The sequence below is a fragment of the Microbacterium sp. Y355 genome (assembly GCF_059445345.1).
The window spans coordinates 1419532-1477202 of record NZ_JCAIUD010000001.1 but is presented as its reverse complement, the minus strand read 5'-3'; the positions used below and the strand labels follow the sequence as shown (position 1 = coordinate 1477202).

Genomic DNA, 57671 nt, shown 5'->3' with positions numbered 1-57671 from the left:
GCCTGCACGTGTTCTGCCCGATCGAACCGACACACGAGTTTCTCGAGGTGCGTCATGCGGTGATCGCGGCTGGGCGTGAGCTGGAGCGGCGGATGCCTGAACAGGTCACGACGAACTGGTGGAAGGAAGAGCGCGGCGAGCGCATCTTCATCGACTACAACCAGGCCAATCGTGATCGAACGATGGCTGGTGCCTACAGCCCCCGTGTGCTGCCGGGCGCGACGGTGTCGACGCCCGTGCACTGGGACGAGCTCGACGACGTAGATCCGAAGAGCTTCACCGTGCGCAGCATCCCGCAGCGACTTGCCGATATCGGTGATCCGTGGGCTGACCTCCAGGCTGCACCCGGACGCATCGACACACTTCTCGGCTGGTGGGAGCGTGATGTCGAGGACGGGTTGGGCGAGCTGCCGTTCCCGCCGGACTTCCCGAAGATGCCCGGTGAGCCGCCGCGCGTGCAGCCGAGCAAGCGGGTCGCGGAGAACTGGGACGAACAAGGCCGACGGGTTGAAGGCTGACTGCCGCACTAGGGCGGCGGAGCATCAGAACATGATCAGGCGAGCACCTCTGCGAGGTCGTAGCCTTCGACGGTGTCGAGTTGGTCATAGGTGCACGAGCGGGCATCACGGTCAGGACGCCACCGCTTGAACTGCACGGTGTGCCGGAAGCGTGCGCCCTCCAGCTGGTCGTAACGCACCTCCAGTACACGCTCGGGGCGAAGCCGGACGAAGGAGACATCTTTAGAGCCGGTGAACCGGGAGCGCTCGCCTTCACCTGTCACCGCGGCGCCGTCCTCGTCACGTTCGACGAGGGGTGCGAGCTCTTCGACGAGCTCCTTGCGGCGCACATCACTCCACGCTGCGACGCCACCGACTTGGCGGAGGATGCCGTCGCTGTCATACAGCCCGACCAGCAGCGAACCGACGCCAGAGCCGGATTTGTGGATGCGATAGCCGAGCGCGACGACGTCCGCGGTGCGGGCGTGCTTGACCTTGATGAGGGTGCGCTTCCCCGGGGCATACGGTTGATCGAGCGGCTTCGCAATGATGCCGTCGAGGCCCGCGCCTTCGAACTCAGCGAGCCACCGGATGGCGGTGGCATGGTCTTCGGAGGTGCGGGTGAGCTGGAGCGGATGTCTAGTTTCTGCGAGCAGCGCTTCGAGACGACTTCGGCGCACTCGAAACGGTTCCTGCTGTAGATCCTCGTCTCCCTCGGCGAGCAGATCGAACGCGATGAACATCGCAGGCGTCTCACTCGCGAGGCGCACGACGCGGGAAGCTGCGGGGTGGATGCGCTGGCTGAGTGCCTCCCAGTCGAGGCGCTGCGCGCCCTGCGCACCGGTGGCGACGACGATCTCGCCGTCGAGTAGGCACGGGCCTGGGAGGATCTGTGGCAGCGCTTCGACGAGCTCGGGGAAGTAGCGCGTGAGGGGTTTCGCGCCGCGGGATCCGATTTCGAGCGTCTCGCCATCCCAGGCGATGAGTCCGCGGAATCCGTCCCACTTCGGTTCGAATAGCAGACCGCCTGGCGTCTTCGCCGGGTCGGGCACGGCCGCCGCGGCCTTCGCGAGCATCGGTGTCGGGATCTCATAGCGCATGCCTTCATCCTCGCGCCGTGGCCCGGGTCGCGGAAGGGGCGGTGCAGATATTGGTGGAAAAGCAGAGGGCCGAAACCGAAAGTGGGTACTAAACCCGTGGCGAAGCGTGCGATCCTGGTATTGATGAACGAAATACAGGGGCCGACCCCCGCAGGCACCTCCCGTCCGTATCGAAACCTTCCGGAGGCGCTGCGCGCGCACCGAATCGAAACTGAGAACCACGAGTTCATCACTGCGATCACCGATGTCATCGGTATTTCATCGTTCATCGACCGTGGCCGCTACATCGAGGCAATCCGTCACGACGGCGGCACGGCGCTGCATATCGGCAAGACCTACACCAACGGCTTCGCCGAAGATGAGCAGATCACCGTGGGGTCGACGACGTTGCGTCTGCGCCCGAGTGAGGGTCGCGCGCCGTTTTTCTACGTGTCGCACCCGAGCGAGTTCCGCCCGCTGACACCAGCGGCGGGCGCGTCGCGCGCATCGAGCAAGACCAAATCTGCAGCAGCAGAGCCGCGCGTCGCACGGGTCGCGAAGCCGATCGAGCGCGACTACGGAGTGTGCGACGTGTGCTTCATGGTTCGCACCGCCTCGGGCACCTGCAACTGCTGAACTGAGAGCTGAACCGATCGCGTCAGTTGAGGTCGCTCTGCAGGCGCCGAGTGACCTCGGCGATCGGCATCGATCGGGGAAAGACCGCCACGACTAAGTCGTCGTCGGCGGTGCCTACGGCTTCGGGCAATACGCCATAGCGGCGGCGCGCATCGTCGAGGGCGTTCTGCAGTACTGAGGGCGCAACGCGCTTCGTTCCACGCAGCAGTTGACGCAGCACGTGGTTGTGCACTGCGGTGACGAGTGCGGCGAAGCCGACGGCATCCAGAGGGTCGATTCCCGGAAGCGCGCGACGCAGATACTCGTCGAACAGCCGCTCGTAGCGGAACACCGTCACGATCTCGCGTTCGCGCAACGCAGGAACCTGGCGCACGATTTGGTAGCGCAGGCGAGCGATCTCCGGATCATGCGCGAAGTGCGAGAACACGTGTTGGGATGCTTCGCATACCGCCAGCCACGGATCCGAATGGCCTTCCGCGAGGAAGGTACGCAGCTCATCCAACAGGATCTCGTGATCGGTGAAAACGACGTCTTCTTTGCCGCCGAACTGGCGGAAGAACGTCGAACGCGAGACTCCTGCTGCTTTCGCGATCTGCTCGACAGAGGTCTGGTCGAAACCCTGCGCCTGGAATAGGGCAAGCGCAGCGGCCACGACGCCGGTGCGCGGTTCTGCGGACTCATGCATAGCGAGAAGCCTAGACCGACGGGACCGTTCATCCGGAGGTAGTAAGATTTGGTACTGGTCGATATCTCGACATCGAGAGACTTTCCGGACCGCAGCCCAGCGAAGGAAGCACAGTGGATCTGTACGAGTACCAGGCACGAGACCTTTTCGAGAAGTATGGGGTGCCGGTTCTCGCCGGCATCGTTGCTGACACCCCCGAGGAGGTGAAAGCAGCTGCTGAGAAGATCGGTGGCGTCGTAGTCGTCAAGGCGCAGGTCAAGGCCGGTGGCCGCGGCAAGGCCGGTGGCGTCAAGGTCGCCAAGACCCCCGACGAGGCATATGAGGCGGCGAAGACGATCTTCGGTCTCGACATCAAGGGCCACATCGTCAAGCGCGTCATGGTCGCACAGGGCGCAGCGATCGCTGAGGAGTTCTACTTCTCCGTGCTGCTCGACCGCGCCAATCGTTCTTACCTGAGCCTCTGCTCGGTCGAGGGCGGCATGGAGATCGAGGTGCTCGCCGTCGAGAAGCCCGAGGCTCTCGCCCGCATCGAGGTCAACCCGCTGACCGGAATCGACAAGGAGAAGGCCCTCGAGATCGCCCGCGAGGCGAACTTCCCGGAAGATCTCATCGAGAAGGTCTCTGACGTCTTCGTGAAGCTGTACGAGGTGTACAAGGGTGAGGACGCCACGCTTGTCGAGGTGAACCCGCTGGTTCTCACGGAGGACGGCTCCATCATCGCGCTCGACGGCAAGGTCACGCTCGACGAGAACGCTTCCGAGATCCGTCACCCCGAGCACGAAGCGCTCGAGGACAAGGACGCCGCTGACCCGCTCGAGGCCAAGGCCAAGAAGAGCGGCCTGAACTACGTCAAGCTTGACGGCGAGGTCGGAATCATCGGCAACGGTGCAGGTCTTGTCATGTCGACACTCGATGTCGTCGCTTACGCCGGTGAGAACCACAACGGCGTCAAGCCCGCGAACTTCCTCGACATCGGCGGCGGAGCGTCCGCAGCGGTCATGGCTGCAGGCCTTGACGTCATCCTCGGTGACCCGCAGGTCAAGTCCGTCTTCGTCAACGTCTTCGGTGGCATCACCGCCTGTGACGCTGTCGCCAACGGCATCAAGGGCGCACTCGAGACTCTCGGTTCGACAGCGACGAAGCCGCTGGTCGTTCGTCTCGACGGCAACAAGGTCGAGGAGGGCCGCGCGATTCTCGCCGAATACGCCCACCCGCTCGTGACTCTCGCCGCCACCATGGACGAGGGCGCCGACAAGGCCGCCGAGCTGGCGAACGCCTGAGCCCGACTGAGACTGCGAAGGAACACAGAGATATGTCTATCTACCTCAACAAGGACTCCAAGGTCATCGTCCAGGGCATCACCGGCGGTGAGGGCACCAAGCACACCGCCCTCATGCTCAAGGCTGGTACCCAGGTCGTCGGTGGCGTGAACGCTCGCAAGGCGGGCACTGTCGTCTCGCACGCCGATAAGGACGGCAACGCCGTCGAACTGCCGGTCTTCGCTTCGGTCGCCGAAGCGATGAAGGAGACGGGCGCTGACGTGTCCATCGCCTTCGTCCCCGGCGCCTTCACGAAGGACGCGATGATCGAGGCCATCGACGCCGAGATCCCGCTGCTCGTCGTCATCACCGAGGGCGTGCCCGTCGGTGACAGTGCCGAGGCCTGGGCATATGCGAAGAGCAAGGGCAACACGACCCGCATCATCGGGCCGAACTGCCCCGGCATCATCACCCCCGGTGAGGCGCTCGTCGGCATCACTCCGGCGAACATCACCGGCAAGGGCCCCATCGGACTCGTGTCGAAGTCGGGCACCCTGACCTACCAGATGATGTTCGAGCTGCGTGACCTCGGCTTCTCGACCGCCATCGGCATCGGCGGCGACCCGGTCATCGGTACCACGCACATCGACGCGCTCGCTGCGTTCGAGGCTGACCCCGAGACCAAGGCGATCGTCATGATCGGCGAGATCGGTGGCGACGCGGAAGAGCGTGCCGCTGACTACATCAAGGCGCACGTCACCAAGCCGGTCGTCGGTTACGTCGCCGGCTTCACGGCTCCTGAGGGCAAGACCATGGGCCACGCTGGCGCCATCGTGTCCGGCTCTGCAGGCACCGCGCAGGCCAAGAAGGAGGCCCTCGAGGCCGCCGGCGTCAAGGTCGGCAAGACGCCTTCCGAGGCCGCTGACCTGATGCGCGCGATCGTCGAAGCGCTCTGAACTGAGTTGAAATCGTAGAAGGCCCCGGGCATCATGCCCGGGGCCTTCTACGCTTTTCGGTCGATCCGTTCCCACATTTTTGCGACGTGGCGTGCGTCCGTGCCGCAGCATCCGCCGATCACGCGCACGGTTCCCAGCTGCTCCAGCAGCTCGGCCGTGGACTCCGCGAGATCTGCTGGATCTCCCTCGTCAATCTCTTCTGCTTCGTCGAGTGCCGCGTGCGACAGCCGGGAGGCGTTTGGGCGCACACCGACGATGCGACCTGCCGACTCGTCGCTGATGGCACGGCGGAGGTGATCTGGATGCGCGCAGTTGAGGAAGTACCCATCGGGCGAACTCACGGCGTCGACACGGGTGATGGTGTCAGCGAGGGTGCGACCCGACGCGAGCAGCCCGTCGGTCTCGACGGTGAATGAAACTTCAACAGGCACGCCTACTTCGCGTGCAGCGCGGATAATCCCGATCGCCTCTGCGGCATCGGTGAGGGTATACGCGGCGATGACGTCGACCCCTGCTGCGGCGAATGAGCGCACCTGGGCGCGGTGATATTCATACGCGTCGTCCGCTCCAGCGATGGCGTCCCATGCGCCCGGCTGATAGCCATCACCACGGGGACCGAGCATCCCGACGATGTGGATATCGCTTAGGTCGTTGTATTCCGCGGCGACCTCGCGGAGAAGCTGCACCGCATCGGTGTTGATGCGTCGCAGTGCCTCATGGTCGTAGCCAAGACGGACACCCCAGTCTGCGCTCGCGCGCCAGGTGGGCGTCTCGAGGCGCAGGCCGACGCGGTGCGCGCGGGCGATCTCTGCATACCCGCGATAGTAATCCTGCAGGAGGCGCCGCCCGGTGTCGTCGTCAAGGAGTACGAAGGCTGCGAAGTCGGGCAGATCGACGCCGTGATGGAAGATCAGATCGGTTTCGAGGCCTCCGTCGGTCACATAGCGGACGGGCGGGGCCGTGTCGAAGGCGGACATTGAATTCCTCTCTGCTCAGTATCTGGGAGGCGCAGCGGCGGATGCGGTCGCCGTGCGCGGCGCCCGTAATCGGTCGCGGTCGTGCATCCACTCGTGGAGCGCATCCGGACGATTGGTGATGATGCCGTCCACGCCCATCGCGGTCAGCGCCTCCCAGTCGGCATCCTCGTCGTGGGTCCAGACGAAGACCCCGAGCCCGGCGCGGTGCGCCAGCGTGACGCCCCGGGCGGTCGCGCTGTTCGGGTTGATGGCGTCGGCGCCGATCTGCTGTGCGGTGGTGATGATCGACTCGTCGATCGTGTCGGTGAGCCAGCCCACCGGAACCTCGGGTGCGACCTTCGAGAGGTTCGTGACCGTCTTCTGGCTGAAGCTCTGGGCAATGACCTTGTTCTCGAGACCGGCGGCTTCGATCATGTCGATGGTCGTGCGCACGCCCGCCATGCTCCAGGTGCCCTTGTACTCGATGACGACGTCGGTGCCACTGTCGGCCACGTGGGCGAGCACCTCGTCGAGCGTCGGAATCTTGGTGTATGCGAACGCGTCGTCGAACCAGGACCCGGCATCCAGGGCGCGCAGCTGCTCGATGGTCATGTCCGCCACGACGCCCGACCCATCGGTTGTCCGATCCACCGTGCTGTCGTGGATGACGACGGGGACGGCGTCCTTCGACATGCGGATGTCGATCTCGAAGTAGTCCCCGCCGACGGCGGTTGTAGACGTAAACGCTGGCATCGTGTTCTCCGGTGCGGCCGACGAATGCCCGCGGTGTGCGACGATGACGCCCGCCTGTCCTGGAAGCCGGAGGACGGCCAGCGGCCGCAGGCTGACGATGTCGAGTGACAGGAGCAATGGCTCGCCATCGGTCGGAGCGACGACCGTGCGCGCATCGATCGGGGAGTGCGTGAGTGCCTCGGCCGCGGGGGAGATGAAGCCGGTGAACGCCGCCCACACAGCGACGCAGACGGCTCCTGTCCACGACAGGCGTCGTCTGCGAACGCTCATGATTTGCATCATGCCAGAGGCGCGCGTCCGCGTCGAGATCTTTTCGTTACTTTTGATGGAATGTTCGAGAGCGGCCGAGGCACGGTGCCGTGTCGTACGCTGAGATCATGCCATTGACCGGAGAATACAAGCCGTCCGCATCCGAATGGGCCCGTACGCAGGCCGAAAAGTTCGAGGCGTCAAACGGACAAGAGGCGAACACGCTGCAGGGCGTGCCGATCATCGTCCTGACGACGGTCGGGACCAAGACGGGTGCGCTGCGCAAGACCGCGCTGATGCGCGTCGAGCACGAGGGCCACTACGCCGTCGTCGCGTCAAAGGGCGGGGCGCCTGACGAGCCCCGCTGGGGTGAGAACATGCGCCGACACCCGCATGTCGAGCTGCAGGATGGCGCGGACAAGCGTGACTACAATGCGCGCGAGCTGTCGGGCGATGAGCGCGAGCAGTGGTGGCGTCGTGCGGCCGCCGTATGGCCTGCCTATGACACATACCAGACGAAGACCGATCGGAAGATCGCGATCTTCGTACTCGAACCTTTCCCCCTCGAAGCACTCCAGGACTGATCCGCGGGGCGGGTGACGCCATCCGGACGCGCGATCAGCGGCGACCGGGCGCCAGCACAGCAGACAGCAGTAAATCAAGCGTCTCGTGCGCATTGATGCGGGCCGCAGCATTGGTAGGGCGCTCAGAGAGCCAGAGCGCCAGTTCGTTCATCGAACCCGACAATGCTGCGGTTAGAGCGTCGAGCAGTGCGGGCGCGACTTCTGCCTCCGCCAGTCCCTCGCGCAGCTGCGTCGCCGGGCCCTCGGCATCGATCCGGCGCCGCTCGTCCCAGCTGAGCACGGCCGGTCCGTCGACGAGTAGCACGCGCGCTGCGGGGCCCTGCGTGATTGCGTCAAGGAAGGCATGACTTCCGAGGCGGAGAGCGGTCATGGCATCCGCCCCGCCCGTCGAAGTGGCAATCGCGTCCGCGATTAACTGCTGCTGCCCCGAGGCGACCGCGGTGAAGAGCCCTGGCTTCGAGGAGTAGTGGTGGTAGACCGCTCCGCGCGTGACGCCGGCCGTGCGGGCGATGTCGTCGAGGGATGCCGCGGCGTAGCCGTGCTCGGCGAATTGCGCGGTGGCGACCCCAAGGATTCTTCGAGAGGTCTCAGCGGCTTCCGCCGCAGTTGTCCGGGGCATACCTTTCCCTTACATGCGATGTGTATGTATCTTAGTGCGTAGTCAGCGGAATCCATCACGGCGTACGCGAGGGAGTGACGCGTCTGCGCACGGCGAATCGAACGGCGACGATAACCACCAGCGCGGCACCGGCGAGGAGCACCCACCATCCGGGCGCGATGGCGACGGTAGAGAGGCTGAGCTGCTGCTGGGCGATCGTCGGTACCTCATCTGAGGCCGTCGCGATGACTGTCGGAGAGACCGCCACCTGCACCGCGGCGAACGGCAACCAGGCGGAGAGTCCTTCGACTGTCGCCTCAACGTCGACATTGGCCGCGGGAAGGAGTTCGGCGAGGGTGACCAGGCCTGTCGACGCGTCCGGTGAAGAAAAGACCTCGACGCCAGGAGCCGTGATCAGTTGCATGGCGGTGAGGCGCGTGTTGCCCGTGTTGGCGACGGCGTAGGAGACATCGGCAGATGCCGCCTCCCATGGCCAGAACCCGGTCGCCACCTCGAGCTGCGCCTGATCCAGCGAGAGTCCGGCGGTGAGGTCGCCCGCGACGGTCACCGTGACGCGCGTCGCGTACCTCATGTCGACGGAGACCATGTCTCCGGCGCTCTGCAGCACTGTGAGGAGGGCTCCGGCGTGCTCGCCCGGCTGCGCGTCCGCGGGGACTGCGACCGAGAAGGGGATGCGGGTGACTTCTCCGGGTTCGATGTGCACGCTCGCGACGCTCGGCGCGATCCACGTGCCAATGGCGTCAGAACCTGTATCGGTCGTCGCGATGTCCAAGGCTCCGGATCCGTCGGTGAATGCGTCAGATCCGTACACGGCGAGGTCGAGCCCTGTGGCGCCGGAGTTGCGAACGAGAACGGCGTCTTCGACGACGGCACCCGGCTCGAGGGCGTACGCGAAGTTGCTGCGTTCCTCGCCGATGTTGGTGATGACCGGCACCATGCTCCACGCGACCTGGCTTGCGGCGGATGCCTGCACCGGCGATGCGGCCGGGGCCTCGGTCGCGGACGCTTTCAGCGCCGTGGTCGCGGTCGCGCTCAGGACGACCAGCAGTGTGGCGGCGACGACGCCGAGGACGAAGCGGGGGAGGCGAGGAAGTGAACGAGACATCGGAGCGGCCTTTCAGCGAAGACGAAGAGGAATGGGGAAGCGGGGCGCAGCCGCATCGTGCCGGCTGCGCCCCGCATTCGGTTACTGGATGACGGTGACAGTCAGCGTCGACGCGTAGTCGCCGGCGACCTGTCCCAGCGGCAGGCGCAGGGCGAGGTCGGCCGCGACGATCGCGGTGTCGACGCCCTTGTACTCATCGCTGGGTGCCGCGACAAGCACGGCGTTCTGCGAAAGTCCGCCGCCGGCGCCTGGTGCAACAGCTTCACCGGCGACCGCTCCGGCGCCTTCGGCCGTGAGCCGCGGCGTCCAGCCGAGCGCGCTCGACTCGAAGGAGTCAGACGCAGACGCAAACGCGGATGCCTGACCAGACAGCGTCCAGCTCGACGACGGGTTTACGCGGGTGTCGGTGATCTCGATGTCGTTCAGGACACCGGTCGCGACGTAGCTGTCACCCAGAGGAGCTGCCTCGCCAAGCGAGATGACGTCCTGCGAGCTGAAGCGCCACGTGAACTCGCCTGCGGGCTGAGTCGAGTCGGGAATGCTCACTGCGATGGCCTGCGCGTTCTCACCGGGCTCCGCCGGGGTCTCAGGCTCTTCGGGGGTCGGAGGAGCCTGGTTGTAGCGCTGCATCCAGCCACGGAGTGCGTCGGGACGATCGGTGATGATGCCGTCGACTCCCATAGCAGTCAGGGACTCCCATGCTGCCGGGCTGTTCTGCGTCCACACGAAAACACCCAGACCCGCGTCATGGGCCATGGCGACGCTTTCTGCGGTCGCGTTGCTCGGGTTGATGGCATCCGCACCGATCTGTTCCGCGGTGCCGATAATCGAGGCGTCGATTCCGCCGGTGAGCCAGCCGACCGGCAGATCGGGGGCCACCGTCGCGAAGTTTGCAACGGTCGTGGCGCTGAAGCTCTGCGCGAGGATCTTGTTCTCGACGCCGGCGGCCTCGATCATGTCGACCGTGAGCTGTGTGTCTTCGACGTTCCAGTCGCCCTTGTACTCGATGACGACGTCCGTGCCGCCATTCGCGACATAGGTCAGAACCTCGTCGAACGTGGGGATCTTCGTGCCAGCGAACGCGCTGGAGAACCAGGAACCCGCATCCAGCGCGCGGAGCTCCTCAAGCGTCATGTTGGTCACCGAGCCGGTGCCATCAGTGGTGCGATCCACCGTGCCATCGTGGATGACCACTGGCACGCGGTCCTTGGAGAGGTAGATGTCGATCTCGAAGTACTCGGCACCCGCACGAGTCGTCGAGACGAACGCCGGCATCGTGTTCTCCGGCGTGACGGATGAGTTACCGCGGTGGCCGACGATGACTCCGGTTTCGCCAGGCTGACGGATCGTGATCGGAGGGAGCGGATCGATCTCGGTGAGGACGAGGTTGTCGTAGTGCACGACGGATTGGTTCGCTACGAGCCCCTGCACGCCGTCCGCGGTGCGCACCAGCTGACGGGTCGTCATGATCTTCTTGCCGTCGATGTACCAGGTTCCGACGTTTCCGTTCACCTCGACGCGGAGGTGCGCCTTGGTGCCGATTCCGATGTCGCTTGCGGTCGCCCCTGTGTCGGTGACCCTCCAGGCGTCAGCGGCGGTGCGCTGGGTAAACTCAACTCCGTTGCTTGCAGATGAGCCATTGCGAAGAGCCGCCTGCTGCCAGGGGATGGAACCGTCAGCGGGGGCATCGAGCAGCAGCGCTAGCCAGCGCCCGCTGTTCGCGGCCGATTCGAACGTGATGTCGACGTCGAGCGCGAAGTTCTCGCGGTTTTCGCCGAAGGTGATCTTGGCATCATTGGCGCCGTTGGCACCGACGAGCTCTCCGTCCTTCACGCTCCAAGTTCCTGCGACTGCGTTCCAGTCCTCCGGGATCGTGCCCGAGTCGAACGTCTCGGAGAGAAAGACCCGATCATCCACGGGAACATCCGTGGCGGTCGGGGCCGATGTGGCTGCGTTTGCGATGCCCGGGGCGAGAACGCCCGCAAATACGGTGGTCGTGGCGACGCAGACAGCTCCGATACGCGATAAACGCGAACGGCGAATGGTCATGGTGTGTCCTTCCGGGGGAGGGGTGCCCCGGGGTGGATCCCGGGGCACCTCCACTCAAGAAGGAACGGACGTCCGCGCACTGCACGGTGCAAGGCCAACAGGGCGCATCTGGGCGAAGAGCTGGTGACTCGCAGTGACGGTCGAGTCGAACCGTCACTGATCGCCTCAGCGAGCTAGTGCAGAACGGGCCGAGTTCACGATGCTCAGCGAGGTCGACGTCGCGATGTAACGGTCGTCGCTGTACTCGAAGGGCCGTCCATCGAATGTCCGGGCGGAGCGCTGCACGCGAAGCAACGGGGTGGTGCGCGAGATTCCCAGCAGCCGCGCATCCTCAGGGTCGGGAAGCACAGCGGAAATCAGATGCTCGCCGTAGGCGAGCTGAGGGCCGTGCACGCGTTCGACGACTTCCATGATGGAAGACGCATCCTGCGGGAGCTGCATGATCGTCGGAATGAGCCACTGCGGGAAGGTGGTGCGTTTGACCATGACGGGCACGTCGTCGATGGATTGCAGGCGTGTGATGCGAAGGACAGGACGCTGGGCGCTGATTCCCAGCGCATGCGCCTCCTCGGCAGTCGCGCGTCCCTCGCTGCTGAGCAACGTCTGTCCACCAGGCTCATGGCCGATCGCCTTCGCCCATTGGCCGAAGGATCGCAGTTCGGTGACATCCTGTGCGAGCGTCGCCGCATGCACGATCCACCGTGTCCCGCGTCGTGACAGCCGGCGGTGGGTGTGCTCGACGTGTTCAAGCGCGCGGCGTATGGTGCCGCGCGCCACACCGAAGCGGATAGCAAGAGACGACTCGCTGGGGAGCGCGTCGCCGATGGTCACACGTCCGGTCTCGATGTCTGCGCGGATTGTCGCAGCGATCGAGAGATGCTTTCGACTGGTCTGTTCGGTGCGTTGGGGCACACCTCGAGCGTGCCCGGTCATGGTTAACGGAAGACACCGTGGCGGAGACCGGCTGGAGACGACGAGGGGCGGATGCCGCAGCATCCGCCCCTCGCGTCGTCGGTGGTGATCAGGCGACGCCGAACAGCGCCTCAATAGGTCCACGGGCGAAGAACAGCACGAATCCGAACCCGACGATCCACAGCAGTGGGTGGATCGTCTTCGCCTTGCCGGAGAGCGCGTTCACGACGATCCAGCTGACGAAGCCCGCACCGATGCCGTTGGCGATCGAATACGTCATCGGCATCACCGTGGCGGTGAGGAAGACCGGAAGCAACACTCTGAAGTCGCTGAAGTCGATGTGCTTGATCTGCGAGAGCATCATCGCACCCACCAGCACGAGGGCGGCGGCGGCGACCTCACTCGGAACGATCGAGGTGAGGGGCGTGAAAAACATCGCGAGCAGGAACATCAAGCCAGTGACGGACGTCGCGAATCCGGTGCGCGCACCTTCGCCGATGCCGGAACCGGACTCCACGAACACTGTGGCAGACGAAGACGAGGTGGTGCCGCCGACGATTGCGCCGATGCCCTCGACGACCAGCGCCGACTTGATACGCGGGAAGTCGCCCTTCGCGTCGGCGAGGTCAGCTTCCTTCGCGAGGCCCGTCATGGTGCCCATGGCATCGAAGAAGTTCGAGAACACAAGAGTGAACACGAACATCACGAGGGCGACGAAGCTCACCCTGGTGAGATCGAAGCCGAAGTCGACGGCACCGATGAGGCTGAGATCGGGCACGCTCATGATGCCGCCGGCAAGGCCGAAGTCGAGGCCAAACGGCCAGATCAGGTTGACGATCGCGGCGAGAACGGTTCCGCCGACGAGGGCGATGAGGATCGCGCCCTTGATACGCAGCGAGATGAGCACGCCGCCGAGCAGAAGCGTGATCACGAACAGCAGCGTGGGAAGGCTCGCGACTGAGCCGCCGACGCCGAGATCGACCGGAGGTGATGCATTGCCCGTGGCAGTGACGAAGCCGGCATTCACGAAACCGATGAAGGCGATGAACAGGCCGATGCCGACAGTGATGGCGAGCTTGAGCTGCATCGGCACGGCGTCGAAGATCATCTTGCGAAGACCGGTCGCTGCCAGCAGAACGATGACCACACCGTTGATGATGACCAGCGCCATGGCCTCCGGCCACGTCACCGATCCCACCACGGAGAAGGCCAGGAAGGCGTTGATTCCTAGGCCAGCGGCGAAGGCGAATGGCAGACGAGTGATGATGCCGAACAACAGCGTCATAACGCCGGCAGACAGCGCTGTTGCTGCGGCGACCGCACCGCCATCGAGCACGGTGCCGTCGACGTCGGGGGTCGAGAGAATGATCGGGTTGAGGATCACGATGTAGGCCATCGTGACGAACGTCACAAGGCCGCCACGGATCTCCGTGCCGAATGTCGAGCCGCGTTTGGTGATCTCGAAGAAACGGTCAAGTGCGTTCTTCGGCTCAGCTGTCTGCTCGGTAGTGGTTGAGGGGGCAGTTGTCATCGGGTTAAACCTCCTTGGAGACGATATCGTGTCTGCTGGCCCGCGCGCGTCCCCGCGAGGCAGTCAGGATCTCGTCGTAGTCTCTTTGGAGTCATGCAACGCCTCCTCGTCGCGATTCTCGCCGCCGTCGACGCTGCCATCGCGGCGGCCGTCGGCCTCGTCGTGCTGCTCGCTCCGCTGACCATTCTCTGGACACTCGCCTTCGGCGTCACGGCCGACTGGGGCTCCCTCTGGCCGGTCACGGGCACCCTTTGGCAGTTCGGTCATGGCGTTCCGATCGACATCGCGATCCCGGATGCCGTGGTTGCCGCCGTCGGTATCTCGCCAGAGGCCGCAAACTTCACGCTCTCGCTGACGCCGCTCGCGTTCCTTGTCTTCACTCTGTTGTTCGCGGTGCGCTCAGGCACCAGAGCTGCACGCTCGGGCGCCTGGATGCTCGGGGTCATCTCCGGCGCCGTGGCCTTCGCTCTCATCGCAACCGCCGTTGCTCTCACTGCACAGGAGGAGATCGCGCAGGTCCCGTTCGGCCTCGCGATTCTGCTGCCATCCGCCGTGTATCTCGTCGGTGCCCTCTCCGGCGCCATCCGCTACGCCTGGCGCGAGGGCGACAACTCTCTGATCGACCGGTTGCACGACGTCGTAGACAGCTGGGGAGATTGGGGAGTGGTCCCCGCAGAAATCGTCCGGGGCACCACCGCTGTTGTCGCAGGACTCACCGGCATCGCCGCCCTTATGGTCGGGCTCATGGTGGCGCTGCGCGGGGGAGAGGTCGTCGCCCTCTTCCAGGCTGCGCGCGTCGACGCCACCGGTGCCACCGTCCTCACACTCGGACACCTTGCATACCTGCCCACTCTGCTCGTCTGGGCAGTGGCCTGGATCGCCGGCCCCGGATTCTCGGTGGGTGCGGGCACCGCGGTCTCACCCGCCGGCACGCAGCTTGGGGTTGTTCCTGGCGTGCCGCTCTTTGGCCTGCTCCCGGAGAACAGCTCGATCTGGATGCTGATCGTTGTACTGCTGCCCGTCGCCGCAGGCGCCTTCGCAGGCTGGATCGTGAGGTCTGCGCTCGTCTGGGAAGACGTTGCGCGTGGTCTCGCTCCGCGTGCCGCAATCGCTGCAGGTATCGCCCTGGTCACTGCGGCAGTCGTCGCGGTCGCGGCAGCGCTGGCATCCGGATCCATCGGCCCTGGACGTCTTTCCGAGACGGGACCGCACGTCGGGTGGACGACGCTCGCGATCGGAGTGGAGGTGCTCATCGGCGCCGCGATCATGCTGCTCGCCCCACGACACCGTGATGAGCTCGCCGAGGAGCGCACAGATCGCTGGGCTGCCGAGATGGGCACGTCCCCCACAACGGGTGCCGACACGGATGCCGGCACCGACGCGGGCACCGCCGCCGTGTGGCCGACGCAGGATGCAGAGCCCCCGGACGCGACCGACACGCAGCCGCTCGGAGAGCATGGCTTCTTCGCGGACGGCAGCACTCCCACGCCCCGGTAGACTGTCCGGGTGCTCACGGTCGCCGTTCTCATCTCAGGCACCGGCTCGAACCTCCGCGCCCTGCTCGAAGCCGCACGCCACCCCGATTTTCCTGCGCGGATTGTTGTCGTCGGTGCTGACCGCGATGCTGAAGGTCTCGCTCATGCCGAAGAGTTCAGCATTCCGAGCTTCACTGTGCCGTTCCGCTCTTTCGACAGCAGAGAAGAGTGGGGCGAAGAACTGGGTCGTCAGCTTGACGTCTGGACGCCCGACCTCATCGTGCTCAGCGGTCTGATGAGGCTCCTGCCTGCGACGCTGGTCGCTCGCTTCGCGCCCCGGATCATCAACACGCATCCTGCGTATCTGCCTGAGTTTCCCGGTGCGCACGGCGTTCGAGACGCGCTCGCCGCAGGCGCCGAGCAGACCGGAGCCAGCGTCATCGTCGTCGACGACGGTGTCGACACCGGCCCGATTCTCGCCCAGGAACGTGTGCCAGTGCAGCCGGATGACACCGAGCACACCCTGCACGAGCGCATCAAGCCCGTCGAGCGCCGCTTGTTGATCGATGTGGTGCGCCGCATCGCCACCGGCGAGCTTGCCGTGACCCACTGAGCTTTTCCCCCGCACGAAATCTGCACAATCACTGCACCGCACGACCACCGCACGAATACTGCAAGAAGGAGACCTCCCATGGCCGGCCCGAGCCACGACTCTTCCCTGTACCGCGATCGCGACACTGTGCCGATCGCACGCGCGCTCGTCTCGGTGAGCGACAAGACTGATCTGCTCGTGCTGGCCGCGGCGCTTGCCGAAGCCAGTGTCGAGATCGTCTCGACCGGATCGACGGCGGCAACCATTCGAGAAGCAGGCTACGACGTCACTGACGTCGCCACCGTCACGGGCGTCGCCGAGATGCTCGATGGTCGCGTGAAGACCCTGCACCCCAGCATCCACGGCGGACTACTGGCCGATCTGCGCCTCGAAGACCACGCCCGGCAGCTCGCCGAGCTGGAGATCGACCCGTTCGAGCTCGTCGTCGTGAACCTCTACCCGTTTGTCGAGACGGTCGCGTCCGGTGCGACCGGCGACGACGTCGTCGAGCAGATCGACATCGGCGGCCCCGCGATGGTTCGCGCCTCAGCGAAGAACCACGCCAACGTCGCGATCGTCGTCTCGCCCGAGTCATACCCTGCGATCATCGAATCGATCGCGGCCGGTGGAACGACCCTCACACAGCGCCGGGAGCTCGCCGCCCGTGCGTTCGCACACACCTCCGCATACGACACCGCCGTCGCGGCATGGTTTGCCGAGGAGACTCTCAACGAGCCCGGCGACCTGCCCGAACACTTGACGATCAAGGCCGAGCGCCTGTCGACTCTGCGTTACGGCGAGAACGCGCATCAGCGCGGCGCGATCTACTCCCGCGTCGGAGGCCGCGGCATCGCCCAGGCAGTGCAGCTGCAGGGCAAGGAGATGTCGTACAACAACTACGTCGATGCGGATGCCGCGCTGCGCGCCGCGTTCGACATGGTCCTGCCCGCCGTCGCCATCGTGAAGCACGCGAACCCCTGCGGCATCGCGACCACGGCGCCGAACGCGCTCGACCCGATCGCCAGCGCGCACCTGCGGGCTCACGAGTGCGACCCGGTGTCGGCATACGGCGGAGTCATCGCCACCAACGGCACGGTCACGTTGAAGATGGCTGAGAACCTGAAGGACATCTTCACCGAGGTCATCGTTGCCCCGTCGTTTGAGCCTGCCGCGCTCGAGGTGTTCAAAGCGAAGAAGAACCTGCGTCTGCTGCAGCTGCCCGATGACTGGCAGCAGGAGCAGATGGACGTGCGCCTGGTGTCGGGTGGACTGCTTCTGCAGGATGCGGATCGATTCCCCGCTGAGATCGACTCGGTCGCGAAGAACTGGGAGCTCGTCACCGGCGAGCGTCCTAACGAGGCAGAGATGGAAAACATGATCTTCGCGTGGAAGGCCTGCCGCGCTGTCAAGTCCAACGCCATCGTGCTTGCCAAGGGCAATGCCACTGTCGGTGTCGGCATGGGACAGGTCAACCGCGTCGACTCCTGCCGCCTCGCGGTGGAGCGTGCCGGGGCACGTGCGGTCGGATCGGTTGCGGCATCCGATGCGTTCTTCCCGTTTGCGGATGGCGCTCAGGTGCTCATCGACGCCGGTATCACGACGATCATCCAGCCGGGTGGATCCGTGCGCGACGAGGAGGTCATCGCTGCGGCGAAGGCGTCTGGTGTGACGATGTTCTTCACAGGAGAACGCCACTTCTTCCACTGATCCCCACGCCCCACTCGGGGCATCGCTCCGCGCTGCCCCGAGCCTCGGGGGCGCGTGGCCCCTCGGGGAGCGATGTTGCACGGCGACGCCCCACCTGCCCGCCGAGGCCCGTCCTATCTTCGTCGATACGACGGGGCCTCGGCGCTACCCGGGGGCGTCGGCGTTGTTCCGGGGCGTACCGGGGGAGAGGTGTCGCACATGGCCGCTTGGCTGCGGTTGAAGCGGCCATCTGCGACCCCTGGTGGCCAGGGAGTGGGCGAGGCATGCGGGGAGGTGTCGCGCGTGGTCGCTTTGCGGCGGCTGAGGCGGCCATCTGCGACCCCCCGCCCCGGGCGGATCAGCCTCACCACAGTCATGTCCGAATTCCGCTAGCCGACCGTCGCCGCGCGTGCGAGAGTGGAGGCATGACCTTCCTGGCGATGAGCTCGATGAGCTTCGATGAGCGGTACCGCGCGATCGACGCACGCGACACCCGTTTCGACGGGCAGTTCGTCACCGCAGTGCACACCACTCGGATCTACTGCCGCCCGAGCTGTCCGGCGCGAACGCCGAAGCAGGAGAACGTCACCTTCTATCCGACCAGCGCTGCGGCCCACGAGGCTGGCTTCCGCGCGTGCAAGCGTTGCCTGCCCGAAGCCGCGCCGGGGTCGCCGGAGTGGGACATTCGTGGCGACACTGCTGCGCGCGCGATGCGCCTGATCGCCGACGGGGTCGTGGAGCGTGAGGGAGTACCTGGCCTCGCAGCACGTCTGGGCTATTCCTCACGCCACCTCACACGCCTGCTGGCCACCGAACTCGGCGCTGGCCCACTTGCTCTCGCCCGCGCCCACCGTGCGCACAACGCGCGGATGCTGCTCGTCGGAACCGATCTCGCGATCGCCGATATCGCGTTCTCGGCCGGCTTCGCCAGCATCCGTCAGTGCAACGACACAATTCGCGAGGTGTTCGGGCTGACCCCCACCGAGTTGCGCGCTCGGCGACGCATCTCCTCGATCGTCGCACCGGGCACGATCGACCTGATCCTCCCGCACCGTGAGCCGATGGATGCTCCCGGCATTTTCGCGTGGATGACTGCACGCGCCCTACCTGGCGTGGAGAGCACGACCGACGCCTCCTTCGCCAGACACCTGCGGATGCCAGGGGGACCGGCCTGGTTCGAGGTGCGTCAGGATGAGAGCGCTCGACTTCGACTGCGAGTCCAAGTCACCCACCTCAGCGACCTTGCCCCGCTCGTCGCGACCGCGCGTCGCATCTTCGATTTGGATGCCGACCCCATCGCCGTCGATGCGGCGCTGTCGTCGCATCCGGAGCTTGCTCCGCTGGTGGCGCTGGTTCCTGGCATCCGCGTACCAGGCGCAGCGGATCCGCATGAGATGCTCATCCGCGCGATGGTCGGCCAGCAGATCACTGTCGCCGCCGCGCGCACGGCACTCACGAAGCTTGCCGAAGCGCTGGGGGATCTGACGCCGGATGGGCAGGGTCGGCTGTTCCCGACGATGACGGCGATTGCCGAACACGGCGCCGAGGTGTTGCGCGGACCTGCCGCGCGCATCCGCGCCATCACCGGAGTTGCCGCCGCGCTGGTCGACGGGTCGCTGACATTGACCGTCGGTGACGATCGCGTCGCGCAGCGTGAGGCACTCCTCGCCATGCCTGGTATTGGGCCCTGGACTGCCGACTACGTGCGAATGCGCGTTCTCGGTGACCCCGACGTGTTCCTCCGCGGGGATGTCGCCGTACGCGCCGGCGCAGCGGCAGCCGGCATCCCCGCGGACCCTGCACCGCTGACCGCATGGTCGACTCGCACCGCCCCCTGGCGCAGCTACCTCACCGCCCACCTCTGGCGTGCCACCACCAACACCACCCGCGAGACTTCGCGTGTGTCACCACTATCGGCGATTTCTGGGACACAAGCGAAGTCTCGCGGGGGAGCGAAGGAGAGATCACATGAGCATCATTGAGACACTCGACACTGCGGACGGGGCATTCACGTTGCTCGTCGACGAAGAGCAGCGCGTGCTCGCCTCTGGCTGGACGGACGACCACACGGCCATCATCGCCCGGCTCTCGATCGCTGTGCGTCCGACCGATATCCGTGATGGCGAAACGGATGCCGCGGCCGCCGTCCGTGCCTACTACGACGGTGACCTCGGTGCGATCGACACTGTCGCGGTGCACCAATTCGGCACCGAACGGCAAAAAGCTGGCTGGGCGGCACTGCGGCAGATCACGCCAGGGGAGCCGTTGACCTACACGTCTTTCGCCGCAGAGCTTGGCAGTCCGCGGGCGGTGCGTGCCGCGGCATCCATCTGCGCGCGCAATGCGCCGGCACTCTTCGTACCCTGCCATCGCGTGCTGCGCGCCGACGGGTCCCTCGGCGGCTTCGCCTGGGGGCTGCCAGTGAAGGACTCGCTGCTCGCACGGGAGAGCGGCCGCTGAGCCTTGCCTTCCGCCGCCGGTCCCGGCTCCCGGCCCGCCCCGCCCCGCCCCGCCCCGCCCCGGCCCAGGGCCGCGGGGTCGCACATGGTCGCCTTTGACGAGCTCAGGCGACCATGTGCGACCCCTGCCGGCGGCGGCACGACAAACTGACTGGGAATGCCTCTTGCACTCAGCCGGTTCACAGCAATAGGCTGGAGGGCTGTCGCGCCGACCGGGCGACGAAGCCGAGCCTGAGGAGGACACCATGATTTCGATCGCCGTCGCGCTGATCACCGTTCTTGGCTCGACCCCGGCGTACCGCCGCGGGTAGACAACCACACCGCCGTCTCATCCATGGCACCGCTGCGTTCGCGGTGCCCGAATAATCCCCCTTCCGCATCGAAACTCATCTGAGAGACATGTCTTCCTCGTCGTCGTCGCTGAAATCGTCCGCATCCCTCTCCACTCCCGCCGCACTGTGGCGCCTGAAACCATTTGTCCGTCCTGTCGTCTGGCGGTTCGCTGGCGGTGCCGCCAGTGCGCTCGGCGCAGCCATCATCGCCCTGATGATCCCTCTCGTACTCGAGCAGATCGTCCAGGGTCCTATCCAGACCGGGTCGATCGGCTTGATCGCCCTCGGCGCGGTCGCCGTGCTTGCCCTTGGGCTCGGTGAGGCCCTGATGGTATGGCTGCGGCGCTGGTTCATCCTCAAGCCATCCACCGACGTCGAGTACCGCATGCGCACGCAGCTCTACTCGCGACTGCAGACGCTGCCGGTCTCGTTCCATGACCGCTGGCAGTCCGGCCAGCTGCTCAGCCGCATGATGCAGGACATCGGCCTCATCCGCCGGTGGCTGGCGTTCGGTCTGATCCTGCTGATCGTGAATATCCTCACGATCATCATCGGCTCCGTGTTGCTGTTCCGCTGGCACTGGCTGCTGGGCGTCATCTTCATCGTCACAGCCATCCCGCTCTGGATCACCGGGTACCGCTTTGAGAAGCGCTACGGCGCCCTCGCGCGCCAGAGTCAGGACCAGGCCGGCGACCTCGCCACCAGCGTCGAGGAGAGCGTGCACGGCATCCGTGTGCTGAAGGCGTTTGGTCGAGGCAAGCATGCGCTGACCCGCTTCAGCACGCAGGCCGAGTCCCTTCGGGCCACCGAACTCAGCAAGGCGCGCTCTGTCGGCTCGATCTGGTTCTGGCTCGACCTCATGCCACAGATCGCGTTCGGCGTCAGCCTGATGTCGGGAATCTGGCTGATTTCGCAGGATGCGATCACGCTGCCGGAATTGTTCGCATTCTTTGCGATGGCGACAGTGCTTCGGTGGCCAATCGAGTCGATCGGGTTCCTGTTCTCCTTCATGCTGGATGCCCGAACCGCGACCGACCGCGTGTTCGACATCTTCTCCGAGACGAACAGCATCTCGGACCCTGCGAATCCGGTGCGCATCGAAGAGCCGCGAGGTGAGCTGGCGTTCGAGGGCGCGCATTTCCGCTATCAGGATGCCGGATCATCCGAGCGCGACCTGCTCGACGGCATCGACCTGGTTCTGCGCCCCGGCGAGACCATGGCGTTGGTCGGACTCACCGGCAGCGGCAAGACCACGCTGACGACCCTGCCCACACGTCTGTACGACGTCACCGGCGGAAGGGTCACGCTCGACGGCGTCGACGTGCGCGACATGACGCTCGTCGACCTGCGACGACATATCGCTATGGCCTTCGAGGATGCCACGCTCTTCTCGGCATCCGTGCGCGAGAACGTGCTGCTCGGGCGCGCAGAGCTCGACATCCACAGTGAAGAGGGCGAGCGCGTGATGCGCGAAGCATTGGACGTCGCCCAGGCGCACTTCGTCGACGAACTGCCTGAGGGCGTCGAGACGGTAATCGGCGAGGAGGGCCTCAGCCTTTCTGGTGGGCAGCGACAGCGTCTCGCACTCGCGCGTGCGGTGGCGGCGAACCCCCGCGTGCTGGTGCTGGATGACCCGCTTTCGGCATTGGACGTCGACACCGAGGCGCTCGTCGAAGAGGCGCTCCGCCGCGTTCTCGCTGACACCACGGCGATGATCGTCGCGCACCGTCCATCGACTGTCGCGCTCGCCGACAGGGTGGCGCTGCTGGAGCGGGGCAGGATCACCGCCGTAGGTACGCACTCGGAACTGTTGCGCACCAGCTCGCACTACCGGCACGTGATCTCCAGCCTCGAGGCTGAGGAGGCGGCGCGAACAGGCGCGATCTCGATCATCCCAGATACTCCGAACGCATCGGCAACCGAAGACGATACGCAGAACACTGAGAAGGAGGTGCAGGCATGAGTGCAGCACTCACCGGAACCCAGGGCGAGGACCGCTCGAACTACACCAAGGAGGAGAGCCGGGCGATCCGCCAGCGCTCGCTCCGCCTCCTCGGCTCGCTCGTCTCGCCGCTGAAGAAGCAGATCGTCCTCGCGGGCATCGTGCTCGTGATCTCCACGGCACTGCAGGTGGCAGGGCCGATCCTCATCAGCATCGGTCTCGACCGGGCCCTGCCGGCCGTTCTTGAACACGCGGATTGGATGCCGACATTCGTGATCGGCATCGTCTACCTGCTCGCAGGTGCAACGGCAGCGGCACTGATCGGTTGGTATGTCGTCATCGCGGCCAGGATCACCCAGGCCGTGCTGCTTGACCTGCGCAAACGCATCTTCCTGCACACCCAGCGCCTGAGTCTCGAGTTCCATGAGTCGTACACTTCAGGGCGTATCATCTCGCGTCAGACCAGCGACCTGGACTCGATCCGTGAGCTTCTGGACGGCGGGCTGAACAACCTCGTCTCCGGCGTGCTTTTCGGCATCTTCACCTTCATCACGCTGCTCGTGTGGGACTGGCAGTCGGGGATCATCCTCGCATTGGCACTCATCCCGCTCGCGTTCCTGATGCGCTGGTTCTATTCGCGTTCGCAGGTTGTCTTCCGTGAATCGCGTGTCATCAGCGCGAAGGTCATCGTGCAGTTTGTAGAGACGATGACCGGCATCCGCGCCGTCAAGGCGTTCCGCAAGGAGCCGCGCAACGACGTCACCTTCCAGAAGGTCGCTGGCGACTACCGCGACATCAACCGGCGCTCGATGCTGCTGTTCGGTACGTTCGAGCCAGGGCTGATGAGTGTCGCTGCGATCACCCTCGGCCTCGTCGTGCTCTGGGGTGGCGTTCGCGTCTCCATGGACGTGCTGACCGTCGGTGTGCTGCTGTCTGCTGTTCTGTACGTGCGAAACTTCTTCGCGCCGATGCAGGAGATCGCGATGTTCCTGAACTCTTACCAGTCCGCCACAGCGGCGCTGGAGAAAGTGTCGGGTGTGCTCGAAGAGGTGCCGACGGTTCCGGATCCGGTGAAGCCGATTGACCTGTGGGAGGCGCGCGGACACGTGAACTTCGATGAGGTCACGTTTGGGTATTCGGGGGAGAAGACGATTCTGCCGAACTTCTCACTCGACATCCCGGCCGGGCAGACCATCGCTCTTGTCGGCACGACCGGTGCCGGTAAGTCGACGCTGGCGAAGCTCATCTCGCGGTTCTACGACCCCTCGCTCGGCAGTGTGACGCTCGATGGTGTTGACCTGCGCTCGTTGCATCCGAAGGACCTGCGCCGCGCGATCGTCATGGTCACGCAGGAGGCATACCTGTTCAGCGGCACTGTCGCTGACAACATTGCGCTCGGCAAGCCGGATGCCACGATGGACGAAATACAGGCCGCAGCTCGCGCAGTCGGGGCGGACGAGTTCATCTCGGCGCTCCCAGACGGCTACTCCAGCGACGTGAACAAGCGCGGTGGACGCGTGTCCGCAGGACAGCGTCAGCTGATCTCGTTCGCACGGGCGTTCCTGGCGAACCCCGCGGTGTTGATTCTGGATGAGGCCACGGCATCCCTCGATATCCCGTCGGAGCGGCTCATTCAGGATGCGCTGCAGACGCTGCTCGCCGACCGGACGGCCATCATCATCGCGCACCGGCTGTCGACGGTCGCGATCGCCGACAGGGTACTGGTGATGGAACACGGGCAGATCATCGAGGATGACGCACCGGCCGCACTCATCAGCGGAACGGGCAAGTTCGCTCAGTTGCACGCGGCCTGGCAGGAGACGCTGGTTTAGAACTCGCCCTGGAGGTAGCGCTCACGGCTGCTTCCAGGGCGATCACACCACGTCGTGCGAGACGTATCGATCCCATCCGTGATCGAGGAGTCGGAATCCCGCAGCGATGGCCTGTGCTGGGTCTTCGCTGCGGCTGGCGTGGAGCTGGATCTGCAGCGCGAAGTGGGCGTAGAGGTGTATTTCGGTCGTCGGCTCCGGCAGCGCGAAATCCTGGGCGATGGCGTTGGCCAGCGTGCCTTCATGAAGGAGCCACATGCGTTCGGCGTACTCCATGAGGGCGGGGGTCTCTTGCATGAGCTCAACGACTCGGCGCTGAGGCTCAGCCTGTAGGGCATTGAGCTCTGTGAGGTAGTGGTCTGCGAGGGCTTCGGAGATCGATGTGCCAGCCTGTCGGTCGATGACGGCTCGGACAAGGCGATCGTTTCTCTCATCCTCATCGCTGAAGACGAGGGCTTCTTTGCGTGTGAAGTGTGCGAAAACGGTCTTCGGCGTCACATCGGCGACATCGGCGATCTCACGAACACTCACCGCGTCGAAGCCGCGTTGGAAGAACAGGCTGAGAGCTGCGTCGAGAATCAACGCGCGAGTAGCAGCCTTCTTCCTCTCTCGTCTCCCCAGCGGCATCTCACTCATCTCTGCAGCTTATCCCGAAGATGTAAAGCCATTGAGGGTAATGGGTAATCGGGTATACTCTTACTCACGGTTACCCAATGTGGGTGCTCGGCTCGGCGATGCAGTCCGCATGGATTGCTCGCGATCAACGAGAAGCGAAGAGGCGGAGAAAAGATGAAGGTTGCGAAGTGGATCATTGCCGGGCTTGTTGGCGTGGTGGCGGTGTGGTCTCTGGTGCTCTGGCCGCTGGTGATGATCGCGATCATCGCTGCTGTCGTGGTGTTGGGAGCCGGGTATCTCTATTTCATCCACTTCCGCCCGCCGCGTTCGGCGACAGCCTTCGAGAATCTGACCGAGGGGAAGTGGCGCACCGTCGATGTCGGGGATGCGACCGTCAGCGGGAACGGGTCACCGTATGCGATTTATGCGAGACGCGGGAGTTCTGCGAATCTGATCGTCCATTTCTCCGGTGGCGGTGCGTGCTGGGATGACGTCACAGCTGCGCGTCCGATCACCCCGGTGAGCGTCCTCCGCGGCTACACGCGGGGCCTGAAAGCGTTCTATTTCGAGTCCCTCACTCGATTGTTCCCGGCGGGCCTCACCGGCCTTGCCAACCGTCGGGACGCCGCGAACGGTTTCCGGGACTGGAACATCGTGTTCATCCCGTACACCACTGGCGACATGCATATCGGCGACGCCGTGCATACCTACACCGGAAAGCGGGGCACATTCGAGGTGCACCACAACGGGCGCAAGAACACGACGGCTGCGCTGGCGTGGGTGTTCGAGAACTTCCGCGACGCAGGAAAGGTCATGGTCTCCGGCGAAAGTTCCGGAGCGTGGGCGTCCGCCTTCTACGCCCCGATAGTCGCGGATCACTTCCCGGACAAGCGGATCTATTGCCTCTCGGACGGTGTCGGCATCCGCTCCGGACGCTGGCCCGAAGTCGTCGACGAGGTCTGGAAGGCCGACAGTGCCGCGCACCTTGGCTTCACGATTGGGACCGACCTCTACGAGGACGCGCTCATACATCGCACAGACGACCGTCACCGCGACATCAAGTATCTGCACAGCAACACACTCTTTGATGACACCCTCACGCGATTCGGCGCAGCCCTGAATGGGCAATCGACAGATACGGACCAGTTCATCGATGACTGGGCGGCTGAGACCAAAGCGTCCATGTCTCGGCTCTCGAATGCGGGGCTCAAGTACCAGTACTTCCTCACTGACTGGGGCCACAACACGAAGCGGCACACCACCGCGCACACAGTGACGACCAACGAGTTGTACCGCAAGTGCGAGGCCGATGGGGTGGTCTACGCACAATGGCTTCAGAGAAATGTCATCGATGACGATGACCTTTCTGTCGGCGCCCACGCGCTCTCCTGACATGAGGATGGCCGAGCCGGCCAAGTCGCGATACCTCTCGGATGCTGGCACTCGGCGCGTCCGGACGGGAGCGTTGGCTACGATCTAAGAGTGGATCCCCTAATGCTGCTGGCCGAATGGTGGTGGATAGCGCCGAGCGCGCTCGGCGCAGGGGCGGTTACAGTGGTCGGTATGCGCCATCGCAGCAACACAACCGGGCGGCGACTGGCGTTTGACGCCGCACGAGATGACCTGTCCGAAGCGCAACACCGGTCCGGTGAGCGTCGCAGAGCCGTAAAGCTTGCTCGCGCCGAGCATGCTCGCCTGGTCGCCGAGCGCACCGCAACCAGGGCGACATCGGCCGAGGTCGCGAGCGCGAGGCGAGTGCTGCAGCAGGCCGAACTCGACGCCAGAGCCGCCGACGCAGAGGTGCGTGCGCATCGAGTGAAGCTGAAGGTGGCGCGCGCCGAGATCCCTACGACGTCCAAGCGCGAGCGCTTCCCGGTGGCACGGCTGAATCGCACGCACGACGCGATCACCGCGCGCTGGATGGACTACGAAACTGATCCTGCAAAGCTCATCGCCTATCCCGCTATGAGTGACGGTAAGGACCCAGCGACGGGGGCGTTTCTCAGCGCCGCACGTCAGGCTCTTGAAGTGCGCCAGACTCCGGGAACACGGATCACGACCGAAGAGTTTTCCGCGTACCGGGATGCCGTGGCGCATCTCGAGCGGACGTTCGATGTCGCAGAATACTCCGCGAAGGCCCGTGCCGAGGGGCGCGATCCGAACCAGGCGCCCGCGTGGCAGGACACCGCCCAGCAGGTGTTCAGCCGGTCAGCCGACGCTCTCGATAAGGCGGCAAGCGCCGCGGCATCCGCTTTCTCCTCCTGGAGTGCGCGCCGGCAGCCTCATGAAGACGAACCGCACGCGCCGGAGAGCGAGCCGAAGCCGAAGCCGACCAAGATTTGGCCGGTTCCGCGCCGCGACGACTCGTAGTCGCTACTCGGGCAGAACCCGCGTCCGCACCAACTCCTGGTACCAGTGGCCAGAGTCCTTCACCGTGCGCTCCAGTGTGTCGAAGTCGACTCGCACGATGCCGAACCGTTTGGCGTAGCCGTAGCCCCACTCGAAATTGTCCATCAGCGACCACACGAAGTAACCGCGGAGATCCACGCCGCGCTCAATCGCGCGGTGCGCCGCGGTGAAGTGCCGCCGCAGGTAGTCCGTGCGCTCGGGGTCGGGCACAGTGCCGTCCTCCGCCACCTCATCATCGAAGGCCGCGCCGTTCTCGGTGACCATCAACGGCTGGTTCGGGAACTGCTCAGAGAGGGAGACGAGCAGTTCCTCCAAGCCCTCGGGGGCAATGTTCCAGCCCATAGCGGTGTACGGGCCTGGCTGCGCCAAGAACTCGACGATCCGGTCGCTGCCGGGCCATGCCGTTCCGGCGGACGTGCCCTTGTGTCCGTCGTTCTGCTGCTTCTCTGAGACGCCGTCCCAGAGCTGCACCGTCGCGGTCGAGTAGTAGTTCACGCCGAGAACATCGATCGGCTGGTTGATCGTCTCCAGGTCGCCATCCTGCACGAACGCCCAGTCAGTGACCGCAGCGGTGTCTTCGAGGAGATCGGCGGGGTATTCGCCGAGCAGGAGCGGATGCGTGAACGCACGGTTCGCGAGCGCATCCACGCGACGCATGGCCTCGGCCGCCCCGTCGCCCTTGCCGCGCAGAACGTGGAAGTTCAACGTCACGGAATAGTCGGGATCTCCTGTGGAGGTCGCGCGCAGCGCCTGCACGCCGCGACCGTGTGCCAAGTTGAGATGGTGCACAGCAGACAGCGCTGAGGCCGGCTCCGTGCGTCCGGGAGCATGACCGCCCTGGCCGTACCCGAGGTACGCCGAGCACCAGGGCTCGTTCAACGTCGTCCAGGTGTGCACCCGATCGCCGAGCGCAGTGCCCATGATCTCGGCGTAGCGCTCGAACGCGTCTGTCGTTGCGCGTGACGTCCACCCTCCGGCATCCTCGAGGTATTGCGGGAGATCCCAGTGATACAGGGTCGCGACAGGACGGATGTCTCGTTCGAGCAGCCCGTCCACGAGGCGCGAGTAGAAGTCGATGCCTGCCTGATTGACCTGGCCGGACGCGGTGGGCACGATCCGGGGCCACGCGATCGAGAAGCGGTACGCCTCGAGGCCGAGCTCCTTCATCAGATCGAGATCTTCGTCGACGCGGTGGTAGTGATCGCACGCCACATCTCCGGTGTCGCCGTTCCAGACCTTGCCAGGGGTCCGGCTGAACGTGTCCCAGATCGACGGGGTGCGCCCGTCCTCTGAGGCAGCACCTTCGATTTGGTATGACGCCGTGGCGGATCCGAAGGTGAAGCCGTCAGGAAACACGAGGCCGGAGTCGCGGTAGTCATCGCGCGGGGTAGTGAGCGTCATTCGAGGTGTGCCTTTCCATCGAGGGCGGTAATCGCAGTGTCGTCGATGCCAGCGGCGACGCTCCATCCATTGTGTTGGGTGGAGGTGGCAGTGCACCAGTCTTCGCGCCGCTGCCAGTGTCCGTAAGTGAACCTCACGGATGAACCTCCTCGGCGAGGAATGAATGGGCATCGAGGCGGGTGTCGTGCTCCGTGTCGATATGGACGATGATCGTGTCGCCACGCCAGCGCACCCGGTGCGATCCGACGGCGGCAGGATGCCGGGCGCGCAGCGTCGCGCTCAGCAGCTGCGCATCGCGCCACTCCAGCCCTACGATGACGCCGGGGCGGGCGATGAGCCCGGTGACACTGCCCGTGGAGAGCGCGGCGGGAAGGGCAGGAAGGAGATGGATGCCGTCGACGGATTGCAGGAGCGACTCGGAGAGTGCGCCGACGAGTCCGAGGTTCGCGTCGATCTGGAACGGCGGATGGGCGGCAAACAGGTTCGGGTAGAGCCCGCCGGCCCAGGGGCCGGAGACGTCGTCTGCACTGCGAAGGGCGAGTTCCAGCAGATCGGCGACCTTGTCCGGGCGGTGCAGTCGCGCCCAGAGTGCGAGCTTCCACACCAGCGACCAGCCGCTGGAATCGTCGCCTCGGCGATCGAGTGTCGTCGTCGCGGCGGCGCGCCGCGCCTCATCCCATCGCTCCGTGCCGGGGAACAGGCCGTACAGCGCGCTGACGTGACGGTGATGCGGATCTTCCTCGGGGCGAGGAACGTCCCATTCGACGATCGCGCCGTCCGGGGTAAGTGCCGGCTGTTCGGGCAATACCGAAAGCCGCATGCCGGAGGCTTTCGCGACGTCGTCGTCGGCGCGGCCCAGAGCCTCGGCAGTCCGGACGGTCGCGGCGAACAGGTCGCGTAGTAACGCGAGATCCATCGTTGACGTCGCGGCGAGCGACGCCGATCTGCCGTCCGGTGTGAGGAAGGCATTCTCCGGGGAGGTCGCGGGGGAGGTGTGCCCTTCACGGTGCCAGTCGAGCGCGAACTCGGCGGCGCCGCGAAGAGCGGGCCAGATGCTCTCGAGATATTCGGCATCTGCCGCTCCGAACTCCCATGCCTGGGGGAGGAGACCGGCCAGCCAGGCGCCGCCCAGTGGCCAGAAGGCCCACCGCGGGTCGCCCGCACCGCGTCCGGGAGCGGTGGCGTACAGCCAAGCATCACTGTTGTGATGCACGGTCCACCCTGGCGCGCCGTACAGCCGATGGGTGTGTGAGGCTGCGGCATCGGCGAGCGCGACCGTGAACTCGGCCAGTGGCTGCGCCCGTGCGCTGAGGTCGGTGACGTGCGCACCCCAGTAGTTCATCTCGGTGTTGATGTTCAGCGTGTAGGCGCTGCCCCACGGCGGGCGAAGTTCAGCGTTCCAGATTCCCTGCAGGTTGGCCGGGAGGCCGCCGGGCCGGGAGGAGGAGACGAGCAGGTAGCGGCCGTAGTCGAAGAGCAGCGCAGCAAGGCCGGGGTCGCTTGTCAGCACGCCACGGGGATCGGCGCGCGCGGCGGCGAAGCGCGCGGCGGTGTCTCGTTCTCCTGTTGCCGCGGCGACGGCAGACGGCGATCCGAGCGACAGTGTCACGGTGCCCAGAAGTGTGCCCATTGCGCGTTCGGTTTCGCTACGCAGTGTGTCGACGCCGATCTCTGCTGCGCATTCGATGCGTTCGAGAGCCTCGGCCAGCGCATCGGATGCCGTACCGACCGGAGTCTTCCCGAGGCCGGCGAACGTGGTGGCAGTGGCGATGAGCACGACGGTTCGCCCCGGCTCCTGGATGACTCGTGCGCCGATCGCGGCGCGAAGCGCGGCTCCGGGGGCCGTGTCCCAGAGTGCGCCGGGCAGATCGGGCTCGTGACCAGGTGCGACGTCGCTGGGCAGGCGCAGTAGTAGTCCGACGGTGTCAGCATCGACGGAGACTTCTTCTGGCGAATCGCTGGCCGCACCATGCAGCGCGGATCGCAGCTGTACCGTGACCGGCGCAGCAGGCTCAATCACGTGCACGAGCACGCTCTGCTTTGCGGTGATGAACGTCGTCGTGCGCGTCGTGTCTGCAACAGAGCGATGGATGCCGGCACGCAGATCGAGCTCCCTGGTGAGCGCAGCATCCGCATCTGCACCCGTGACGTCGATCACGACGTCACCTACAGGCATATACGACTGCGCGTAGCGGGTCTGCATTGCCTGCAGCGACGCCTCAGCTCCCACAGGGTCCCCGGCCGCGATGGCCGCACGGGACTCTGCGAGCAGGCGTGCATTCTCCGCAGCATCCGACAGACCGTCGACAGCCTCGCTCGCCGGGGACCCTGACCACGCGGTCGCATCGTTCAGGTGCAGGGTGGTGGTGACCCCGCCGCCGTCGCTCATGGCGCCCAGCCGGCCGTCGCCGAGCGGCAGACATTCCAGCCATGATTCAGCTATCCCGGCGAATCGCATCGTACTCATCGTTCAGCCGCGCACGCTTTCATGTGATTCGCGATTTTGTTGCATCATGCGAGGAAATGCCAGGCGATCATCAGTAAGGGAAGGCGACGGAGCCTCGGTGGGGGAGGGGATCCGAAGCCCCGCCGCCGCTATTAGGGGGCGAGCCGAATTTCTGCGATGACCTCTGCGTACTCCGTCTCGCCGACCGGGGTGAAACCCACCCGGCGGAAGAACGCCTCAGGTCCGCCGTCGCCGGCCTCGTAGATCACGGCAACATGATCCATGCCGCGCGTGCGCGCCTCGGCCAGAAGGCTGTCCACAGTGAAACGACCGATGCCACGGCCCTGGTCGTTCGCATCGACGTTGATTCGCCACAACACCGAGCGGAAGTGTTCTTCGGCGGCTTCAGAATCGAAGCTGGCACTCACGAAGCCGACGACCTCATCGCCGTCGAGGATCACACGTTGCCACGAGGTCAGCGGGTTGATCACGGTCGCCGCGATGCCGTAAGAAACGGGGGCGAGGTACTGCTCTTGCCCAGGCTTGAGAGACAGGTTGTTCACGGCGACGATCGTCGCAGCGGAGAGTTCGACCACACGCAGTTCCGACATATGCCCAGGGTAACCTCTCGAACGAGATCTCGCGCTGAAAGATGTCTGCAAACGTCATCGAGGGCACTCAGGTATCTTGGTATCGAGACAAATTTGACTCGTGAACGGAGAATCTCCCGGTGACCGACGACGCCATCATCTATACGTACACGGACGAGGCACCGGCTCTGGCCACCGCATCGTTCCTTCCGATCGTCCAGGCCTTCGCCGGCCAGGCCGGAATCGAGATCGAAACCCGCGACATCTCGCTGGCCGGGCGCATCCTTGCGGCGTTCCCGCAGCGGCTGAGCGCCGACCAGGAAGTGTCCGACGCACTCGCTGAGCTTGGCGGTCTTGCCACGCTCCCCGAGGCCAACATCATCAAGCTGCCGAACATTTCGGCATCCATTCCTCAGCTGAAGGCGGCCATCGCCGAACTGCAGGGTCAGGGATACGACGTCCCGAGCTTCCCGGATGAGCCATCCTCGCTGGAGGAGAAGGACATCCGCGCCCGCTACGACCGCATCAAGGGGTCGGCGGTGAACCCGGTGCTGCGCGAAGGCAACAGCGATCGTCGCGCCCCGCTTGCCGTGAAGAACTATGCCAAGAAGCACCCGCACACGAACAAGCCGTTCCCCGAGGGCTCGAAGACCCGCGTCGCCACGATGACGCAGGACGACTTCAAGCACAACGAGAAGAGCTGGATCGCCGCTCACGACGACGTTCTGACGATTCGTCACACCGCCGAAGACGGCACAGTCACCGTACTCAAGGACAACCTCAAGGTGCTGCCGCGTGAGATCATCGACGCGACGTTCCTCTCGGCATCCGCTCTTGACGCGTTCCTTGCTGAGACGATCGAGACGGCCAAGGCCGAAGATGTGCTGTATTCGGTGCACCTGAAGGCGACGATGATGAAGGTCTCAGACCCAATCATCTTCGGTCACGTCGTGAAGACCTTCTTCGCTGATGTGTTTGCTCGCTTCGGCGATCAGCTGGCTGCTGCCGGCCTCAACGCCAACGACGGACTGGGCTCGATCCTCACCGGTCTTGCCGATGTCGAAGGTGGCGCAGAAATCGCCCAGGCATTTGCGAAGTCGATCGAGAGCGGCGCACGCCTTTCGTACGTGAACTCTGACAAGGGCACCACCAACCTGCACGTTCCCTCTGATGTCATCGTGGATGCCTCGATGCCCGCGCTCGTCCGCAACGGCGGCAAGCTGTGGGGCATCGATGGTGGCGAGGATGACACGCTCGCTGTCATCCCGGACTCCTCCTATGCAGGCGTCTACCAGGCAGTCCTCGACGACGTGATCGCGAACGGCCCACTCAACCCGGCAACGATCGGCACCGTGCCGAACGTGGGCCTGATGGCCCAGGCTGCTGAGGAGTATGGCAGCCACGACAAGACGTTCGAGATTGCAACTGCCGGACGCGTCGAGGTCGTCGACGGTGAGGGCACCGTGGTCATCGAGCACGAGGTCGGTGCTGGCGACATCTGGCGTGCAACGCAGACCAAGCACATCCCGGTTATCGACTGGGTTCGCCTTGCCGTCTCGCGGGCGCAGGCGACCGGTGCTCCTGCCGTGTTCTGGCTCGATCTGAACCGCGCACACGACGCACAGCTCATCGCCAAGGTGCATCAGGCACTCGCGACGCTCGACACCAAGGGCGCTCAGATCTCGATCCTCGCCCCTGAGGAGGCGACGCGCTACACACTGGCACGTCTCCGCCACGGCCTGGACACCATCTCGGTGACCGGCAACGTGCTGCGTGACTACCTGACTGACCTGTTCCCGATCCTCGAGGTCGGCACGAGCGCCAAGATGCTCTCGATCGTCCCGCTGCTCGCCGGCGGCGGCCTGTTCGAGACCGGTGCCGGTGGATCGGCTCCGAAGCACGTGCAGCAGCTCGTCGAGGAGAACTACCTGCGTTGGGACTCGCTGGGCGAGTTCTTCGCGCTGGCAGCCTCGCTCGAGCACTTCGCCGACCGCACCGGTAACGAGAAGGCTCGCGTTCTCGCCGAGACGCTGGATGCTGCGACCGGAACGTTCCTCGAAGAGGACCGCTCTCCCGGCCGCAAGCTCGGCTCGATCGACAACCGTGGCAGCCACTTCTACCTGGGCCTGTACTGGGCACAGGAGCTGGCTGCGCAGACGAAGGATGCCGAACTCGCAGCGGCCTTCGGTCCGATCGCTGCAGACCTCGCGGGCAAGGAGCAGGAGATCATCGCCGAGCTCGCCGCCGTCCAGGGCAGCGCAGTCGACATCGGCGGGTACTACCGCCCCGATGTTGCCAAGGTCGCGAAGATCATGCGTCCGTCGACGACTCTGAACGGGATCATCGACGCACTGTAAGCGCTGAACGACAAGTGGGGCGGATGCTGCGGCATCCGCCCCACTTGCGTTTCACGGCTTGGTCGAGTGTGGTCGTGCTCAGCCCGATGAGGCTGGGATCACCAGTGGACAGCGACCTCGGTGCCCGTAGTGGTCCACTCGTAGACGTACTCGGCCTGCCACACGGGCATGTTCACGCAACCGTGGCTCATCTGCTGGCCGAAGTTGTTGTGCCAGTACGCGCCGTGGAAGGCGATGTCAGGGGCGAACCAGGTGTTCCACGGCACATCTTCGGTGACGTAATCGTTGCCGACCATGTCCTGGATGCGCGAGTAGCCGAACACTGTGAAGTTCCCAGTCGGCGTCGGAGTCGCGTTCGTGCCGGACGAGATCAGCCAGGACTGCACCACGGCTTCGTTCTCGTACAGTGTCGCCGTCTGCGTGCTGAGGTTGAGATCAATGCGGCGGAACAGCGCAGTCGTCTCGAACGCGGTCTCGTTGATGTTGAGCTCGTATGCGGCGTTGCCGTTCTCAAGCTGCTGGGCGAAGGTGGATGCCGTGTCGCTGACGTCGCCGAGCTCTCGCCCGGTGACACCCTCGGTGAGGGTGCGGAGCACATCGCCGGAGGAGTTGGTGACGACCTCGGCTTTGATCGCGGCACGGTTCACGGCTGCGGGGAGGGTGTCTACGACGGCCTGAATCGCAGGCGCGTTGGCGGTGACGGCGAGCTCGCCGTTCTCGTCGACGACCTCGAGCCACGTCGCAGCGACCTCCGGAGCGACGGGAACCGTACGCTCTTCACCGACGTAGAAGCCGATGGAGCCGAGCATGGTGTTCAGCGATTCAGCGGTGCTCGCCGCCTCGTCGTCACTGACCGCAGCGGGCGCCTCAGCGGGCGCGCCGGAGTAGTTCAGAGTGCTGCCGCCATCAGCGAGGGCAGTCGTCACCGCGGTGGTCAGGTCTTCGAGGTTGATGCCGGTTCCGGGAACAGCGGCGGTGGTCACATATGCCGCGGTGGCTGCGTCGAACACGACGCCTGCGTCGATGGCGTCCGTGAAGCTGCCTGGAATCAGCGCGCGCAACGTGTCAGTGGCGACGGTTACGTCGAGGGTGATCGCGCCGGGGATGGGCGCGGGCATCCACGCACCGAGGTTCCACATCGGGCTCGAGGCGAAGGCCTCGTCGGCGAGGGAGCGCGCATCGATCGTCGCACCGAGGTCGGCGCCAGTGATGACCTGCTCATCGCCGATATCGGTGATTGTGATCTCGAGGTTTGCGAGATGCGAGTTGACAACATCGGTGGCCGCGCCTGGCGTCAATCCGCCGACCTGAACTCCGGCGATCGTCGTGCCAGGAGCGATGAGGAAAAGGGACGCGGCACCAGCGGCGACCAACAATGCACCGACGCCGAGGCCGACCCACAGGCCCACGTGACGCTTCTTCGGAGCAGGCTCGCGCGGAGCCCATTCGACAGAACGTCCGCCATCGTTCGGCGGCAACGCTGCTGTAACGACCGTCGTCTGCGCAGTGTCTGCACCTGGTGCGGCAATGAGATCAGTCACCAATTCACCCCCGTGATATCAACGCGACATACCCCACTATCATACGGTGTCCCCGGTAACAGCGCGGCAACGGTTGGCCAGAGGCCCAGACAGACGAAACCCCGTGACTATTCGGCCACGGGGTTTTCGAAGAATCTGAGGTCTGCTCAGCTGCAGAGTTCCTGCAGTGCTGTGGCCGACTCGGTCATATCGGTGGTGATCGTGCTGATGTCTGATGCGGCCGCAACGTCCTGGTCGACCAGGACCTTCGACATGACCTCGCTGAGCGAGACGAAGTCGTCGTACACAGAGGTCGTGGCGTCCTTGACCTCCGAGTTGGAGACCTTGTCGATGGTCCCGCCGAGCACATCGACGAAACTGTTGAACTGGTCAACGGTGGCCTGAGGATCAGCGCCCGCGGCAGTCGGGTCGATTTCGCCCATAGCAGTGCTGGCCTCTGACAACTCAGGGATCACGATGGCGCAGGCGTCCTTGACCGACTGGTCTGACTTTGCCTCCTCAACGGGAGCGGCATCTCCAGATGTGTCGTCAGAGCTGGTGGGCGAGCCAGAACAGGCGGTCAGACCCAGGACGGCGACGGTTGCGATCGTCCAGGCTGCGATACGACGATTCATGTGGTTTCCCCTCAATGGTGGCACCACAAACTGCGGTGCGATTCTCCGGTCGGCGACCATTCAAACACACCTCAGATATCAACGCGGATGGGGAGAACTGCCCACGGGGATGAGGGCGGCCCAGGTTCACTCCGTGATGATGGCGATGCCGTCGATCTCGACGAGCATCTCTTCGCGGGGCAGACCGGTGAAGACCGTGGTGCGCGACGGGAGTACGCCGCTGGGCGTGTGCGCGCTAACGAACTCGCCGTATGCGTCATTCATGCTCGCGAAATCCGACCGCTGCGTGAGGTAGACGCGCAACATCACGACGTCGTCGAAACTCGCCCCCGACGCTTCGACGATCGCCTTGACGTTCTCCAGGGTGCGGGTGGTCTGGGCGGCGACATCACCGGGGAACAGGTACTCGCCGGACACCGGATCGACCGGTCCCTGGCCGGAGACCTGGACGAACGGGCCTTTGCGGACGCCCTGCGAGAACGTGTGCGCGGGGGCCGGTGCAGCATCGGTGGTGACTCGGGTCTTCAAGCTCATGCGACCAGGTTAGTAGCCTGGTCGCATGCCGTTAAGAATTCCGGATCCCGTTCTCGGGCCGTGGGCGAAGGCGTTCCCCGCTCGCTCGCACGGTCTCCGCCTCTCCGACGTGCCTGCGGCGGGAATGCGGCTCTCGGAATTCGGCACCCCCGTCATGACCGTGCACGAGGCCGCGCTCACGCACAATGAACGCGTCGTCTTCGATTGGGCCGCCGCGCAGGGGGTTGTGTTGGCCCCTCATGGAAAGACCACGATGGCTCCTGCTCTGTGGCAGCGGTTGCTCGATGCCGGAGCGTGGGCGATCACCGTCGCCACGGCCTGGCAGGCATCCGTTGCGATCGATGCCGGTGTGCGCCGGGTGCTGATCGCGAACGCAGTGACGGATGCCGCTGCCGCAGCCCGTCTCGGCGAGCAACTCGCAGCATCCACAGACCTGCAGGTACTGACCTGGGTCGATGCGGTCGAGGCTGTAGAACTGCTCGCGAGCGCGGTCACCGACTCGCAGCATCCGCTCGACGTTCTCGTCGAAATGGGCGGAACCGGCGGAAGAACGGGAGCCCGCACCGTCGAGGAGGGGGAACGGATCGCTCAGGCGATCACACACGCTCCAGGGCTCCGTCTCGCCGGCGTCGGCGGGTACGAGGGGCCGTTCGGCCCCGACCGCAGCGAGCTCTCGGTGCGCGCCGTAGATGACTACCTGAGCACGATCGTCGATTTGCATCATCGACTGTCGTATCCGGCAGGAATCCGTCCGGTACTCACAGCCGGGGGCAGCGCGTTTCCCGACCGTGCAGCCGCTGTGCTCGCGCCACTACGAGACGAAGCTGAGATCGTGCTGCGGTCAGGGGCGTTCCAGATCCACGATGACGGCTTTTATTCGCGGATGTCCCCGTTCGGGCAGATCACCGGCACCGCGCCGCTGCGATCCGCCATGCACGCCTGGGCGCGCGTCGTCTCCCAGCCGGAGGAGGGCCTTGCGCTACTGGATGCCGGTCGGCGAGATGTGCCCTTCGACCTCGGACTGCCCATCCCGCAGACAGTACCGGGCGAGATAACCGCGCTGAATGACCAGCACGCCTTTCTGAAGCTCGCTCCAGGTGCACCAGCGCGTCTGGGTGACGTCGTGCGTCTCGGACTCTCGCACCCCTGTACGGCCTTCGACAAGTGGCGAGCCATTCCACTGATCGACGATCCTGGCGCGGATGACCCGCGCGTGATCGGCGCGGTGGCGACGTGCTTCTGAGCGCCGAGCATGCCGCCGCCGGACGCGTGCGCATCTACCGCGGCGCCACCGTCGTAGACGGCACCGGCGCTGCGCGGTATGGCGCGGATGTCGCAGTCGAGGGCGCGCGGATCGCGCTGATTCTCCGGCCTGAAGATGAGCGGACCCTCGAACTGCCGGAGGGAGCCGTCGAGGTGAATGCGCGAGGGCTCATCCTCGCGCCCGGTTTCATCGACATGCACGCGCACAGCGATCTGGCAGTGCTGGAGGGCGCCTCCCACCTGGCCAAGATTCGACAGGGCGTGACGACCGAGGTCATCGGGCAGGACGGGCTGGGCTACGCGCCACTGGATGATGCCACGGCATCCGTCATCCCGGCGCAGATTGCGGGCTGGAACGGCCTGCCCCACGACATCCCATGGCGCACGATGGACGACCTTCTCACGGCGGTCGACGCTGCGACAGCCGCCCATGTGGCGGTGCTCGTGCCGCAGGGCAATCTGCGAATGATGACTGTCGGCCACGAGAACCGGGCGGCGACCCGCGCCGAGATGAGGCAGATGGCGGCACTGCTCAGCGCTGCCCTCGATGCGGGCGCCTTCGGTATGTCGAGCGGGCTCACCTATACGCCGGGCATGTATGCCTCCACGGCCGAACTCGAGGCGCTCTGCCGTGTCGTGGCCGAGCGCGGCGGGTATTGGGCGCCGCACACCCGCAGCTATGGCGGGGGAGCGCTGGAGGCTTACCGCGAGGTGCTCGACATCGGGCGACGCACCGGATGCCCCATCCATCTCACGCACGCCACCATGAACTTCGCACCCAACCGGGGACGTGCCGCCGATCTGCTCGCGCTCGTCGATGACGCCATCGCCGACGGCGTCGATGTCACGCTCGACACATATCCCTACCTGCCCGGTGCGACCACGCTGACTGCGTTGCTGCCGAGCAGGCTTGCTCATGGCGGCGACCTCATCGCCGCCATCCGCACACTCGACGCTGAAGATCGCGAACGGGTGCGCGTCGAGCTTGAGGATGTCGGCTGCGATGGCTTCCACGGCGAGCGCGCGGACTGGTCGACGATCGAGATCGTCGGCACCGCCAACTCGGCACTCGCATCCCTCATCGGGCGGACGGTCGCCCAGATCGCCGACGCTGAGGGCAAACGCGCGGTCGACGTGGTGCTCGACACGATCATCGCGGATGCCGGGGCCACCGGCATCCTGATGCACATCGGTGACGAGGACAACGTGCGTGCGATCATGCAGCACGAGCGGCACACCGGCGGCAGCGACGGCATCCTCGTCGGCGCGAAGCCGCATCCGCGCGGTTTCGGCGCGTTCGCCCACTATCTCGGCCACTACGTGCGCGAGCTGGGCATACTCACCCTCGAAGACGCCGTCCGGCATCTCTCCGGCACACCCGCCGCTCGCCTCGGACTGAACCGCGGTGATGCACCGCGCGGTGTGATCCGCGAGGGTGCCACCGCTGATCTTGTGCTGTTCGACCCCGATCGGGTGGCCGCCGGTGCGACGTTCGACGCGCCGCGTGCCGAACCGGTCGGCGTCGTCGATGTGCTCGTCGCCGGTGTTGCGGTGATCGCGGCGGGCGCGGTCACCGGCGCGACTCCCGGGCAGGCCCTGCGGATGCCGCCGCCCGCCCACCGGGCGACGGTGCCGTTGATCGAAGGACAGATCGACGCTGCCGCGGCACCGTTCGTCTGGACACCAGCGACCGCCGTGCATGCGCCGGACGAGCTCGCTGCGATCGCGGGTTCGCTGCGAGGGACGGTTTCAGTGCACGGCGGTGAGGCATCCGCTGCACCGATGATCACTCTTGCGCTCGACCCCGAGGTCGGCGCTGCGGTAGACGCCGACGACCGCGTGGGCGCCGAGGCATTCCGCATCACGGTTGCGGCCGCCGGTGTCGAAGTGCGGGGAGCAAGCCAGGAAGGCGTCTTCCGCGGCGTTACCGCGCTGCGGCAGCTGCGTCCGCCGGAAAGCGTTTCGGATGAGAGCGCCGTCCACATCCCCGCGGGCGGATGGCACGGCGCGCCCGCATACGGATGGCGCGGTGTGATGCTCGACGTGGCTCGCCACTTCCGTCCGGCCGATGACATCCGTCGCCTGATCGATCTGCTCGCTCTCCACCAGTTGAACGTGCTGCACCTGCATCTCACTGACGACCAGGGCTGGCGCTTCGAAGTGCCCGGCTATCCGCGGCTCACCGAAGTCGGTGCCCGCCGGGAGGCGACGCAGCGCGGTCACGGCCCGCTCGCAACCGTCGAACCCGGCGTACATGAGGGGTACTACACCGCGGCCGAGTTGCATTCGCTGGTCGAGTACGCGTCCGAGCGCTTCATCACCCTCGTGCCCGAGGTTGAGCTGCCCGGTCATGTGCAGGCGGCGCTCGCTGCGTACCCCGAACTCGGCAACACCGATGCGACAGAACTCGTGACGTCGCCCTGGGAGCGCTTCGGTGTGAACTCGCGCACGCTGGCGCCAACCGAGGCATCACTCTCCTTTGGCCGGGCAGCGATCGATGCGCTGTGCGAGATCTTCCCGTCGCCGTGGATCGGCATCGGCGGCGACGAGGTTCCGACCACGGAGTGGGCCGAGAGCGGTGCAGCCGCTGATCGGATGCGCGAGCTCGGGCTCGCCGCACTGAATGATGTGCAGCCCTGGTTCACCGCCCAGTTCGTCGAGCATGTGCGCTTGCGTGGCCGCACGGCACTCGCTTGGGACGAGGTGCTCGAGGGGGACGTGCCCGAAGGCGTGCGCATCCTCGCCTGGCGTGGGCCGGTCGCACTCAAGGAGGCCATCCGCCGCGGCATCCCCGTCGTCGGGTGCCCCGATCTCGAGACCTATCTGGACTACCGGCAGTCCGAATCCGACGACGAGCCGGTCCCGGTCGGTCCGCCGCTTTCTGTCGAGCACGCGTACACGCTGCGCCTGCCTGACGGCGTCGTGGGCGGCCAGGCGAACGTCTGGACCGAGCATCTGCCGACTCTGGACCGTGTGGATTTCGCGATGTTCCCGCGGCTCAGCGCTATCGCTGAACGGCTATGGCTGGGCGGCGAGCCGGGGGAGAGCGGCGCGTTCCTGCGCCGGCTCGACGCGCACCTGCGGCGACTCAGGGCGGCAGGTGTGCGATATCGTCCTCTCGATGGGCCAGCACCCGATCAACGGCGACCAGGCATCCCCGGAAAGCCGATGACAACTCAGGCTCGTGAGCAGATCGTGGCTGCACTCGTCGAGGGCCTTCTTGTCTCTTCACGGGAGTCGTCGGAACACCGCGACGGCTAATGTAACGGTTCGGTAACCCTCCCACTCGGGTGGGGAGCAGAGGTTGCGGAATTTTTGTTCGTAAGGTCTACTAACAAATATGTCCGATTCGGATGAGCTGCATCAATCCACACCGGTCGACTACGCCGGTGCCAATTCGCACGCCTTCGGGCCTTCGAGGCACCTTCGCTCACGGTCCAAGGTGCTCCCCGAGCACGCCCGTGGACACAACCGCGCACTCGTGCTGCAGACCCTTTACCACCACGGCTCGATGAGTAGGGCCGACCTCTCCCGTGGGACGGGCCTCACCCGTGTCACGATTTCCGACCTTGTCGCAGAGTTCATCGCCGACGGCATCGTCATCGAACTCGGAGTGCGTGAGACCTCCGGTCCGGGCAAGCCGGCGATCCTCATCGACATCGACCGCCTCGGCCACCAGATCGTCGGCCTCGATCTCTCTGACACCAAAGTGTTCCGCGGTGCGGTGCTCAGCCTCGACGGTGATGTGCTGGAACGGCGCGAGACCGCACGCCCCGCGCAGCCTGACGGAGAGGCAGCGTACTCCGCTGTCCTTGCGCTCAGCCGCAAGCTCGTCGCAGCATCCACAGCCGCGCTGCTGGGTGTCGGCGTCGGCACACCCGGTGTGGTGCGCCCTGACGGCGTCGTGCTCAAATCTCCGAACCTCGGTTGGGCGAACTTCGCCCTCGAGTCGAAGCTGGGCCACGACCTTGACCTTCCCGTGCTTGCGCGCAACGACGCGAATGCCGCTGCGCTCGCCGAGTACACCTTCGGCGACGCCAGGGCCGATTTCATTCTGATCAAGGTCGGTGTCGGCGTCGGTGCCGGTCTCATCTCCGGAAGCCAGCCGATGCTCGGGAGCCGTTTCGCGGCGGGCGAGATCGGTCACGTCGTTGTTGGCAATGACGGGGGACCGCGGTGCGTCTGTGGCAAGGATGGCTGTCTGGAAGCATGGCTGAGCGCGAAACGACTGCGCGACGAGATCGACGCTCGTCCTGACGCCAGGGAAGAGATCCTGCGCGACGCAGGCGCTCGCCTGGCAATAGGGATCGCACCAATCGTCACGGCGCTCGATCTGTCAGAGGTCGTGCTCGCTGGCCCCGGTGACCTCCTCGAAGGCACATTCATCGATGCGGCTACCGAGACACTCCGGCAGCGGACTCTTGAGGGAGTCTTTGATGATGTCGTGATCCGGCTCACTCGCCAAGACGACATCGTGCTCCGCGGAGCTGCAGTCATGGTGCTCTCCGGTCAGCTGGGAGTTTCATAGTGGCATCGGTGACTCCGGCCGGCCTGAGCGGTCGGCCTATTCGCGTGGGCCTGGACATCGGCGGTACCAAGACCGATGCCGTCGCGGTGACTGTCGCCGGCGAGATCGTCGGCCGCATCCGCCGGAATTCAGGGCAGGGCGACGAGGCAGTCGTGGCCGGCGTTGTGGAGAGCGTGCGCGACCTGCAGGCTGAAGTCGGGTTCGCGAAGGCAGATGTGCTCAGCGTGGGCATAGGAATTCCCGGCCTCGTCGACACTGCGACCGGCCGGGTGCTGCATGCCGTGAATCTTGGCGTCGAATCGCTGGACCTTGCCGCGCGAGCGGCGGGCGTGCTCGGAGTTCCTGTCAGCGTGGAGAACGACGTGAAGGCGGCAGCGCTCGGAGCATTCGCGATCCGCGAGGATTTTGGCGTCGGGTCGATGGCCTTCCTGAATCTCGGTACCGGCGTCGCTGCCGGCATCGTGGTCGACGGGGTTCTCTGGCGCGGCGCGCGCGGCACTGCCGGGGAGGTCGGCCACATCTCGGTCGACCCGAACGGACGTGTGTGCGGCTGCGGGCAGCGTGGCTGCATCGAGACGCTCTGCGGCGGTGGTGCGCTTGCCCGCGCCTGGGGCCGGCCGGGCGTGTACCCCGTACTCGATATCTTCGATGCGGCAGACCGTGGCGACGCCGAAGCGCTGCTGCTACGTGCTGACCTTGCCCGCGGTGCTGCGGCCGCGGTGCGCATCCTCGTGCTTGGTGCTGATGTTGAGACGGTCGTCATCGGGGGAGGGCTCACCGCGCTCGGTGACCGCCTCGGCGACGGCATCCGCACCGCTCTGATCGCGGACGCGAGCGCATCGCCGTTCCTTCGCTCGCTGCACCTCGATGAGAGAATTGAACTGCTTCCTTCCGGTTTTCCTGCGGCTGCTCTCGGCGCCGCGCTGGTTGGTGTGCACACACCTGAAGAGGAGATCGCCGTCCATGGCTGAAGTCGTCATCGTCGAGAACGCCGCCGCAGCAGGCGCACTGGTTGCGGATGAGATTGTGCGGCTCATCGCGAGCCGCCCCGACGCCGTGCTGGGCCTTGCCACTGGCTCGACGCCGCTGCCGGTCTACCAGGCACTCCACGGACGTCTTGCTGGCACCGATGTTTCACAGGTGCGTGGCTTCGCGCTGGATGAGTACGTCGGCATCGACCCGAGCCACCCGGAGAGCTACCGTTCGGTGATCACCCGCGAGGTCGTCGAGCCGCTGGGGCTGAACCCCGAGCAGATCCGCACGCCCAACGGTGCGACCGCTGGCGTAGAGCACGCCGGCGCCGACTATGAAGCGGCCATCGAGGCCGCCGGCGGTGTCGACCTGCAGATCCTCGGCATCGGCACCGACGGTCACATCGGTTTCAACGAGCCGGGTTCGTCGTTTGCCTCGCGCACCCGCGTCAAGACGCTCACAGAGCAGACCCGCAAAGACAACGCGCGCTTCTTCGACTCGATCGACGACGTGCCCATGCACTGCATCACGCAGGGACTCGGCACGATCCTGCGGGCGCGTCACCTGGTGCTTCTCGCGTTCGGTGAGGGCAAGGCGCAGGCCGTGGCGGATGCCGTCGAAGGGCCAGTCAGCGCGATCCTGCCCGGTTCAGCAATTCAGCTGCACGAGCACGTCACGGTCATCGTGGACGAGGCTGCGGCCTCGAAGCTGAAGCTTGCGGACTACTACCGCTACACGTTCGCGAACAAGCCGGAGTGGCAGGGGCTGTAGCCCAACCCCACTGTGTGCGCGTGGCCGGTTGTGGCTCGAATTCTCGCGATTCTTGAGCCACAACCAGCCACGCGCTACGTGTTGGAGGGCCAGGCGAGCGGGAGCAGATGCTCCACGCTGAGCGGGGCCAGTTCCAGCGTGCCGATGTCTGCCGGCGTGATCCAACGCAGCTCGGCGATCTCGGCCTGCACGGCGACGGCATCCGCGTTGATCGTGAGGGCGAAGGCATCGGCCACCACTCGGTGACCAGGTTCGTTCGCTGCGGCGGAGATGAATCTGCCCAGCGGGCGCAGCGCGCCTTCATCGACTTTGAGGCCGAGCTCTTCATCGAGCTCGCGAGCGAGAGTTTCGGCGGCGTTCTCGCCGGCCTCTGGCTTGCCGCCCGGCTGCATGAATGCGGTGGTGCCCTGCTTGCGCACGACGAGCACGCGACCCTCGGCGTCGTGGATGATGGCGGCGCTCACATGGATGTCAGGCACGGTCGAACACCTTTCCGGGGTTGAGGATGCCGAGCGGATCGAACACGCGCTTAATCTGTCGCTGCAGCTCCCACTGGTCGTCGCCGAGTTCCGCGGCGAGCCAGCGGCTCTTCAGCACGCCGATGCCGTGCTCACCGGTCAATGTGCCACCGAGACGAATGGCGGCGCGGAAAAGGCCGTCCGCGGCTTCCCACACGTCGTCAGGAACCTCTTCGCCCTCGAATATGAAGTTCGGGTGCAGATTTCCGTCGCCGGCGTGCGCGACTGTCGGGATCGTGAGACCGTACTGTTTCTCGAGATGGGCGATCTCGTCGAACATCGCTGGCAGGGCGCTTCGAGGAACGGAGACGTCCTCGATCAGCGTGGTGCCGAGGGCAGCCAATGTGGGGTGTATCGAACGGCGGATCGCAAGAAGTCGCTCGCCCTCTTCCCTGTCGTAGGTCAGCGTCACGTCGCCACCATTGTCGCGGAGCACTGCAGCGATCTGGTCTGCCTCCGCCTTGGCGGCGGGGCCATCCGTCTGGATCGTCAATTGGGATGCCCCGGCCGTGGGCGCGGGCAGCTTCAGGAAAGCGTGCACCGCTGCGAGGCAGGTCGCGTCGATCAGCTCCATGATCGCGGGCTGCCCACCGGATGCCGTCACCGCCACAGATCCGGATGCCGCAGCGCGCACGCTGGGAAACAGGGCAGTGATGGTGCAGATCTCGCCCTCGATGATGCGTCGAAGCTTCAGCGTGGCTCCGACGACCACACCGAGTGTGCCCTCCGAACCGATCACGAGCGAGGTGAGATCCAGCCCGGTGACGCCTTTGACGCTGCGATGACCGAGGTGCATGAGTCGTCCGTCGGCGAGCACGATGTCGATCGCCAAGACGGCGTCTCGCACGACTCCGTACTTGGCGCACAGCAATCCGCCTGCACCGGTGGCGATGTTTCCGCCGATGGTGGAGATGTCGCGACTGGCGGGGTCGGGCGGCCACCACAGGCCTTGCTCGGCGAGCAAGCCGTTCAGCTCGGCGTTCAGGATGCCCGGTTCGACGACCGCGAAAAGGTCGTCTGGACGCACCTCGAGCACGCGGTTCATGCGCAGCGTCGACAAGACGATTTCGCCGGGGCCGGCATTGGCCCCGCCTGCGAGCCCGGTGCCGGCACCGCGCACCACGACGGGAGTGTGGGATGCCGTGGCGATGCGCATTGTCTGCTGCACGTGCGCGACCGTTTCGGCGTGCACGACAGCAAGTGGACGGCCCACAGAAGAGTGTCCTGAGCGATCCGCTCGTGCGGCCTCAAGCGATCCTTCGGTGATATCGACGATGTCACCGAGAGCGTCCCGCAGGGCCGCTGCGACGGTCACTGCAGGTTTCTCCGACCGGCAAAGAGACCAGCGGTGACGGCGACGACGGCGAAGCCGAGGCCGATCCAGGCCTGATCCATCGACCACCAGGCGAGGGTCACACCCACGTAGATCAGCAGCTCGACGGCGGCCCGCACGAACGGATGCAGCCGCAGCACAGGGCGAGGGGAGAGGAAGAGCGCCCAGATGAGCAGGACGATCAGCGGTGCACCGATGCCGAGGACGATGTTCCAAGGAAACATCCACATGGTGAAGCCCCACAGCGACAGAGATGCGATCGCGACGATCAGGACGACCGCCCGGATGATGTCGAGCGGAACAAGAGTCGGACGGTTGACACCGGGGACTGCGTCGGGGGCTTCGGGCATGCTCCCAGTCTATTCGGCGGGAGGTGTGGCCTCGGTCGTGAGAGGGTCTTCGATTGCGGGGTCTTCGATTGCGGGGTCGTCGATCTCCGGTTCGGTGGCAGCAGGGTCGTCGACGACGGTTTCGTCGACGACGGTTTCGTCTACGACGGTTTCGTCTACGACAGTTTCGTCTACGGCTGCCTCGTCGGCGGGTGGTCGTTCTGGATCCTCGCCATCAGCAGGATTCTGTACATTCTCGTCGACGTCTAGGTCCCACAGGGTGGTATCCAACGGGAACTCCGCGACGTCATCGATGAGGTATTGGATCGTCACGGTGGCGTTTTCAAAAATCAGCTCCCACCTCACGTCCAGGTAGATGACGCCACTACCGTCTGCGTCGAGGACTATCGGCCCCTCACTCGACTGGCTGTCGTTAATGAGCACCTGCACGGTGGCTCCGCGGACGCCTGTGATTCCGATGGAAACGCGTGTTGTCGGCCAGCCGTAAGAAGGCGAAACGCTGACGATCGTGACCGACTCGGTCGGGTCGGTTGTTTCGCCGTCGCCGTCGCCTGGGTCGGTTGTTTCGCCGTCGCCGTCGCCTGGGTCGGTTGTTTCGCCGTCGCCTGGGTCGGTTGTTTCGCCGTCGCCTGGGTCGGTTGTTTCGCCGTCGCCGGGCGGGGTGGTAGACGGCGGGCCGGGAGTCGGTACTGTCGGCGGTTGTGTTTCCGTCGGTGCGGGCTGTGTCGGAGCAGGGGTCGGCTTAGGGCTCGGTGACGGCTCGGGCGCCGGAGTTGGTGTTGGCTCCGGCACGGCTGGCTGTTCAGGCTCTGGTACCGGGGGCTGCGTTGGCTCGGGCTCCGGCACCGCAGGCTGCTCAGGCTCTGGTGCTGGATCCGCGGGCTGCTCCGGCTCCGGCTCGGACGTCGGATCAGGCTCGGGCGTCGGCACCACCGGAATCTCTGGCGCCGCAGGCTCTTCGGGCTCGCTGGGAGGGACGGTATTGCCCCCGTCGCCGCCATCGCGACCGTCAGCGGGCGCCGACGGAGTCACGGGCTGCGTCGAAGGCGTGTCGGGGGTGTCAGGAGCATCCGTCTTGGGCGTTGTCTTCGGGGCATCCTCAGCGACTTCGAGGACGAACTTCTCGTCGGCATCGAGTGCACCGTCGGGCGTGACCTCTGAGCTGATCGACGAGTCGTTGGCGTCTGCTGCACTCGGCATCGACGTCACGGGGCTTGCAGAGATAAGGCCGGGCACGATCGCCGCGGCGGCCACAACTCCTGCGATGACAAGCGCAACAGATCCGACGCCAACTAGGGCACCGAGTCCGGTCATGACCCCGCCGGATGCTCCGGCTCCGCCCGCAGTAACCACAGTGGATCCGGCACCCCCGGCCGACCCACTGTTGCCGCCGATTACATTGCTGCCTGCGACGGTGCTTCCGCTGGTGGTAGCGCCGCCAACGGTGCTCGTGCCGCCAACGGTGACTGCGCCGCCCATCACGGCCGACGGCATGGCCGCCAGTGCCACGATCGGGGCTCCGCCGCCCTGAAGCATCGCGGTGTAACCGGCCGCCCCGGCGACACCGAGCACGAGCGGAAGCAACACGAGCGCAAGGCGGTTGGACACATCGTGCGCCTCAGCAGCGACGATCATGCATCGGGCACAGTCTTCGATGTGCAGATCGAGGCGTTGCTGATCGCGCGCGCTCAGGTTGCCGCGTGCATGAGCTCCGAGGTGCTCGATGGTCCAGTGGCACTCTGAACCGGACTCGGCACTGCGCAGGTGGGCCTGAATCCAGGCCTCACGCAGACCCTCACGGGCACGGAATGCGAGCTGCGAGACTCCACCGGACTTCATTCCCAGCAGGGGAGCGACCTCGGCAGGCTTCATCTGCTCGATCTCGGTGTACCAGAGCACCTCCTGCCAGCGAGTGGGAAGGCTGCGGAACGCCTGTGCGGTCAGTCCGCGGTCGAGGGCGTCGTTGGTTGCCTGCTCAGTGGTGTCGGGATCCGGAACGGCATCCAGTTCGTCGATCGTCGTGTCGCGACGCGCGCGTCCCCACGCAGCAGCGGTGTTGCGGATGCTCGTGAAAAGGTACGCGCGGAACGAACCGTTGGGCCCGCCGCCCTTGAGGATCGCCTGATAAATGCGCGTGTACGACTCCTGCACGAGATCGTCAGGGTCGATGCTCGATGTGACAGAACGGGCAACCGTCATCCCCGAGTGGTAGTGGCGTCGCCAGAGTTCACCGAACGCGTCCCCGTCGCCCGAGCGGGTGCGAAGGATCAGGTCGGCATCGGCTGCCGCGTTTGTCTCGGAGGTCTCGTCGTTCTGCACTGTCATCCATCGGTCGTGGGAGCGGGTTGTGCTCTCACAAGAAGAGACGCGTGAACAGTTCGATCTTCACGCGACTGGGCCATTCTCTCCCTTAATTCCCAGTCTGACCACCCCTGTTGATAACTCCGGGACAACTCCGGAAAAGAAATCTCGCGTTTCACGTAATGAATCCACCAAGTCGTCGTCTCATCAATAGAGAAAGCCATCAGAACTCCACCGGGGGGCGGAGTTCGGCACCAGTGCGGGAAATGTACTGGTCGGGTGGATTCGAGCACCTCGGGGGAGGAGTTCTCGGGTCCACCCGCTCTTATGTCGGGGGACAGGGCCGCCGCTGGGGTCGGCGGCCCGATCCGGCCCTCGGGCCCACATGAGATTCAACCCAGTGGTCCGCCTGTCTGTACGTGCGCGACCTGCAGCTTCTCATCGAGCAGCACAGCATCGCCCAAGTATCCGGGTGCAAGTCGCCCGAGCTGGCTGCCGAAGCCGATCGCCGCAGCGGGCGTCTCTGTCAGCGCGCGCACTGCCTCAACGAGTGAGGCACCGGCTTGGACGGCGCGCTGCAGCGCGACATCCTGCGTCAGCGTGGAACCGGCGATCGAACCGGTATCGTCGGCGCGCGCAACGCCATCCTTCACCGTTACCTTGACGGTGCCCAGGTCGTAACTTCCATCGGTGCTGCCAGCCGCAGCCATGGCATCCGTCACCAGCGCGACCCGGCCGGGAGCAGAATCGAAGATCAGCTTGATCACGTGCGGGTCGAGGTGCACGTTGTCCGCGATCGCTTCCAGCACGATCCGATGATCGGCGGCTGCGGCCAGCACTGGGCCGGGAGCACGGTGATGAATGCCGGGCATGGCGTTGAACGCATGAGTGAGGATCGTCGCACCGGCTTCGAACGCTGCGACAGCCTGCGCTGCATCTGCACTGGTGTGGCCGACAGCCGCAACGGAACCTGCCGCGACGATCAATCTGATGGCTTCGATGCCGCCGGGAAGCTCAGGAGCGATCGTCACCTGCCGGATTGTGCCGCGCCCCGCGTCGAGGAGTCGCTGCACGTCGGCGGCAACCGGATCGCGCAGCAACGAGGGCTCGTGAGCCCCGTGGTGTGCAGGATCGAGGAACGGACCCTCCAGGTGCGACCCGAGGATGTCCGCATCCGTCTGCATGAGGTCGGCGATCTCTCCTACGCGCCGCGCGAGATCATCCAGCGGCGCTGTCACCAGCGAGACGACCCCACGGGTCGTGCCGTGCGCACGGTGCAGATCGCGGGCGGTCCGGATCGCATCGACGCCGTCACCGTAGGATGCTCCGGCGCCACCGTGGACGTGGATGTCGACGAATCCAGGCGTGAGGATCGCACCGGGGCCCGCGACGGAGGTCGCGTCGATCACCGTGTCGGCATCCGCCCAATCGGTGCCCGTACCGGTCGCGGTCACACGGCCATCTTCGAAACGCACCCAGGAATCGGGGGTCTCTACGCCATCGGTGATGAGGCGGGCAGAGTGGATCAGGGTCGCGGTCATCAGTTGCTCCAGGCGATCTCGGTAGGACGGTGGCCTCCCCATCCTGCGGCATCCCAGACTGCTCCCAACCTCCCGACGCGCTCGCGGAATGAGGACCAGTCGCGGTCGCCGGCCTGTGACCAGGCGACCTCGGCGATGGCGGCGGCACGGGGAAAGACGAGTTGGTCGATGTCGTCGAGGGTCGCCAGCGTCTCAGACCACAGCGGCGCCTCGACGCCGAGAATCGCCCCGGGAGGCAGACCATCAACAATCGTGGTCGGTTCCCAGCCGTACGCGGTCTCCAGGTTGATGACAGCTGCCCAATCCAGGCCCAGCGGGAAGTCGGCGTCGTACTTCTGGTCGAGGTACGCGGTGGTAGATGGCGACATGATGACCGAGCCTCCACGTTCGACGAAGCGGCGTGCTGCCGCGGCATGCGAATCATCGGGGGTGGTACTGCTCCAGTACTGCCCGACCGTGCCCTCGGCGACCTGTGCGGAGCCAGCCTCGTGCCACGTGACCGGGGTCTTGCCCAGCTCGACGGTCAACGCGGTGACGCGCTCGATGAACGCATCGAAGTCGGCCTGTGGTGTGCCGAGCGCTTCATCTCCACCGATGTGCAGGTACGGGCCGAGGGTGAGTTCAGCGACTTCGGTGAGGACATCGCGTAGGAACTCCCAGGTGGCCTCGTCGTGAATCTTCACCGAGGAGTGCCCGACGCCCCAGCCGAGATACGGCTCGCCAGCTTCGGGGAGTGGTTGGCCGAGTTCCGTCGACTGTGTCAGCAGGTTGTCGTTCATGACCGGCGGTTCCACGATCTCGGGATATGCGAGGCCGATCGCATGCGTGTGGCCGGGTAGATCGATCTCGGGCACCACGACCATGTGGTGCGCCGCGGCGTACTGCACGATCTCGCGGAAGTCGTCCTTCGTATAGAAACCGCCCGGACGGCCGAGCACCGCCGTCGTCGAACTGCGCTCGGTCAGCAACGGACGACTGTCGATCTGCAGACGCCAGCCCTGGTCATCGGTCAGGTGCAGGTGCAGGCGGTTGAACTTGAGAGATGCCGCCCGGTCGATGAACGCCTTGACTGTGTCGACGCCGAAGAAGGTGCGCGCGACATCGAGCATTACGCCGCGATATGCGAAACGCGGGGCGTCGTCGACCTCTACTCGGGGGAGTATCCAGCCGTTGTCATCCTTGGTGAGAATCTGACGCAGAGTCTGGATGCCGTAGAAGAGGCCAGCCTCTGCCCCCTCGATCCGTACGCTATTGCCGATCACCAACGTGTAGTGCTCGCCCTGGCGAGCAGTGCGACGCAGGACGATATCACCCGTCGCGGCCGGCTCTAGGGTGATGCCAATGTGGAGCCCCGTGCGCTCGGCGATCACGTTCGCGAGAACGGATGCCGCGGCATCTGCTTCGTTCTCCACGACGATGCGCGTGCTCGAGCTAAGCCGGAACGCGCCGGGAGATTCTGCGAAAGAAGAGGGAAGCGGAACAAGGGGAAGGACCATGAACAAAACCTACCCTCTGGGTGTGCGGGTGGCCAGGTGTCACGACTACTCTGGGCGTGGCGAGTTCCGCTATGCTCGAACGGTCGCGACTGGCGTCTGGGTGGGTCACCACCGGGGAGCGACTGTTACGGAAATTCGACCGCGCGCCTGGGCCGATGACACCTATTCCGCAACGAAAGAAGTCGATATGACCGATCAGTATTTCAACGCCCCGCTGTCCGAGGTTGATCCTGAGATCGCCCAGGTTCTTGACCGGGAGTTGAACCGCCAGCGCACGTACCTCGAGATGATCGCCTCCGAGAACTTCGTGCCCGTTTCGGTGCTGCAGTCGCAGGGCTCAGTGCTCACGAACAAGTACGCCGAGGGTTACCCCGGTCGCCGCTACTACGGTGGCTGCGAAGAAGTCGACGTCGCCGAGTCTCTTGCCATCGAGCGGGTCAAGTCCCTGTTCGGCTCTGAGTTCGCCAACGTCCAGCCTCACTCCGGTGCCACTGCCAACGCGGCAGTGCTGCACGCCATCGCCCGCCCCGGCGACACCCTGTTGGGACTGTCGCTTGACCACGGCGGACACCTCACGCACGGCATGAAGATCAACTTCTCCGGTCGCCTGTACAACATCGTCGCCTACGGCGTGAACCCCGAGACCTCGCTCGTCGACATGGACGAGGTGCGTCGCCTCGCCATCGAGCACAAGCCGAAGGTCATCGTCGCCGGCTGGTCGGCATACCCCCGCCACCTCGACTTCGCGAAGTTCCGTGAGATCGCTGATGAGGTCGGGGCCCTCCTCTGGGTCGACATGGCGCACTTCGCCGGACTCGTCGCAGCAGGCGTGCACCCGAACCCCGTGCCGCACGCGCACGTCGTCTCCTCGACCGTGCACAAGACCATCGGCGGCCCGCGCTCCGGCTTCATCCTTACCAATGACGCCGATCTCGCCAAGAAGATCAACTCTGCCGTATTCCCCGGCCAGCAGGGTGGCCCGCTCATGCACGTGATCGCCGCCAAGGCGACCGCGTTCAAGCTTGCCGCCACCCCGGAGTTCAAAGACCGCCAGGTGCGCACCATCAGCGGCGCGCAGATCCTCGCGGAGCGTCTCAACCAGCAGGACGTTGCGGATGCTCAGATCAAGGTTCGCTCCGGCGGCACCGACGTGCACCTCGTGCTCGTTGACCTGCGTGACGCGGCGATCGACGGCAAGCAGGCAGAAGACCTGTTGCACGACATTCACATCACGGTGAACCGCAACGCCGTCCCGAACGACCCTCGCCCGCCGATGGTCACCTCTGGGCTGCGCATCGGCACCTCGGCTCTGGCCACGCGCGGCTTCGGAGACGCCGAGTTCACCGAGGTCGCCGACATCATCGCCCTGGCCCTGTTGCCCGGTGCAGATGTCGCGTCGCTCAAGGCACGTGTTGACGCCCTCGCCGGTGCGTTCCCGCTCTACCCGGGCCTTCAGCAGTGACCGCTGTAGTACTCGATGGGAAGGTCGCGTCGGCGGCCATCAAGGCGGAGTTGACCGAACGTGTCGCGGCGCTGCGCGCCCGGGGGATCATCCCCGGCATCGCCACCGTGCTTGTGGGTGCTGATCCTGCATCCCAGCTCTACGTGGGCATGAAGCACCGGCAGTCCGAGGCGGTCGGGATGAACTCGATCCAACGCGAACTGCCGGCGGATGCCACGCAGGAGCAGGTCGAAGCGCTGATCGACGAACTCAACGCCGACGACAGCTGCCACGGATACATCGTGCAGTTGCCGCTGCCGAAGCACATCGACACGGATGCAATCCTCGAACGGATCGACCCGAACAAGGATGCCGACGGCCTGCACCCGACCAACCTCGGTCGACTGGTGCTGAACGTCAATGCGCCGATCCACACGCCGCTGCCGTGTACGCCGCGGGGAGTCATCGAGCTGTTGCTGCGCAACGACTACGACCTCAAGGGCAAGCATGTGGTTGTCGTCGGGCGCGGTGTCACAATCGGCCGCTCGATCGGGCTGCTGCTGACCCGCCGTGACCTCAACGCGACGGTGACGCTCACGCACACCGGCACGGTCGACATGTCGAAGTACCTGCGGGATGCCGATGTCATCGTCGCCGCGGCAGGGGTCAAGCACCTCATCCGCGCCGAAGACGTCAAGCCCGGCGCTGCGGTGCTCGATGTCGGCGTCACACGCGAGATCGACCAGGAGACCGGCAAGTCGAAGGTCTACGGAGACGTGCACCCTGACGTCGCCGACGTAGCGGGCTTCGTATCACCGAACCCCGGCGGGGTCGGACCGATGACGGTCGCATTGTTGATGACGAACGTCGTCGAGGCCGCGGAGCGACTCGTCGGTTGAAGCTAAGCAGGTTCGAGCTACAGCTCGTCCAGCATCCGCCGCTGTTCGGAGGTGAGCCCGTCTCGGAGCTCATCCCGACCGGCGGCGGTTGCGGTTGTGGGGCCGGAGCCGGTGCCAGCGCTGGACTCGGCGGGCGCGGAGCCGGCCGAACGGCGGCCGGTCATCTTCGCCTGCGCCGATCCAATCACTTGACCGGTCTTCGCCTCGATCCGATCATCGATCTGGTCGTAGATCACCCAGGCAATGAGCAGATACACCGGCGGAAGCACGTAGCCCCAGAACCAGCCGCTCACGTTCACACCGCTGAGGATCACGGTCAGCACCCAGACGATGAGCTCTACGACGAAGACCAGGCCGTACTGGACGACCTTTTCGCCGACCTTTGTCCTCGAACCAGTCGACTTCGCGGCCGTGCCACGGAAGAACTTCAGCAGCACCGGTTTGAGGGCCAGCGTGGCCAAGGTCAAGATGACGGATGCCCACAGCGCGTTCCAGCCGACCTCGACGCTCCGCATGAGCAGTCCGATCAGCAGCAGCACCGCCACATTGAACACGTAAAGGGAGACAGCACGTACGAGCCACTTCGTCATGTGCACAGCCTTTCATAGCGATGACGGGAGCGCACGCCTCGATTACGGAGGCGGGAGCAGATCAGGCGCCGAGCCTGCTCTCGATGCCGGCGACGCGTGCCTGCTCATCGAAATGGAAGGTTGCTTCGCCGGTTGCGTCAGTCACGATCGCTCCGGAGAAGGCGTCATCGGTCCACTTCATGCCCCAACCGGCCAGGCGAGCCGCGTCCCACACCGACGAGCGTGCGTCACTGAGGTTGAGATCGGCCAGCAGGCGAGGTGCGGTGATGACAGCATCCTGCACTGTCAGCGGTGCAATCGGGGCATCGAGAACGAAGATCGCACGAGTGCCGCCTTCGATCGGAGCCGAGTAGTACGGCGAGCGTCCTGTGATCTCGACGGCGACCGCGCCGATCTGGTGTGCGGCCTGTGCGATCCACTCGTCAAGGTCGTCACCGGTATCGTCCGGGAACGCGATCTCGGGCTGGGACAGCTCTGCGATGCCGTACTGCGTGCCGTAGTCGCGCAGCTGTGCGGCAATGCCGTCAGTGTCGCCCTGGGGGTGCGCCCATGCCCACAGCAGCGAGCGCGGTCCTGGTGCGATGGTCGCGATCAGGTGCGGTGTCGTGACCAGCTGCTGCTCGGGGTTCGCAGTCGAGCTGAAGCTGAGCGTGCCCGCGGCGATGTCAGCATCCCAGCGGTGTTCGCCGAGCTGGTCGACGGCGGCGGTGAGTGCCTCCTGGCGAAGGGCGGCGAAGAGTGCGACGCGATCGGCAAGTGACTGAAGTGCGGCGAAGGTCATGACTCCAGTGTGGTGCCAGATCCTATGAGTTCGCCACTTCCGCTGCTGAAATGACCAGCACTGTGGCGAGCAGGTGAGCTCACCCACCCGTCGCTGACCCGGTACGAAACGGGGTGACTTGTGTCAGCGACGGGCGGGCGAGTGGTCAGGGGAGGCGGGCCGCGTACTGGGCTCGGATGACGGGCTGCTCGTCGGCCTCGAAGCGCCCGGTGATCTCGACCGGCCATGCCGGAGCCGTGCCACGCAGACCCCACGCGGCCTGAACTGCGGCGCCCATGGCGACATATTCTCCGGGGGCTGGCACCACCACAGGAGCATCGAACACCTGAGCGGCGATTCGCGCGACCGCCTCGTTCTGCGCCGCTCCGCCGACAAGCAGAATGCGATCGACGCTGACGCCGTGGCTGCGGATGCGGTCGAGGCCATCAGCCAGACCGCACAGCAGGCCCTCGATCGCCGCACGCGCGAGGTTCTCACGGCTGGTGGATCCCAGCGTCATGCCGAACAGGGTGGCAGTGGCATCCGGCAGGTTCGGCGTGCGCTCGCCCTCGAACCAGGGCTGCAGCACGAGTCCGCCGGCACCGGGTTCTGCCGAGAGCGCGAGTCGGGCGAACTCGTCGTGGTCTACTCCGAGCAAAGCCGCCGTGGCATCCAGCACGCGCGCTGCGTTCAGCGTCGCAACCAGCGGAAGGAATCTCCCGGTGGCATCGGCGAAACCGGCGACAGTTCCGCTCGGATCGGCAACCGCGACGTCGGTCACGGCGAAGACGGTTCCACTGGTGCCGATCGAGACGCCGATGTCGCCACTGCCCGCACCCATCCCGAGGGCCGCGGCAGCATTGTCTCCGGCACCGCCGGTGACAAGGATTCCGTTCTGTCCGAGCACGTGCTCGGACGGGCCGAGCACGCGGGGGAGCACGACGTCAGCAGCATCGCGACGTAGGGCGATCGAAAGCAGCTCCCGGTCGTACTCGTTTCGTGCCGGATCGAAGTATGCCGTTCCGCTGGCATCCGATCGATCTGTGATGAGCTCTTCGAGGACCGGGCCGAGCGGCGAATCCTCTGCAGGACCGTAGCCGCGCAGACGCCAGGTCAGCCAGTCATGGGGGAGTGCGATAGCGGCGATGCGGGCTGCGTTCGCAGGTTCCGCATCGGCTACCCAGCGCACCTTGCTCGCCGTGAACGATGCAACTGGCACAAGACCTGTGCGACGGGCGTATTCCTCCGCGCCGATCTCGGCAGTCAACGCAGCTGCGGCATCCGCGGAGCGCGTGTCATTCCATAGCAGGGACGGACGGATGACGTGGCCGGTGGCGTCGAGCGCCACCAGCCCGTGTTGCTGGCCACCGACGCCGACGGCCGCGACGTCGTCAAGCCCGCCGGCATTCGCGATCGCGCTCTGCAGCGCGTCCCACCAGGCGGCTGGGTCGACTTCGGTGCCGTCCGGGTGCCCGGCACGGCCGGAGCGGATGACAGCACCGGAGTCGACATCGCGGATGACGACCTTGCAGCTTTGCGTCGAGGAATCGACGCCGGCAACCAGCGTCACGATCAGCGTGCGCCGAGCAGGTGCTCGGTAGCGAGCTGCTGCAGGCGAACGAAGCCGAAGCCCTTGCCACCGAGGTAGGCGTCAGCGTCGAAGTCCTCGTATGCAGAGCGGTCCGCCAGGAAGTCGTCGTAGGACTCGCCCGGGTTCAGCGTCGGCGTGGAGAGCTCGGCGACCTTAGCCGCAGCCAGGGCCTCCTGCACCTCGGGGTCTGCGCGGAATGCGGCAGCACGCTCCTTGAGGAGCAGGTAGGTGCGCATGTTCGCCGCGGCCGAGTCCCAGACACCGGTCTCGTCTTCGGTGCGCGAGGGCTTGTAGTCGAAGTGGCGAGGGCCGTCGTATGCGGGCACGCCACCGACTCCGCCGTTCTCCAGCAGGTCGACCAGCGAGAACGCGTTGTGCAGATCGCCGTGGCCGAACACGAGGTCCTGGTCGTACTTGATTCCGCGCTGACCGTTGAGGTCGATGTGGAAGAGCTTGCCGTGGAACAGCGCCTGGGCGATGCCGGCCGTGAAGTTCAAGCCTGCCATCTGCTCGTGGCCGACCTCGGGGTTGACACCTACGAGCTCGGGGCGTGCAAGCGAATCAATGAACGCGATTGCGTGGCCGAGGGTCGGCAGCAGGATGTCGCCGCGCGGCTCGTTCGGCT

Annotated in this window: 49 protein-coding genes and 1 riboswitch (2 of these 50 only partly in view); of the genes, 22 read left to right on the top strand and 27 right to left on the bottom strand. The window is 65.4% G+C overall.

Annotated features, from left to right (window positions below; translation table 11 throughout):
* Positions 1-518 carry the end of a non-homologous end-joining DNA ligase gene (gene ligD / locus AC1C2O_RS07170; RefSeq protein WP_495429741.1) on the top strand. Its footprint begins 544 nt before the window's first position, so only the last 518 of its 1062 coding nucleotides appear in the window; its start codon lies off the left edge, out of view; its stop codon occupies positions 516-518.
* Positions 519-553: 35 nt separating this feature from the next.
* Here the strand turns inward: ligD and AC1C2O_RS07165 are convergent, their stop codons facing one another.
* Entirely contained in the window at positions 554-1597 is a 1044-nt protein-coding gene (locus tag AC1C2O_RS07165; RefSeq protein WP_495429740.1) for an ATP-dependent DNA ligase, read from the bottom strand.
* A gap of 123 nt (positions 1598-1720) precedes the next feature.
* Here AC1C2O_RS07165 and AC1C2O_RS07160 point away from each other — a divergent pair, with 123 nt between their 5' ends.
* Positions 1721-2212, top strand: coding sequence for a hypothetical protein (locus AC1C2O_RS07160; protein WP_495429739.1), 492 nt, complete (start codon positions 1721-1723; stop codon positions 2210-2212).
* Positions 2213-2234: 22 nt separating this feature from the next.
* Here the strand turns inward: AC1C2O_RS07160 and AC1C2O_RS07155 are convergent, their stop codons facing one another.
* Positions 2235-2897, bottom strand: coding sequence for a TetR family transcriptional regulator (locus tag AC1C2O_RS07155; RefSeq protein ID WP_495429738.1), 663 nt, complete (start codon positions 2895-2897; stop codon positions 2235-2237).
* A gap of 113 nt (positions 2898-3010) precedes the next feature.
* Between AC1C2O_RS07155 and sucC the strand changes: the two genes are divergently transcribed.
* Positions 3011-4177, top strand: a complete 1167-nt coding sequence (gene sucC / locus AC1C2O_RS07150; protein WP_495429737.1) for an ADP-forming succinate--CoA ligase subunit beta — start codon at positions 3011-3013, stop codon at positions 4175-4177.
* A 32-nt stretch (positions 4178-4209) separates the two neighbouring features.
* The gene (sucD, locus tag AC1C2O_RS07145) at positions 4210-5112 is read left to right on the top strand and encodes a succinate--CoA ligase subunit alpha (RefSeq protein WP_495429736.1); all 903 of its coding nucleotides are present in this window, start codon (positions 4210-4212) and stop codon (positions 5110-5112) included.
* A gap of 47 nt (positions 5113-5159) precedes the next feature.
* On the opposite strand, the gene AC1C2O_RS07140 is transcribed toward sucD, so the two are convergent.
* Positions 5160-6089: a homocysteine S-methyltransferase family protein gene (locus tag AC1C2O_RS07140; protein WP_495429735.1), complete on the bottom strand. Its 930-nt coding sequence runs from the start codon at positions 6087-6089 to the stop codon at positions 5160-5162.
* A 15-nt stretch (positions 6090-6104) separates the two neighbouring features.
* Positions 6105-7091, bottom strand: a complete 987-nt coding sequence (locus tag AC1C2O_RS07135; RefSeq protein WP_495429734.1) for a glycerophosphodiester phosphodiesterase — start codon at positions 7089-7091, stop codon at positions 6105-6107.
* A 107-nt stretch (positions 7092-7198) separates the two neighbouring features.
* Between AC1C2O_RS07135 and AC1C2O_RS07130 the strand changes: the two genes are divergently transcribed.
* Positions 7199-7654 carry a nitroreductase family deazaflavin-dependent oxidoreductase gene (locus AC1C2O_RS07130; RefSeq protein WP_495429733.1) on the top strand — a complete coding sequence of 152 codons (456 nt, stop codon included), beginning with the start codon at positions 7199-7201 and terminating at the stop codon, positions 7652-7654.
* Positions 7655-7688: 34 nt separating this feature from the next.
* Here AC1C2O_RS07130 and AC1C2O_RS07125 read toward each other — a convergent pair whose 3' ends face one another.
* The 5 genes from AC1C2O_RS07125 to AC1C2O_RS07105 all read right to left on the bottom strand — a co-directional run bounded on the left by AC1C2O_RS07125 (position 7689) and on the right by AC1C2O_RS07105 (position 13870).
* Complete coding sequence (locus AC1C2O_RS07125; protein WP_495429732.1) at positions 7689-8273, bottom strand: TetR family transcriptional regulator; 585 nt, start codon at positions 8271-8273, stop codon at positions 7689-7691.
* 55 nt (positions 8274-8328) lie between these two features.
* The gene (locus tag AC1C2O_RS07120; RefSeq protein WP_495429731.1) at positions 8329-9378 is read right to left on the bottom strand and encodes a hypothetical protein; all 1050 of its coding nucleotides are present in this window, start codon (positions 9376-9378) and stop codon (positions 8329-8331) included.
* Between the two features lie 81 nt (positions 9379-9459).
* The gene (locus AC1C2O_RS07115) at positions 9460-11427 is read right to left on the bottom strand and encodes a glycerophosphodiester phosphodiesterase (RefSeq protein WP_495429730.1); all 1968 of its coding nucleotides are present in this window, start codon (positions 11425-11427) and stop codon (positions 9460-9462) included.
* A 165-nt stretch (positions 11428-11592) separates the two neighbouring features.
* A complete protein-coding gene (locus tag AC1C2O_RS07110) occupies positions 11593-12339 on the bottom strand; it encodes a GntR family transcriptional regulator (RefSeq protein WP_495429729.1) in 747 nt (248 codons plus the stop codon).
* Positions 12340-12448: 109 nt separating this feature from the next.
* A complete protein-coding gene (locus tag AC1C2O_RS07105; RefSeq protein WP_495429728.1) occupies positions 12449-13870 on the bottom strand; it encodes an NCS2 family permease in 1422 nt (473 codons plus the stop codon).
* Positions 13871-13963: 93 nt separating this feature from the next.
* Between AC1C2O_RS07105 and AC1C2O_RS07100 the strand changes: the two genes are divergently transcribed.
* From AC1C2O_RS07100 to AC1C2O_RS07070, 7 genes are all read left to right on the top strand, one after another.
* Positions 13964-15367, top strand: a complete 1404-nt coding sequence (locus AC1C2O_RS07100; protein ID WP_495429727.1) for a cell division protein PerM — start codon at positions 13964-13966, stop codon at positions 15365-15367.
* A gap of 9 nt (positions 15368-15376) precedes the next feature.
* A complete protein-coding gene (gene purN / locus AC1C2O_RS07095; protein WP_495429726.1) occupies positions 15377-15958 on the top strand; it encodes a phosphoribosylglycinamide formyltransferase in 582 nt (193 codons plus the stop codon).
* A 78-nt stretch (positions 15959-16036) separates the two neighbouring features.
* Positions 16037-17644 carry a bifunctional phosphoribosylaminoimidazolecarboxamide formyltransferase/IMP cyclohydrolase gene (purH, locus tag AC1C2O_RS07090; protein ID WP_495429725.1) on the top strand — a complete coding sequence of 536 codons (1608 nt, stop codon included), beginning with the start codon at positions 16037-16039 and terminating at the stop codon, positions 17642-17644.
* Positions 17645-18048: 404 nt separating this feature from the next.
* A complete protein-coding gene (locus AC1C2O_RS07085) occupies positions 18049-19605 on the top strand; it encodes an AlkA N-terminal domain-containing protein (RefSeq protein WP_495429724.1) in 1557 nt (518 codons plus the stop codon).
* The gene (locus AC1C2O_RS07080; protein ID WP_495429723.1) at positions 19592-20083 is read left to right on the top strand and encodes a methylated-DNA--[protein]-cysteine S-methyltransferase; all 492 of its coding nucleotides are present in this window, start codon (positions 19592-19594) and stop codon (positions 20081-20083) included. The genes AC1C2O_RS07085 and AC1C2O_RS07080 overlap by 14 nt, the downstream gene beginning before the upstream one ends.
* A gap of 398 nt (positions 20084-20481) precedes the next feature.
* On the top strand, positions 20482-22377 hold the full coding sequence (locus AC1C2O_RS07075) for an ABC transporter ATP-binding protein (protein ID WP_495429722.1): 1896 nt from the start codon (positions 20482-20484) through the stop codon (positions 22375-22377).
* On the top strand, positions 22374-24188 hold the full coding sequence (locus tag AC1C2O_RS07070; RefSeq protein WP_495429721.1) for an ABC transporter ATP-binding protein: 1815 nt from the start codon (positions 22374-22376) through the stop codon (positions 24186-24188). Before AC1C2O_RS07075 ends, AC1C2O_RS07070 begins: the two co-directional genes overlap by 4 nt.
* Before the next feature lie 42 nt (positions 24189-24230).
* Here AC1C2O_RS07070 and AC1C2O_RS07065 read toward each other — a convergent pair whose 3' ends face one another.
* Complete coding sequence (locus AC1C2O_RS07065) at positions 24231-24821, bottom strand: TetR/AcrR family transcriptional regulator (protein WP_495429720.1); 591 nt, start codon at positions 24819-24821, stop codon at positions 24231-24233.
* 153 nt (positions 24822-24974) lie between these two features.
* Here AC1C2O_RS07065 and AC1C2O_RS07060 point away from each other — a divergent pair, with 153 nt between their 5' ends.
* Together AC1C2O_RS07060 and AC1C2O_RS07055 are read left to right on the top strand one after the other, a co-directional pair.
* Positions 24975-26192 (top strand): pectin acetylesterase-family hydrolase, encoded by a 1218-nt coding sequence (locus AC1C2O_RS07060; protein ID WP_495429719.1) that lies wholly within the window; start codon positions 24975-24977, stop codon positions 26190-26192.
* A gap of 90 nt (positions 26193-26282) precedes the next feature.
* Positions 26283-27170, top strand: a complete 888-nt coding sequence (locus AC1C2O_RS07055) for a hypothetical protein (protein WP_495429718.1) — start codon at positions 26283-26285, stop codon at positions 27168-27170.
* Positions 27171-27173: 3 nt separating this feature from the next.
* On the opposite strand, the gene AC1C2O_RS07050 is transcribed toward AC1C2O_RS07055, so the two are convergent.
* The 4 genes from AC1C2O_RS07050 to AC1C2O_RS07035 form a co-directional block, all read right to left on the bottom strand.
* Entirely contained in the window at positions 27174-28610 is a 1437-nt protein-coding gene (locus tag AC1C2O_RS07050) for a GH1 family beta-glucosidase (RefSeq protein WP_495429717.1), read from the bottom strand.
* Positions 28607-28747 (bottom strand): hypothetical protein, encoded by a 141-nt coding sequence (locus AC1C2O_RS07045; RefSeq protein WP_495429716.1) that lies wholly within the window; start codon positions 28745-28747, stop codon positions 28607-28609. The genes AC1C2O_RS07050 and AC1C2O_RS07045 overlap by 4 nt, the downstream gene beginning before the upstream one ends.
* Positions 28744-31077: a glycosyl hydrolase family 95 catalytic domain-containing protein gene (locus AC1C2O_RS07040; RefSeq protein WP_495429715.1), complete on the bottom strand. Its 2334-nt coding sequence runs from the start codon at positions 31075-31077 to the stop codon at positions 28744-28746. The genes AC1C2O_RS07045 and AC1C2O_RS07040 overlap by 4 nt, the downstream gene beginning before the upstream one ends.
* A 131-nt stretch (positions 31078-31208) precedes the next feature.
* Positions 31209-31667, bottom strand: a complete 459-nt coding sequence (locus tag AC1C2O_RS07035; protein WP_495429714.1) for a GNAT family N-acetyltransferase — start codon at positions 31665-31667, stop codon at positions 31209-31211.
* A gap of 119 nt (positions 31668-31786) precedes the next feature.
* Here AC1C2O_RS07035 and AC1C2O_RS07030 point away from each other — a divergent pair, with 119 nt between their 5' ends.
* Entirely contained in the window at positions 31787-34003 is a 2217-nt protein-coding gene (locus tag AC1C2O_RS07030; protein WP_495429713.1) for an NADP-dependent isocitrate dehydrogenase, read from the top strand.
* A gap of 98 nt (positions 34004-34101) precedes the next feature.
* Here AC1C2O_RS07030 and AC1C2O_RS07025 read toward each other — a convergent pair whose 3' ends face one another.
* From AC1C2O_RS07025 to AC1C2O_RS07015, 3 genes are all read right to left on the bottom strand, one after another.
* Positions 34102-35544, bottom strand: coding sequence for a L,D-transpeptidase (locus AC1C2O_RS07025; protein WP_495429712.1), 1443 nt, complete (start codon positions 35542-35544; stop codon positions 34102-34104).
* Between the two features lie 146 nt (positions 35545-35690).
* The gene (locus AC1C2O_RS07020; protein ID WP_495429711.1) at positions 35691-36158 is read right to left on the bottom strand and encodes a hypothetical protein; all 468 of its coding nucleotides are present in this window, start codon (positions 36156-36158) and stop codon (positions 35691-35693) included.
* Positions 36159-36284: 126 nt separating this feature from the next.
* Positions 36285-36692 (bottom strand): RidA family protein, encoded by a 408-nt coding sequence (locus tag AC1C2O_RS07015; protein ID WP_495429710.1) that lies wholly within the window; start codon positions 36690-36692, stop codon positions 36285-36287.
* A gap of 25 nt (positions 36693-36717) precedes the next feature.
* Here AC1C2O_RS07015 and AC1C2O_RS07010 point away from each other — a divergent pair, with 25 nt between their 5' ends.
* The 5 genes from AC1C2O_RS07010 (at position 36718) to nagB (ending at position 44226) form a co-directional block, all read left to right on the top strand.
* Positions 36718-37935: an alanine racemase gene (locus AC1C2O_RS07010; RefSeq protein ID WP_495429709.1), complete on the top strand. Its 1218-nt coding sequence runs from the start codon at positions 36718-36720 to the stop codon at positions 37933-37935.
* On the top strand, positions 37926-41216 hold the full coding sequence (locus AC1C2O_RS07005) for a family 20 glycosylhydrolase (RefSeq protein ID WP_495429708.1): 3291 nt from the start codon (positions 37926-37928) through the stop codon (positions 41214-41216). Before AC1C2O_RS07010 ends, AC1C2O_RS07005 begins: the two co-directional genes overlap by 10 nt.
* 79 nt (positions 41217-41295) lie before the next feature.
* Positions 41296-42483, top strand: a complete 1188-nt coding sequence (locus AC1C2O_RS07000; protein ID WP_495429707.1) for an ROK family transcriptional regulator — start codon at positions 41296-41298, stop codon at positions 42481-42483.
* 38 nt (positions 42484-42521) lie between these two features.
* Positions 42522-43454, top strand: a complete 933-nt coding sequence (locus AC1C2O_RS06995; RefSeq protein WP_495431702.1) for an ROK family protein — start codon at positions 42522-42524, stop codon at positions 43452-43454.
* Positions 43447-44226: a glucosamine-6-phosphate deaminase gene (gene nagB, locus AC1C2O_RS06990; RefSeq protein ID WP_495429706.1), complete on the top strand. Its 780-nt coding sequence runs from the start codon at positions 43447-43449 to the stop codon at positions 44224-44226. The genes AC1C2O_RS06995 and nagB overlap by 8 nt, the downstream gene beginning before the upstream one ends.
* Positions 44227-44300: 74 nt before the next feature.
* Here the strand turns inward: nagB and AC1C2O_RS06985 are convergent, their stop codons facing one another.
* The 6 genes from AC1C2O_RS06985 to AC1C2O_RS06960 all read right to left on the bottom strand — a co-directional run bounded on the left by AC1C2O_RS06985 (position 44301) and on the right by AC1C2O_RS06960 (position 51765).
* Complete coding sequence (locus AC1C2O_RS06985) at positions 44301-44705, bottom strand: NUDIX hydrolase (RefSeq protein WP_495429705.1); 405 nt, start codon at positions 44703-44705, stop codon at positions 44301-44303.
* A complete protein-coding gene (locus AC1C2O_RS06980; RefSeq protein ID WP_495429704.1) occupies positions 44698-46059 on the bottom strand; it encodes an FAD-binding oxidoreductase in 1362 nt (453 codons plus the stop codon). The genes AC1C2O_RS06985 and AC1C2O_RS06980 overlap by 8 nt, the downstream gene beginning before the upstream one ends.
* Positions 46056-46427, bottom strand: a complete 372-nt coding sequence (locus tag AC1C2O_RS06975; protein ID WP_495429703.1) for a YrdB family protein — start codon at positions 46425-46427, stop codon at positions 46056-46058. Before AC1C2O_RS06975 ends, AC1C2O_RS06980 begins: the two co-directional genes overlap by 4 nt.
* Positions 46428-46436: 9 nt before the next feature.
* Positions 46437-48752, bottom strand: coding sequence for a sigma-70 family RNA polymerase sigma factor (locus AC1C2O_RS06970; protein ID WP_495429702.1), 2316 nt, complete (start codon positions 48750-48752; stop codon positions 46437-46439).
* A 368-nt stretch (positions 48753-49120) separates the two neighbouring features.
* Positions 49121-50269, bottom strand: coding sequence for an N-acetylglucosamine-6-phosphate deacetylase (gene nagA / locus AC1C2O_RS06965; protein ID WP_495429701.1), 1149 nt, complete (start codon positions 50267-50269; stop codon positions 49121-49123).
* Positions 50269-51765 (bottom strand): beta-N-acetylhexosaminidase, encoded by a 1497-nt coding sequence (locus tag AC1C2O_RS06960; protein WP_495429700.1) that lies wholly within the window; start codon positions 51763-51765, stop codon positions 50269-50271. The genes nagA and AC1C2O_RS06960 overlap by 1 nt, the downstream gene beginning before the upstream one ends.
* A gap of 75 nt (positions 51766-51840) precedes the next feature.
* Positions 51841-51925: riboswitch (ZMP/ZTP riboswitch) on the top strand.
* Between the two features lie 27 nt (positions 51926-51952).
* Between AC1C2O_RS06960 and glyA the strand changes: the two genes are divergently transcribed.
* The gene (glyA, locus tag AC1C2O_RS06955) at positions 51953-53227 is read left to right on the top strand and encodes a serine hydroxymethyltransferase (protein WP_495429699.1); all 1275 of its coding nucleotides are present in this window, start codon (positions 51953-51955) and stop codon (positions 53225-53227) included.
* Positions 53224-54105: a bifunctional methylenetetrahydrofolate dehydrogenase/methenyltetrahydrofolate cyclohydrolase gene (locus AC1C2O_RS06950; protein ID WP_495429698.1), complete on the top strand. Its 882-nt coding sequence runs from the start codon at positions 53224-53226 to the stop codon at positions 54103-54105. The genes glyA and AC1C2O_RS06950 overlap by 4 nt, the downstream gene beginning before the upstream one ends.
* A gap of 17 nt (positions 54106-54122) precedes the next feature.
* Here AC1C2O_RS06950 and AC1C2O_RS06945 read toward each other — a convergent pair whose 3' ends face one another.
* The 4 genes from AC1C2O_RS06945 to xylA all read right to left on the bottom strand — a co-directional run.
* Complete coding sequence (locus tag AC1C2O_RS06945; RefSeq protein ID WP_495429697.1) at positions 54123-54695, bottom strand: SND2/TMEM208 family protein; 573 nt, start codon at positions 54693-54695, stop codon at positions 54123-54125.
* Between the two features lie 61 nt (positions 54696-54756).
* A complete protein-coding gene (locus tag AC1C2O_RS06940) occupies positions 54757-55476 on the bottom strand; it encodes a DUF6882 domain-containing protein (RefSeq protein ID WP_495429696.1) in 720 nt (239 codons plus the stop codon).
* Between the two features lie 145 nt (positions 55477-55621).
* A complete protein-coding gene (xylB, locus tag AC1C2O_RS06935; RefSeq protein WP_495429695.1) occupies positions 55622-57025 on the bottom strand; it encodes a xylulokinase in 1404 nt (467 codons plus the stop codon).
* Between the two features lie 2 nt (positions 57026-57027).
* Positions 57028-57671, bottom strand: partial view of a xylose isomerase gene (xylA, locus tag AC1C2O_RS06930; RefSeq protein ID WP_495429694.1) — the 3' portion only. 544 nt of this gene lie beyond the right edge of the window; only the last 644 of its 1188 coding nucleotides appear in the window; its start codon lies off the right edge, out of view; the stop codon is at positions 57028-57030.

Excerpts from the sequence above, each read along its gene's own strand:
- AC1C2O_RS07165 (WP_495429740.1), bottom strand. The coding sequence starts at position 1,597 with ATGCGCTATGAGATCCCGACACCGATGCTCGCGAAGGCCGCGGCGGCC.
- AC1C2O_RS07160 (WP_495429739.1), top strand. The coding sequence starts at position 1,721 with ATGAACGAAATACAGGGGCCGACCCCCGCAGGCACCTCCCGTCCGTAT.
- AC1C2O_RS07155 (WP_495429738.1), bottom strand. The coding sequence starts at position 2,897 with ATGCATGAGTCCGCAGAACCGCGCACCGGCGTCGTGGCCGCTGCGCTT.
- sucD (WP_495429736.1), top strand. The coding sequence starts at position 4,210 with ATGTCTATCTACCTCAACAAGGACTCCAAGGTCATCGTCCAGGGCATC.
- AC1C2O_RS07140 (WP_495429735.1), bottom strand. The coding sequence starts at position 6,089 with ATGTCCGCCTTCGACACGGCCCCGCCCGTCCGCTATGTGACCGACGGA.
- AC1C2O_RS07135 (WP_495429734.1), bottom strand. The coding sequence starts at position 7,091 with ATGAGCGTTCGCAGACGACGCCTGTCGTGGACAGGAGCCGTCTGCGTC.
- AC1C2O_RS07130 (WP_495429733.1), top strand. The coding sequence starts at position 7,199 with ATGCCATTGACCGGAGAATACAAGCCGTCCGCATCCGAATGGGCCCGT.
- AC1C2O_RS07125 (WP_495429732.1), bottom strand. The coding sequence starts at position 8,273 with ATGCCCCGGACAACTGCGGCGGAAGCCGCTGAGACCTCTCGAAGAATC.
- AC1C2O_RS07120 (WP_495429731.1), bottom strand. The coding sequence starts at position 9,378 with ATGTCTCGTTCACTTCCTCGCCTCCCCCGCTTCGTCCTCGGCGTCGTC.
- AC1C2O_RS07115 (WP_495429730.1), bottom strand. The coding sequence starts at position 11,427 with ATGACCATTCGCCGTTCGCGTTTATCGCGTATCGGAGCTGTCTGCGTC.
- AC1C2O_RS07105 (WP_495429728.1), bottom strand. The coding sequence starts at position 13,870 with ATGACAACTGCCCCCTCAACCACTACCGAGCAGACAGCTGAGCCGAAG.
- AC1C2O_RS07100 (WP_495429727.1), top strand. The coding sequence starts at position 13,964 with ATGCAACGCCTCCTCGTCGCGATTCTCGCCGCCGTCGACGCTGCCATC.
- purH (WP_495429725.1), top strand. The coding sequence starts at position 16,037 with ATGGCCGGCCCGAGCCACGACTCTTCCCTGTACCGCGATCGCGACACT.
- AC1C2O_RS07085 (WP_495429724.1), top strand. The coding sequence starts at position 18,049 with ATGACCTTCCTGGCGATGAGCTCGATGAGCTTCGATGAGCGGTACCGC.
- AC1C2O_RS07080 (WP_495429723.1), top strand. The coding sequence starts at position 19,592 with ATGAGCATCATTGAGACACTCGACACTGCGGACGGGGCATTCACGTTG.
- AC1C2O_RS07075 (WP_495429722.1), top strand. The coding sequence starts at position 20,482 with ATGTCTTCCTCGTCGTCGTCGCTGAAATCGTCCGCATCCCTCTCCACT.
- AC1C2O_RS07070 (WP_495429721.1), top strand. The coding sequence starts at position 22,374 with ATGAGTGCAGCACTCACCGGAACCCAGGGCGAGGACCGCTCGAACTAC.
- AC1C2O_RS07065 (WP_495429720.1), bottom strand. The coding sequence starts at position 24,821 with ATGAGTGAGATGCCGCTGGGGAGACGAGAGAGGAAGAAGGCTGCTACT.
- AC1C2O_RS07060 (WP_495429719.1), top strand. The coding sequence starts at position 24,975 with ATGAAGGTTGCGAAGTGGATCATTGCCGGGCTTGTTGGCGTGGTGGCG.
- AC1C2O_RS07050 (WP_495429717.1), bottom strand. The coding sequence starts at position 28,610 with ATGACGCTCACTACCCCGCGCGATGACTACCGCGACTCCGGCCTCGTG.
- AC1C2O_RS07040 (WP_495429715.1), bottom strand. The coding sequence starts at position 31,077 with ATGAGTACGATGCGATTCGCCGGGATAGCTGAATCATGGCTGGAATGT.
- AC1C2O_RS07035 (WP_495429714.1), bottom strand. The coding sequence starts at position 31,667 with ATGTCGGAACTGCGTGTGGTCGAACTCTCCGCTGCGACGATCGTCGCC.
- AC1C2O_RS07020 (WP_495429711.1), bottom strand. The coding sequence starts at position 36,158 with ATGAATCGTCGTATCGCAGCCTGGACGATCGCAACCGTCGCCGTCCTG.
- AC1C2O_RS07015 (WP_495429710.1), bottom strand. The coding sequence starts at position 36,692 with ATGAGCTTGAAGACCCGAGTCACCACCGATGCTGCACCGGCCCCCGCG.
- AC1C2O_RS07010 (WP_495429709.1), top strand. The coding sequence starts at position 36,718 with ATGCCGTTAAGAATTCCGGATCCCGTTCTCGGGCCGTGGGCGAAGGCG.
- AC1C2O_RS07000 (WP_495429707.1), top strand. The coding sequence starts at position 41,296 with ATGTCCGATTCGGATGAGCTGCATCAATCCACACCGGTCGACTACGCC.
- nagB (WP_495429706.1), top strand. The coding sequence starts at position 43,447 with ATGGCTGAAGTCGTCATCGTCGAGAACGCCGCCGCAGCAGGCGCACTG.
- AC1C2O_RS06975 (WP_495429703.1), bottom strand. The coding sequence starts at position 46,427 with ATGCCCGAAGCCCCCGACGCAGTCCCCGGTGTCAACCGTCCGACTCTT.
- AC1C2O_RS06970 (WP_495429702.1), bottom strand. The coding sequence starts at position 48,752 with ATGACAGTGCAGAACGACGAGACCTCCGAGACAAACGCGGCAGCCGAT.
- nagA (WP_495429701.1), bottom strand. The coding sequence starts at position 50,269 with ATGACCGCGACCCTGATCCACTCTGCCCGCCTCATCACCGATGGCGTA.
- AC1C2O_RS06960 (WP_495429700.1), bottom strand. The coding sequence starts at position 51,765 with ATGGTCCTTCCCCTTGTTCCGCTTCCCTCTTCTTTCGCAGAATCTCCC.
- glyA (WP_495429699.1), top strand. The coding sequence starts at position 51,953 with ATGACCGATCAGTATTTCAACGCCCCGCTGTCCGAGGTTGATCCTGAG.
- AC1C2O_RS06945 (WP_495429697.1), bottom strand. The coding sequence starts at position 54,695 with ATGACGAAGTGGCTCGTACGTGCTGTCTCCCTTTACGTGTTCAATGTG.
- AC1C2O_RS06940 (WP_495429696.1), bottom strand. The coding sequence starts at position 55,476 with ATGACCTTCGCCGCACTTCAGTCACTTGCCGATCGCGTCGCACTCTTC.